Annotated in this window: 51 protein-coding genes and 1 other annotated feature (1 of these 52 only partly in view); of the genes, 20 read left to right on the top strand and 31 right to left on the bottom strand. The window is 66.8% G+C overall.

What is annotated here, in order from left to right; genetic code table 11:
* Positions 1-472 precede the first annotated feature (472 nt).
* The 3 genes from EYZ64_RS08085 (at position 473) to EYZ64_RS08075 (ending at position 3,239) form a co-directional block, all read left to right on the top strand.
* Positions 473-1,102: a hypothetical protein gene (locus EYZ64_RS08085; RefSeq protein ID WP_135452980.1), complete on the top strand. Its 630-nt coding sequence runs from the start codon at positions 473-475 to the stop codon at positions 1,100-1,102.
* A complete protein-coding gene (locus EYZ64_RS08080) occupies positions 1,099-1,686 on the top strand; it encodes a hypothetical protein (RefSeq protein WP_135452979.1) in 588 nt (195 codons plus the stop codon). Before EYZ64_RS08085 ends, EYZ64_RS08080 begins: the two co-directional genes overlap by 4 nt.
* A gap of 584 nt (positions 1,687-2,270) precedes the next feature.
* Entirely contained in the window at positions 2,271-3,239 is a 969-nt protein-coding gene (locus tag EYZ64_RS08075; RefSeq protein WP_135452978.1) for a hypothetical protein, read from the top strand.
* A gap of 234 nt (positions 3,240-3,473) precedes the next feature.
* Here EYZ64_RS08075 and EYZ64_RS32625 read toward each other — a convergent pair whose 3' ends face one another.
* On the bottom strand, positions 3,474-3,584 hold the full coding sequence (locus tag EYZ64_RS32625; protein WP_135459889.1) for a helicase associated domain-containing protein: 111 nt from the start codon (positions 3,582-3,584) through the stop codon (positions 3,474-3,476).
* A gap of 51 nt (positions 3,585-3,635) precedes the next feature.
* Between EYZ64_RS32625 and EYZ64_RS08065 the strand changes: the two genes are divergently transcribed.
* The 6 genes from EYZ64_RS08065 to EYZ64_RS08040 all read left to right on the top strand — a co-directional run bounded on the left by EYZ64_RS08065 (position 3,636) and on the right by EYZ64_RS08040 (position 12,259).
* Positions 3,636-3,956 carry a transposase gene (locus EYZ64_RS08065; protein ID WP_135452977.1) on the top strand — a complete coding sequence of 107 codons (321 nt, stop codon included), beginning with the start codon at positions 3,636-3,638 and terminating at the stop codon, positions 3,954-3,956.
* Positions 3,917-4,045: a sequence feature (AL1L pseudoknot), on the top strand. It overlaps the preceding gene by 40 nt.
* Complete coding sequence (locus EYZ64_RS08060) at positions 3,953-4,666, top strand: IS3 family transposase (RefSeq protein WP_167857749.1); 714 nt, start codon at positions 3,953-3,955, stop codon at positions 4,664-4,666. Its footprint overlaps the feature before it by 93 nt. The genes EYZ64_RS08065 and EYZ64_RS08060 overlap by 4 nt, the downstream gene beginning before the upstream one ends.
* Before the next feature lie 322 nt (positions 4,667-4,988).
* Positions 4,989-6,863: an ATP-dependent nuclease gene (locus EYZ64_RS08055; RefSeq protein WP_135452975.1), complete on the top strand. Its 1,875-nt coding sequence runs from the start codon at positions 4,989-4,991 to the stop codon at positions 6,861-6,863.
* Entirely contained in the window at positions 6,856-8,346 is a 1,491-nt protein-coding gene (locus EYZ64_RS08050) for a UvrD-helicase domain-containing protein (protein WP_135452974.1), read from the top strand. The genes EYZ64_RS08055 and EYZ64_RS08050 overlap by 8 nt, the downstream gene beginning before the upstream one ends.
* Positions 8,347-8,533: 187 nt before the next feature.
* The gene (locus EYZ64_RS08045) at positions 8,534-9,574 is read left to right on the top strand and encodes an LLM class F420-dependent oxidoreductase (RefSeq protein ID WP_135452973.1); all 1,041 of its coding nucleotides are present in this window, start codon (positions 8,534-8,536) and stop codon (positions 9,572-9,574) included.
* A 108-nt stretch (positions 9,575-9,682) separates the two neighbouring features.
* Positions 9,683-12,259, top strand: a complete 2,577-nt coding sequence (locus tag EYZ64_RS08040) for a LuxR C-terminal-related transcriptional regulator (RefSeq protein WP_210115632.1) — start codon at positions 9,683-9,685, stop codon at positions 12,257-12,259.
* 13 nt (positions 12,260-12,272) lie between these two features.
* On the opposite strand, the gene EYZ64_RS08035 is transcribed toward EYZ64_RS08040, so the two are convergent.
* Entirely contained in the window at positions 12,273-15,443 is a 3,171-nt protein-coding gene (locus tag EYZ64_RS08035; protein ID WP_135452971.1) for an ATP-binding protein, read from the bottom strand.
* A gap of 207 nt (positions 15,444-15,650) precedes the next feature.
* On the opposite strand from EYZ64_RS08035, the gene EYZ64_RS08030 reads away from it, so the two are divergent.
* Positions 15,651-16,349, top strand: coding sequence for an ABC transporter ATP-binding protein (locus EYZ64_RS08030; RefSeq protein WP_135452970.1), 699 nt, complete (start codon positions 15,651-15,653; stop codon positions 16,347-16,349).
* Positions 16,346-18,922, top strand: a complete 2,577-nt coding sequence (locus EYZ64_RS08025) for an ABC transporter permease (protein ID WP_286174682.1) — start codon at positions 16,346-16,348, stop codon at positions 18,920-18,922. Before EYZ64_RS08030 ends, EYZ64_RS08025 begins: the two co-directional genes overlap by 4 nt.
* Positions 18,923-18,967: 45 nt before the next feature.
* Here EYZ64_RS08025 and EYZ64_RS08020 read toward each other — a convergent pair whose 3' ends face one another.
* Together EYZ64_RS08020 and EYZ64_RS08015 are read right to left on the bottom strand one after the other, a co-directional pair.
* Positions 18,968-19,624 (bottom strand): TetR/AcrR family transcriptional regulator, encoded by a 657-nt coding sequence (locus EYZ64_RS08020; RefSeq protein WP_135452969.1) that lies wholly within the window; start codon positions 19,622-19,624, stop codon positions 18,968-18,970.
* A gap of 79 nt (positions 19,625-19,703) precedes the next feature.
* Complete coding sequence (locus EYZ64_RS08015) at positions 19,704-20,120, bottom strand: hypothetical protein (protein WP_135452968.1); 417 nt, start codon at positions 20,118-20,120, stop codon at positions 19,704-19,706.
* A 29-nt stretch (positions 20,121-20,149) separates the two neighbouring features.
* On the opposite strand from EYZ64_RS08015, the gene pdxR reads away from it, so the two are divergent.
* On the top strand, positions 20,150-21,571 hold the full coding sequence (pdxR, locus tag EYZ64_RS08010) for a MocR-like pyridoxine biosynthesis transcription factor PdxR (RefSeq protein WP_135452967.1): 1,422 nt from the start codon (positions 20,150-20,152) through the stop codon (positions 21,569-21,571).
* Here the strand turns inward: pdxR and EYZ64_RS08005 are convergent.
* The 18 genes from EYZ64_RS08005 to EYZ64_RS07920 all read right to left on the bottom strand — a co-directional run bounded on the left by EYZ64_RS08005 (position 21,564) and on the right by EYZ64_RS07920 (position 38,933).
* Positions 21,564-21,866: a ferredoxin gene (locus EYZ64_RS08005; protein ID WP_135452966.1), complete on the bottom strand. Its 303-nt coding sequence runs from the start codon at positions 21,864-21,866 to the stop codon at positions 21,564-21,566. The two genes, pdxR and EYZ64_RS08005, sit on opposite strands and share 8 nt — an antisense overlap.
* Positions 21,863-23,002, bottom strand: coding sequence for a 3-ketosteroid-9-alpha-monooxygenase, oxygenase component (locus EYZ64_RS08000; protein ID WP_135452965.1), 1,140 nt, complete (start codon positions 23,000-23,002; stop codon positions 21,863-21,865). The genes EYZ64_RS08005 and EYZ64_RS08000 overlap by 4 nt, the downstream gene beginning before the upstream one ends.
* 125 nt (positions 23,003-23,127) lie before the next feature.
* A complete protein-coding gene (locus EYZ64_RS07995; RefSeq protein ID WP_135452964.1) occupies positions 23,128-24,591 on the bottom strand; it encodes a hypothetical protein in 1,464 nt (487 codons plus the stop codon).
* Between the two features lie 3 nt (positions 24,592-24,594).
* Positions 24,595-24,891, bottom strand: coding sequence for a type VII secretion target (locus tag EYZ64_RS07990; protein ID WP_135452963.1), 297 nt, complete (start codon positions 24,889-24,891; stop codon positions 24,595-24,597).
* 37 nt (positions 24,892-24,928) lie between these two features.
* Positions 24,929-26,269 (bottom strand): phosphoglucosamine mutase, encoded by a 1,341-nt coding sequence (gene glmM / locus EYZ64_RS07985; protein ID WP_135452962.1) that lies wholly within the window; start codon positions 26,267-26,269, stop codon positions 24,929-24,931.
* Positions 26,270-26,425: 156 nt separating this feature from the next.
* On the bottom strand, positions 26,426-26,854 hold the full coding sequence (locus EYZ64_RS07980) for a hypothetical protein (RefSeq protein WP_135452961.1): 429 nt from the start codon (positions 26,852-26,854) through the stop codon (positions 26,426-26,428).
* A gap of 397 nt (positions 26,855-27,251) precedes the next feature.
* Entirely contained in the window at positions 27,252-27,692 is a 441-nt protein-coding gene (gene rpsI / locus EYZ64_RS07975) for a 30S ribosomal protein S9 (RefSeq protein WP_135459887.1), read from the bottom strand.
* 35 nt (positions 27,693-27,727) lie between these two features.
* The gene (rplM, locus tag EYZ64_RS07970) at positions 27,728-28,171 is read right to left on the bottom strand and encodes a 50S ribosomal protein L13 (protein ID WP_135452960.1); all 444 of its coding nucleotides are present in this window, start codon (positions 28,169-28,171) and stop codon (positions 27,728-27,730) included.
* 310 nt (positions 28,172-28,481) lie between these two features.
* Positions 28,482-28,817: a hypothetical protein gene (locus EYZ64_RS07965; protein WP_135452959.1), complete on the bottom strand. Its 336-nt coding sequence runs from the start codon at positions 28,815-28,817 to the stop codon at positions 28,482-28,484.
* Between the two features lie 10 nt (positions 28,818-28,827).
* Complete coding sequence (locus EYZ64_RS07960) at positions 28,828-29,241, bottom strand: hypothetical protein (RefSeq protein WP_135452958.1); 414 nt, start codon at positions 29,239-29,241, stop codon at positions 28,828-28,830.
* A gap of 15 nt (positions 29,242-29,256) precedes the next feature.
* Complete coding sequence (locus tag EYZ64_RS07955) at positions 29,257-29,514, bottom strand: hypothetical protein (protein ID WP_135452957.1); 258 nt, start codon at positions 29,512-29,514, stop codon at positions 29,257-29,259.
* A gap of 98 nt (positions 29,515-29,612) precedes the next feature.
* Positions 29,613-30,908, bottom strand: a complete 1,296-nt coding sequence (locus tag EYZ64_RS07950) for an HAD family hydrolase (protein ID WP_135452956.1) — start codon at positions 30,906-30,908, stop codon at positions 29,613-29,615.
* Between the two features lie 28 nt (positions 30,909-30,936).
* Positions 30,937-31,710, bottom strand: a complete 774-nt coding sequence (gene eutC, locus EYZ64_RS07945) for an ethanolamine ammonia-lyase subunit EutC (RefSeq protein ID WP_135452955.1) — start codon at positions 31,708-31,710, stop codon at positions 30,937-30,939.
* Positions 31,707-33,122: an ethanolamine ammonia-lyase subunit EutB gene (locus EYZ64_RS07940; RefSeq protein WP_135452954.1), complete on the bottom strand. Its 1,416-nt coding sequence runs from the start codon at positions 33,120-33,122 to the stop codon at positions 31,707-31,709. The genes eutC and EYZ64_RS07940 overlap by 4 nt, the downstream gene beginning before the upstream one ends.
* Positions 33,119-34,534: an ethanolamine permease gene (gene eat, locus EYZ64_RS07935; protein ID WP_135452953.1), complete on the bottom strand. Its 1,416-nt coding sequence runs from the start codon at positions 34,532-34,534 to the stop codon at positions 33,119-33,121. The genes EYZ64_RS07940 and eat overlap by 4 nt, the downstream gene beginning before the upstream one ends.
* A gap of 244 nt (positions 34,535-34,778) precedes the next feature.
* Positions 34,779-35,840 (bottom strand): alcohol dehydrogenase AdhP, encoded by a 1,062-nt coding sequence (gene adhP, locus EYZ64_RS07930; RefSeq protein ID WP_286174681.1) that lies wholly within the window; start codon positions 35,838-35,840, stop codon positions 34,779-34,781.
* Between the two features lie 148 nt (positions 35,841-35,988).
* The gene (gene adh / locus EYZ64_RS07925; protein ID WP_135452952.1) at positions 35,989-37,512 is read right to left on the bottom strand and encodes an aldehyde dehydrogenase; all 1,524 of its coding nucleotides are present in this window, start codon (positions 37,510-37,512) and stop codon (positions 35,989-35,991) included.
* Between the two features lie 116 nt (positions 37,513-37,628).
* A complete protein-coding gene (locus EYZ64_RS07920; RefSeq protein WP_210115485.1) occupies positions 37,629-38,933 on the bottom strand; it encodes a helix-turn-helix domain-containing protein in 1,305 nt (434 codons plus the stop codon).
* 282 nt (positions 38,934-39,215) lie between these two features.
* On the opposite strand from EYZ64_RS07920, the gene EYZ64_RS07915 reads away from it, so the two are divergent.
* Positions 39,216-40,622 (top strand): DEAD/DEAH box helicase, encoded by a 1,407-nt coding sequence (locus tag EYZ64_RS07915; RefSeq protein ID WP_135459885.1) that lies wholly within the window; start codon positions 39,216-39,218, stop codon positions 40,620-40,622.
* Between the two features lie 79 nt (positions 40,623-40,701).
* On the opposite strand, the gene EYZ64_RS07910 is transcribed toward EYZ64_RS07915, so the two are convergent.
* The 4 genes from EYZ64_RS07910 to eccCa all read right to left on the bottom strand — a co-directional run bounded on the left by EYZ64_RS07910 (position 40,702) and on the right by eccCa (position 46,337).
* Positions 40,702-40,998, bottom strand: coding sequence for a WXG100 family type VII secretion target (locus EYZ64_RS07910; RefSeq protein ID WP_135452950.1), 297 nt, complete (start codon positions 40,996-40,998; stop codon positions 40,702-40,704).
* 12 nt (positions 40,999-41,010) lie between these two features.
* Positions 41,011-41,334 (bottom strand): WXG100 family type VII secretion target, encoded by a 324-nt coding sequence (locus tag EYZ64_RS07905; protein ID WP_135452949.1) that lies wholly within the window; start codon positions 41,332-41,334, stop codon positions 41,011-41,013.
* 78 nt (positions 41,335-41,412) lie between these two features.
* Entirely contained in the window at positions 41,413-42,567 is a 1,155-nt protein-coding gene (locus EYZ64_RS07900) for a type VII secretion-associated protein (RefSeq protein ID WP_135452948.1), read from the bottom strand.
* Positions 42,564-46,337 carry a type VII secretion protein EccCa gene (gene eccCa, locus EYZ64_RS07895; RefSeq protein WP_502702941.1) on the bottom strand — a complete coding sequence of 1,258 codons (3,774 nt, stop codon included), beginning with the start codon at positions 46,335-46,337 and terminating at the stop codon, positions 42,564-42,566. The genes EYZ64_RS07900 and eccCa overlap by 4 nt, the downstream gene beginning before the upstream one ends.
* A 116-nt stretch (positions 46,338-46,453) precedes the next feature.
* On the opposite strand from eccCa, the gene eccD reads away from it, so the two are divergent.
* Both eccD and mycP read left to right on the top strand, forming a co-directional pair.
* A complete protein-coding gene (eccD, locus tag EYZ64_RS07890; RefSeq protein ID WP_135452947.1) occupies positions 46,454-47,800 on the top strand; it encodes a type VII secretion integral membrane protein EccD in 1,347 nt (448 codons plus the stop codon).
* A gap of 14 nt (positions 47,801-47,814) precedes the next feature.
* Positions 47,815-49,125 carry a type VII secretion-associated serine protease mycosin gene (gene mycP, locus EYZ64_RS07885; protein ID WP_135459883.1) on the top strand — a complete coding sequence of 437 codons (1,311 nt, stop codon included), beginning with the start codon at positions 47,815-47,817 and terminating at the stop codon, positions 49,123-49,125.
* Here the strand turns inward: mycP and eccB are convergent.
* Both eccB and EYZ64_RS07875 read right to left on the bottom strand, forming a co-directional pair.
* Entirely contained in the window at positions 49,090-50,481 is a 1,392-nt protein-coding gene (eccB, locus tag EYZ64_RS07880) for a type VII secretion protein EccB (RefSeq protein ID WP_135452946.1), read from the bottom strand. The genes mycP and eccB overlap by 36 nt on opposite strands.
* Before the next feature lie 137 nt (positions 50,482-50,618).
* Complete coding sequence (locus EYZ64_RS07875) at positions 50,619-51,170, bottom strand: CGNR zinc finger domain-containing protein (protein WP_167858086.1); 552 nt, start codon at positions 51,168-51,170, stop codon at positions 50,619-50,621.
* Between the two features lie 92 nt (positions 51,171-51,262).
* On the opposite strand from EYZ64_RS07875, the gene EYZ64_RS07870 reads away from it, so the two are divergent.
* The 5 genes from EYZ64_RS07870 to EYZ64_RS07850 all read left to right on the top strand — a co-directional run bounded on the left by EYZ64_RS07870 (position 51,263) and on the right by EYZ64_RS07850 (position 55,165).
* Positions 51,263-52,300: an EamA family transporter gene (locus tag EYZ64_RS07870; RefSeq protein WP_135452944.1), complete on the top strand. Its 1,038-nt coding sequence runs from the start codon at positions 51,263-51,265 to the stop codon at positions 52,298-52,300.
* Between the two features lie 25 nt (positions 52,301-52,325).
* Positions 52,326-52,988, top strand: coding sequence for a cutinase family protein (locus EYZ64_RS07865; RefSeq protein ID WP_135459882.1), 663 nt, complete (start codon positions 52,326-52,328; stop codon positions 52,986-52,988).
* Positions 52,989-53,013: 25 nt separating this feature from the next.
* On the top strand, positions 53,014-53,679 hold the full coding sequence (locus EYZ64_RS07860; RefSeq protein WP_135452943.1) for a cutinase family protein: 666 nt from the start codon (positions 53,014-53,016) through the stop codon (positions 53,677-53,679).
* A 60-nt stretch (positions 53,680-53,739) separates the two neighbouring features.
* Positions 53,740-54,408, top strand: a complete 669-nt coding sequence (locus tag EYZ64_RS07855) for a cutinase family protein (protein ID WP_135459881.1) — start codon at positions 53,740-53,742, stop codon at positions 54,406-54,408.
* 109 nt (positions 54,409-54,517) lie between these two features.
* Positions 54,518-55,165 carry a cutinase family protein gene (locus EYZ64_RS07850; RefSeq protein WP_135459880.1) on the top strand — a complete coding sequence of 216 codons (648 nt, stop codon included), beginning with the start codon at positions 54,518-54,520 and terminating at the stop codon, positions 55,163-55,165.
* A gap of 30 nt (positions 55,166-55,195) precedes the next feature.
* Here EYZ64_RS07850 and truA read toward each other — a convergent pair whose 3' ends face one another.
* The 3 genes in view from truA to EYZ64_RS07835 are tightly spaced (at most 59 nt apart) and all read right to left on the bottom strand, a layout consistent with a single transcriptional unit that may run on beyond the window.
* Positions 55,196-56,065, bottom strand: coding sequence for a tRNA pseudouridine(38-40) synthase TruA (gene truA / locus EYZ64_RS07845; protein ID WP_167857746.1), 870 nt, complete (start codon positions 56,063-56,065; stop codon positions 55,196-55,198).
* A gap of 7 nt (positions 56,066-56,072) precedes the next feature.
* Positions 56,073-56,630, bottom strand: coding sequence for a 50S ribosomal protein L17 (rplQ, locus tag EYZ64_RS07840; RefSeq protein WP_135452942.1), 558 nt, complete (start codon positions 56,628-56,630; stop codon positions 56,073-56,075).
* A 59-nt stretch (positions 56,631-56,689) separates the two neighbouring features.
* Positions 56,690-57,671, bottom strand: partial view of a DNA-directed RNA polymerase subunit alpha gene (locus EYZ64_RS07835; protein WP_135452941.1) — the 3' portion only. 71 nt of this gene lie beyond the right edge of the window; only the last 982 of its 1,053 coding nucleotides appear in the window; its start codon lies off the right edge, out of view — the gene reads right to left on this strand; its stop codon occupies positions 56,690-56,692.

Here is a 57,671-nt window from a genome sequence, read left to right as displayed (position 1 = left end):
CGCCAACCTAGCCACCGCATTCGAACTGGACCCACCAGTTGCTCAGCCCCGGTGAGATGCCGGGGTAAAAAGTCCGATCAAACACTAGAGGCGTTATGGCAGCTATGAATACCACCATTCGCGTCGAGGGCCGGCCAACCCCACTACTCGATATGCCCCGAAAGCCACCCGTCTATGACAATTTCGGGGGATCATAGTGCCAACGAGACGCCATTTTCGGGGCGGCGTCCGAGGTCAATCGTGTCCAGGAGTACTCATGCCGAACTGTTATCCGTGCACGGTAGGCATCACCTATCACGACCCCGAAGCTATCGGCGTCTGCTCCATTTGCAACAACCTGGCTTGCGCCGGACACGGGGGTCGCCTGCTAGGCGTACCTCAGTTCAAATGCGGCACATGCATAACTGGGATCTGCACCATCAGTTCCGGGGGCCAGAACCCCCCTCGGCCTCCCCCACCTGGCGGGCTGCCGGTGAACAACCCTCAGCCACCGGATCAACCCGGCGGTCAGGGTGTCAGGTTCACCAGCTCACTCGACTTTGAAATCCAGCTACCGCTGCTGGCCCGGGTGTCCGCTCGATGGCGCCGCGAGATCTTCCGCGAGTCACTTTATGAGTCCTTGCGTCGACTGTTCGCGCTGCTCCTAGACGACAACGGAGCCCGAGACGAATTCCTCACGCGAGCGCGAGAGACATTGCATGAGCCCGTAGAAGTGCGCGCACAGGAACAAATGGCCCAGAGCGACCGTCTCGGCCTGGTATTCGAGGAACGTGGCGGGCTAGATGCCCTGACCAACACTGGGATTCAGAACATCATCGCCCGAGTGCAGCAGTGGTTTGTCGATGGTCTTCCCGACTGGATGGCACGGATCCATGAACCAGTGGACCAGACAGTCTGGATCGGTGAGCGGTTCGGGTCCGGCGGTGCGATCGATATCTTGCTGCTCGCTGATGCACTCGGACTCAACGCCTACATGTGGAACCTTGCTCCTGGGCAATCGCCGTTCGAAAAGTTGGAGGTCGTCGTCGGAGTCGATACGGGAACGCTTGTCCTGTCTGATCTTTACGCACAGTCCATGCCAGTGGTCCAGGGCATGGCATGACCACGAAATCGGCGAAGGCGCCCAAAGCCCCGCGGTGGATGAATGGAGCGATCGAAGGCAAAGTCACCTTGTCAACCGGCGTCGCGGGCGTGGCATTTCCGAGTACATGGGTGCAAGCAAGTGGTGGTAAGCCGCCGAACCCGCTGGTAATGGGCCGCAGTGACGGCGGCGGTAAACGCCTTGTTTCAGCATCATCCATATATCAAGCGACGCAGGGTGAAGTTGAATACGCAGAAAAACTCCCGGAGGCTCACGGCCCAATTGAGATAGGCATCCCGGTGGCGGCCGATGTTTACAACAAGCTGTCGGCTGCCGGTGACAGCCAGGGCTTTGTCAAGGTGAAGTTCAAACATGCTTGTTTCTGGACACGGGTCAGGTACGTTCCGGGAGCCCTCGGGGCCTTCATCGGAGCGCTGGCCACCTTGATGGCTGCTGTCGTCAGCGGAACTGTGGCTGTTGTCAGCGGCCTGAGTAAGCCCTCAGCCCCAATGTGGATGTACGTCGCAGCCTTTGCAGTGCTCATGCTAGTGGCGATGGTCGGTTTCATTGTGAATGTCCGCGATAGAACGAAGGCGCCGAAATGACCGAATCGACAGGCCACCAGCCTGATCCGCCGAACAGATGTGGTGGTCGTGAGGTAACGCCGTACCGACCGCCGCCTGCCCCCAACCCATTCGCTGCAGGGCAGCCTAGTTTCGTGCAGCTAGACCTTGGCGGGCCGGTAAGTGGTGGACAAGTCGGGATTCCATCGAAATCGCTTACTACCGGTTCTTGTTGACCGATGACGAGTTCCACGCCTTGACACAACGCCAACTCGGCAACCTTTGCTTGTCGAGATGCAACGAAGTTTGACAAGACACGCCTGACTAGATTGACAGAACTTCGGGGTGTCGTTGATGCCTGTCAATCTTCACTGCATAAGCCCAGTTCAGTGGGTTCCGGCACGCATCAGAGTTGCAGGCGCAACGACACATCTACGGCCGCTGCAGTGAGACCGTTGGCCAAGCCGTTCCACGCCGGCGTAAACCGCCAGCAAATCGGGCGGCTGCGGCCGGGTCAGACGCTACGGAACACCGGGGCGACTGTTGGGCCACAGCACAGTGACATCGCTGCAGTAGCGCGCCGGATATTAAGGGCCGCGCATCGAGAATCCTGAGAAGATTGCAGGGTGGTCAACGATTCCAGGGTCAACGCAGTGGCGCCCGACTGGTCGAAACTCATGCATATCGGAGTGCACCAAGGAGACCTTCCGTTGCGGCCCGACTTGCACGAACTTGGTCTCGACGAAGTCCATCGGATTTGCAACCGCGCCTGGGGCTATAGCAGAGCCGACTTCGAGCCGAACCCTTTCGTCTCAGTAGCGACTAGCCAGTGGAGAGAGACATGTGCACTCGCAGGCTCCATCGCTGAGTCACTGATGCTCAGCGCTGCCGGCTATCTCGAGGCAGAGTGGCACAGCCGCGCGATTGCCGCCCATACCGAGCCGGCCGGAATGTCGCTCGCACAACGCTATCTCGCCGACGCGTCCGTCGACACAGCCGTCAGCGTCGGACACCGTCTCATCAACTTCGTTGCTCGGGTCGCGCGAACCAACCCAACTGCACGAGAACGGTTTGCCCTGGCCGACAAATTGATACCGCTCGCAGAAGATTACGAGCCATTTATCACCGAAGCCCACTCAGCGTGGCTGTCGCTTAACGCCGACACGCTACGGGCATTGCGCAAGGCAACACCAGCGATCCACCAAGGTTCTGTAGCTGCGCTCCACACACTCATCTCAACTCCAATTTGGAAATCGTTATCCGCTATCAGGGCCGAAAACTTCCACCGCTGGCGCAAAGAGCATGAATCAGTGCGGGGAGTCGACCAGAATTCGGGACGGGCAACTGACTATCACGACCATGCCGGAAACGTCATAGGCCGCCGCGTTTCCGCGAAACGTCGCGGTCATCAGATCAGCGACGGGTTGACTGATCGCACAACACAACTCGCCGGCGAGGGTGTCCGGACAATCGCCACCGCCGTCGACTCTGTAATCACGGATACACTCGCCAATCTGCGTCAGCTCACCAACGGCTTCGTGCTGAACCTAGACCCCAACGGAAATATTCTCAGCATGGGCGGCATCGGCACCTGACGGCCGGGCCAATCCCGGGGTGTGGTGTGTACTCAGTAGTCACCAATTGCGCCAACGCGATGCGGCTCCTTCGGAGTGTCAGGGCGGTGATGGCGCCAGTCGCATCACTTACGCACGATCAATACAGATCAGTGGGACGCGTCTGGTCTAATGGAACAAACCGATTCTCAGAGCGTTTCCGGGAAGCGGCTGGCGGCTCCCTATGCGACAGTATGTGGCGCTCGACGAGCCAACCTAGCGGACATTCCAGACCCAGCCTTTAACCTCATTCAACTGGCGCTCCCGTTCCGGACTTAACGTCCCCTTCGCACGATTCCTCCGCTGCGCGGCCACCCACGCCCCCAGTGAATCGCCCCGGTGAGTCCGGAGACTTCATCTCTTGTGAAGGATGGAGTCATGGCAGGTTCGAGGAAGTATCCGGCTGAGCTGCGTGAACGGGCCGTGCGGATGGTCGCTGAGGTGCGCGATCAGCATTCGTCGGAGTGGGCAGCGATCGAGTCGGTGGCGACCAAGCGGGGCATCGGCACCCCGCAGACCTTGTTGACGTGGGTGCGCCGGGACCGGATCGACTCCGGCACTCGACCCGGGGTGACAAGCGACATGGCCGAAGAGCTGCGCAAGCTGCGAGCGGAGAACCGAGAACTCAAGCGGGCCAACGATATTCTGAAATCTGCATCGACTTTCTTCGCGGCGGAGCTCGACCGCCGCAATCGGTGATCCTCGACTACATCGATACCCATAAACAGGAGTACGGCGTCGAGCCGATCTGCTGTGTGCTGTCCGCGCATGGTTGCAAGATCGCGCCGTCCACCTACTACGACGGCTGCGCCCGCCGCAGCCAGCCGTCCAAGCGGCAGGTGCGCGACGAGGAGCTCAAGGTCGAGATCGCCCGGGTGCACCGGCAGAACTATGCGGTCTACGGGGCACGCAAGGTGTGGCTGCAATGCCGCGGTGAAGGAATCGAGGTGGCTCGCTGCACCGTCGAACGATTGATGGGCGAACTCGGCCTGCACGGCGCTCGCCGTGGGAAGGTCAAGCGCACCACGATTGCCGATCCGCAAGCGGTCCGGCCCGATGACCTGGTGGGCCGCCACTTCTGTCCGAATGCACCGCGGAAGCTCGGAATTGATGTTCATGCCCTCGGTGACATGGGCATCGGGGTATGCTCTCGCTTGCAGTCCGAAATATTCTCGGCCCGGCATCGACACAAGGCTTTGCGAGGAAACGTCACCGAAGTTCTCGCCTTATCGTGCCCCCGTCGAGCGCCGAACAGCCTGGCGCGCCGCGGCCGTCGGCGACACTGCCATCACCCAGTGGCGAATCCGACGTCCGCAAAGCGCTTCGGTGCTAGGGTTGCCGTCGCTCGTACCGTGAGACCAACTAGACAGTCTGCAGTCACGGTTAGTGGCGACGCGTGTACTGCCTAGGGACAGGAGCTCTGCGATCATGTTTTTCGGTTTGCTGTTCATAGCGGCGACCCGGTGACTCAAGCGCCGAAGTTCATTCGCGCAGTGCCGAAGTGCCCGACAAGGCAATGACAACCTGAGAGCTGTCCCCTGTCGCTACGGCATCATCGGGTACATGCCGCACCCAGTCCGCCGCTGTGCAGCAATGTTCGAACCCAGACCGGGTGAATTGCCGGCACGGACGCAGATCGGGTTTATCTGCAGATCGATCAACGGCGAACCCGACTGTTGATGACGGACAAGTAGATGCTCTTGACTCGCTATTCCATTCAGTGAGGTTTGTATGAGAATTCGCCGTATCGATATTCAGAACTTCCGCGGCATCAAGTCCGCGTCGTGGCGACTCCCGAAGGGCCGCAGGCTTTTCGCCCTCATCGGCCCTGGTGACTCGACGAAGACGACGCTCCTGACGGCCATCGAGCGGACGCTGCACGACCGGGCGGGTATGACGTTCGTCGACACGGATTTCTACGGGGCCGCGGTTGATGAACCCATTCGGATTCGGGTGGCGATTGGCGACCTACCGGATGAGCTCATTGCGATGGACACGTTCGGCACCTTCCTAGCCGGCATCGATGACTCTGGTGAATGGATGCACGACCCGGTCGATGAGTCGGAACGGTGCGTGATCGTGGAGCTTCTCGTCGAGGCCGACCTTGAGCCTGTGTGGCAGTCCTACCGGCCACCACTGGGCGGGTCGCAGGACGAGGACGAAGAACCGCATCCGGTGCGCGCACGACACCGAGCTCGAATGACCGCGTACCGCATCGACGATCGCGTCGATGCTCACCTGCGCTGGTCGACGACATCGTCGCTCGGCAAGCTCACCGCAAAGCGCGGCGACACGAAAGCGACTCTGACTGCCGCAAGCCGCGCTGCGCGGGACGCAGCCGCGGCTGCGGTCACCGAGGATCTCAAGGTCCTTGCGCAGGAAGTACAAGAAGCCGTCCAGGCCATCGGGACCGCCAAGTTCGACGAGCTGAAGCCCGGCCTTGACGTGTCGCTATCTAGCACGCGGGGAAACCTCGCACTGTTTGAGGGGGACGTGCCGCTCACCAATTTCGGACTCGGCACCCGTCGGTTGACGGGTGCTGCGACCCAGCAGCTCGCCAACGGTGGCACAGCCACGCTCCTAGTCGACGAAGTGGAGTACGGCCTGGAACCCCACCGCCTCATACATCTACTGACTTACTTGAGGGACAGAGACGCTTTCTCGCAGGTGTTCATTACGACTCACTCGCCGACCGCGTTGCGACACCTCGAACCCGACGACCTGACCATGGTTCGTTCCACCGCGGCTGGAACCACCCAGATTCGATCACTCGGCGACCCACTTAGTCTGCGAGGGTTGCTCAAACGCAGTCCTGAGGCGTTCCTGTCGCGCCGGATCGTGATCAATGAGGGCAAGACCGAGTATGGCGTAGTGCTGCGACTGCTACAGGAGTGGGACAACCGCCCGGAGCAGACCATCCCATCGGCCGCCCTTGGGGTGGTGGCGTTGGAGGGGGACGGTGGCACCGGGTCCTGCAAGTGGGCGAAGGAGTTCCTCAGCGTAGGTTACGAAGTCGTCCTGTTCATCGACAGCGACGACCCGAATGCGAACGCATTGGTGCCCGGTGTGCAACAACTCGGCGGCGTGGTAGTTCAGTGGCCCGGGGACGAGTGCATCGAATCGGCGGTCTGCTCCCAACTCGACGAAACTGGCCTCAATGCCTACATCGCGGCCGCCCTCGACGTCGCCGAGGACCCTGATGCATCCCGGCCGTCGTTCACCGACAACCTACGCAAGCACGCCGTCCTCGATGGCGTCACGCCGGAGGGCGTTGAGATCCTAGACATGACCACGTGGACGGCTGCGGGGATCAGCGTGGAAGCTTGCCGAGCCGCGGTCGCTCTGGTGTCGAAGTCGAAAAGCTGGTTCAAACGCGTCGACAAGGGACAACGTCTAGGAACTTTCGTCTTGGAAACCCCAGCGCTGCAGACGGGCCTGTTCAAGAAGACGGTCGACGAACTCAGAGCTGCGATCTACGCACAGTCGGTGCCCGAACAGCCGACCACGAATCCCGACTCCGACGGCAACGAGACGCAGTCGGAAGCACCGACGAGCCATCCGGGTGCCACTGAACCACCGGTCGCGCCCGGATCTGCAGATGCCTGAGGAGATCTCACCTGAACTGGCGGCGGACGCGGCTGCGTTCGCCGCTGCGCTGCCAGCCTCAATCGAAATGCCGGCCGGTGCTGGGAAGACCCACCTGCTGTCCGCGACCACCAAGCACATCATCGAAGCGGGCGGTCGTGTGCTGGTTCTGACGCACACCAATGCGGGCGTATACGCCATCAACTCACGCCTGAGGCGGTTCGGCATCGCTAAGAGCGTCCAGGTTTCGACCATCACCTCGTTTGCGTTCCGCCTCGCACGTGCCTACCCACAGCTGGGTCGGCTGCGTGTCCCCCGGGTGATGGTTCCGTCGCAGTCGCAGTCCTATGTCGAAGCGGCCACCAGAGTCGCAGAGAGCGAAAACATCCGAGCCGTGCTGGCCGCCTCGTTCACTCACTTACTCGTTGACGAGTACCAGGACTGTAGCGAGACGCATCACGCATTCGTCGCTGCTGTCCGTGCAGCTGTCCCGGCAACAGGGGTGTTCGGCGATCCATTGCAGGCCATTTTCGGGTTTAACGAGCGACTCGCCGACTGGGCCGCCGTACAGGTTGAGCTGCCACCCCACCCGACGACGATCAAGCCGAACCGATGGTACGGCCACAACGAGGAGCTCGGACACTGGCTCTTGGAGATCCGCCCCCACATGGTCCCCGGCCACGTGGTGAGGTGGAACAACATCGCCCTCCCGACCGGTGTGACATTCCAAAACATCTCCGGAAACCCCCAAGGCGTGCTGAAAGCCGCCCTCACGGCCCGGGCCTCGGACGAGACTGTCCTCATCATCGCTTCCCGCGCCGACACTGCCCGCACGATCGCTGGCAATCTCAACGGAGCCTTCACCGTGATGGAAGAGATCGCCGGAAAATTCATGGCCACGCATTTGCACGGCTTGGCCAACGTCAGCCCAACCGAATACCCACTGTGGCTGTTCGACCTGACCAAATCGTGCCATTGCGGCCACGGCGTCCTCGACACCCAGACTCTGAGAAAACGCTACGCGAAAGGTAAAACCGCGAGCGATCTGCTGGCCGGCGGCTCAAGTAGTAGGGCTGGCGCTGAGCCTGCGATCCGTGCGCTCGATTCGGTCGTGCTGGATCCGACGCTGCCGACCTTGGCCGCTGCAATGGCCGCCGTGCCCACATCGCCAGCGCTGCAACTACATTCACACGAGGCCTGGTACGACGTGCAGGCGTCGATCCGCGGAGCGACAACTCGCGGAGACGACACCGGAGTATTGCTGGACGAGCTCGCCAAGGTACGTGAGGTGCTCAGATACGCCGGTCGGCGCGAACGTAGGCGCATCATCTCCCGCACCCTCTTGGTTAAAGGGCTGGAATACGACCACGTCATCATCGCGAACGTCAACGAGCATGCGAGCATTAACGATCTTTATGTAGCACTCTCGCGAGCGCGTAAGACAATCACTATTCTGGGAGCTAGCGACACCCTCAAGCTGCAACGGTCACCCAACGGCCGCTGAGAAGCACCACTTCGGTTCGCAACGCCCCGGCACTCTCTGTCTGAGCCCTTGTGCGCACTACCGCCAGTCCGGCGACACTCTACGTCGAACCGGATCTGAACCTTGCCGATCACCGCAACCGATGAGGCTGACCGCGTAACACCCGCCACAATCCCAACCAACCGGTTGATTGTGATATAACCCCTTCATGCGGACAGGCATCTTCCTGAGTTATGCCGGCGGCTTCAAAGAGGCTGCCGACCAAGTCGTCGAACTGGAGAAGGTGGGCATCGACATCGCCCTGGTCGCCGAGGCGTACTCCTACGATGCGATCAGCCAGCTCGGCTACCTGGCCGCCAAGACCTCCACCATGGAGCTCGGCACCGGGGTGGTCCCGATCTACACCCGCACGCCGGCCCTGATGGCCATGACCGCGGCCGGTGTCGACTACGTGTCCGACGGCCGGTTCCGCCTCGGCATCGGCACCTCCGGCCCGCAGGTCATGGAAGGCTTCCACGGCGTACCGTTCGACGCGCCGCTGGGCCGCACCCGCGAGGTGGTCGAGATCTGCCGCAAGGTGTGGCGCCGCGAGAACCTGGATTATGACGGCAAGTACTACCAGCTGCCACTGCCCGCCGACCGCGGCACCGGCTTGGGCAAGTCGCTGCATTTGATCAATCACCCTGTCCGTGACCGCATTCCGATCACCATCGCGGCCCTGGGACCCAAGAACGTCGAGTTGACCGCAGAGATCGCCGAGGGCTGGCAACCGGTGTTCTACCTCCCGGAGAAGGCCGACGAGGTCTGGGGCGACGCGCTGCGGGCCGGGTCCGCCAAGCGCGATCCGGCACTCGGGCCGCTGGACGTCATGGTCAGCGCCAGCCTGGCCATCGGCGACGACGTCGATGACCGGCTCGCCTGGGCGAAACCCCAACTGGCGCTGTATATCGGCGGCATGGGCGCACGCGGGCAGAACTTCTACCACAAGCTGGCCACCCGGTACGGCTACGGCGAGGTGGCCGACCACATCCAGGACCTGTTCCTGGCCGGCAAGAAGGCCGAGGCCATCGCAGCCGTCCCCGACGACCTGGTGCGCAACGTGTCGCTGGTCGGACCGAAGGGATTCGTCAAGGAGCGGCTCGCCGCCTACGCCGAAGCCGGGGTGACCACGATGCTGGTGCACCCGCTGGCCACCGATACGGCCGAGACCGTGAAGTTCTGCGAGGAGCTCGTCTCGCTCACCCGCTAGAGCCGGGGCCGTATCAGGGCGGTTCCCAGAATCGGCCCCTGAGTTCCCTGACGCTCATAAGCTGCAACAGTGCGTTTGACGTGGCCGTTAACCGGACGCGCCGAGGAGATGGGCACCATCGAGGCTGCTCTTTCGGCTCCGGGCGTCTCCGGCATCCTCATGTGCGGGGCCGCAGGGGTGGGAAAGAGCCGGGTCGCGCGGGAAGCATTGGCGGCCGCCACCGCACGGGGCCACGAGTGCCGCTGGGTGGTGGGCACATCCTCGGCGCAGTCCGTCCCGCTCGGCGCCTTCAGCACGTGGGCCACATCGGGCACCACCGACACGATCCGGTTGTTGCGCGAAGTGATCGAATCGCTGACCGCGACGCCTTCCGGGGCGCCGGTGGTGGTCGGTGTCGACGACGTCCACCTGCTCGACGAACTGTCGACATTCGTCGTGCACCAGGTAGTGCAACGAGGCGCAGCGAAGCTCATTCTCACGATTCGCGACGAGCCGAATTCGGCTGCGCTACTGGAGATATTGAAACTCGGCCAGTTCGACCGGCTCGACCTCCAGCCGCTCACCATCGAGGAAACCTCGACCCTTCTGTCGACCGTCCTCAGCGGACCGATGGACCCTCATGCCGCCCGACGCCTGTGGACCCTGACCCAGGGCAACGCGCTGTACCTGCAGAACATCGTCGAGCAAGAGATCGCCGACGGTCGATTGGTTCGGCAGCACGGCGTTTGGCAATGGACCGGTGACCCGGTCATGCCGCCCGGGCTCGTGGAGCTGATCGAATCCCGAATCGGCGACCTGCCCACTCCGGTCGGCGACGTGGTCGACGCGCTCGCGGTCGGAGAGCCCATCGGACTTGCTGCGCTGCAACGCATCACCGCACCATCGGCCGTCGAAGATGCGGACACCCGCGGACTCATCACACTCGATCCGGTCGCCGGCGGCGTGGAGATCCGCGTCGCGCATCCGCTCTACGGGGAGGTGCGGCGCAGGCGCGCGCCCGAAACCCGCCTCCGGCGTCTACGCGGCCTGGTCGCCACAGAACTCGCCTCAACCGCTGACCGCGACGATCTTCGGGTCGTGGTGCGCCGCGCCACCCTCAGCCTCGATTCCGACCTCACCCCTGACCACGAGTTGCTCGTCCGGGCCGCCCATGGGGCCGTCTGGCTGGCCGATCTCCCCCTCGCCGACCGCCTCGCCGAGGCTGCGATCCATGCCGGCGCCGGACCGGAACCGAATTTCGTTCGCGCCCATGCCCTGTCATGGCTGGGCCGCGGCGAGGAGGCGGAAGCGGTACTCGCCCGGATCGACCCCGACCCGCTCACCGAAACCGAGCGCGCGCGACTCGCTTTTCTGCGGGCCAGCAACATGCTGTGGGCACTCGGCTCCCCCGCCGAAGCCAAGCGCCTGATCACCGAGGCATCCCGGGCCCTCTCACCTCAGGCCCGCATCATCTACACCGATGCCTTCCTCTCGGTATATGCGTTTGCGACGGATGACCCGCACGGAGCGATGGAGTACGCGGAAACCCTCGATCTCGAACGACTTCCCGCGATCGTCGGCGCGGAGATCGCCTGGGTGGTAGCCGCCGTCTCCGCGGATGCGGGCCGCACCACCGCGGCCGTCGCCGCCGCAGAAACCGGCTATTCGGTTGCGGAACGATCTCTCGACGCTCCGCAGATGAGGTTCAACATCGCCGACGCCCACGTCAGCGCGCTGCTGTTGTCCGGCCAAGTCCACGCCGCGATCGACCTGGCCGACCGCCTACGAGCGCAGGCCGCCGATCTTCCGGGCACCGCGCAGTTACTCGGTGCCGCGGTGGCGGGCCGGGCCGCCCTCGGCGCTGGTGACCTGCCCACCGCATGCGCGCTGCTCGAACAGGCGACATCGGGCCTGTCCAGCGCGGGGTACCTCACCGGCTGGGCTTACCGCTACCAGGTCACTCAGGCCACCGCGCTCGCCTTGCGCGGCGCGACAGACGAGGCGGCTGCCCACCTGGCCGCGCTCGACGAACGGCCACGCAGATTCCGGTTGTTGGATTACGAACGTGCCATCGCCCGGGCTTGGGTGGCGGGGAGCCAGGGTGCGGTCAGCGAGGCGATCTCACTGACCATGGCGGCGGCCCAACAGGCCCGCACCACAGGGCAATTCGCAGCAGAGGTGTTCTGCCTGCAGACCGCCGCGCAGTTCGGCGATCGGTCCGGCGTCGCGCGGTTGCGGGAACTCGAATCAACCGTGGAGGGACCCCGCGTCGTCCTCGCAGCTCGATTCGCCGAAGCCCTGCACAAGTCGAACGCCGCCGAGTTGTCGAACGTATCAGTGGATTTCGAGAAGATCGGTGACCTCGTCACCGCAATCGACTGCGCCGCTCATGCCTCTCTGGTGTATCGCGTCCAAGGTCTGCGAGGATCGGCGCTGAAGTGCTCGACGCGCGCCACCGACCTTGCCGAACGCTGCGGTGTCAGCACTCCGGCCCTCCGCGCAGCCGCCGAGACCCTGCCGCTGACCAACCGAGAACGAGAAATCGTGTCGCTGATCGCCGAGGGTTTGTCCAACCAGGCAATCGCCGCGCGGCTGACGCTTTCGGTGCGCACCGTGGAAAGCCACATCTACCGGGCGATGCTCAAGACGGAGACCACCAGTCGTGAAGACATCGCAAGCCTCCTCCGGCACAAGAAGCACTCGTGACACCATTGACGCATCACGACGCAGCATTGCTCATGCCGTCTGCCCAATCGATATGCCCTTCGAAGCCAAAGGTTTCCGCCATCGCACGGTAACGGGGCACCAGGCCCCGAAAGGCGATGTCGTCACCGCGGGCCCTAGCCAGCAGCGCATTCAGCCGCAGTAGCGTGATGTCACGGATCGCCGAGTCCTGCTCGGCCCGAAGGTCGCTCAATCGGTCGATCGTTGTTTGAGCCTCGGCCAGGTCGCAGTCGGCGCCACGATCCAGCAGCACCTCCACCAGCGCCGCGGTTCCGAATACTCCATACCCGGGCCGGCCTGCCTGATGTAGATCGTCCGCGGCCTGGCGCATCACCGGTATGGCAGCATCGCGATCGCCGCGTCTGGCCATCTCACGGCCGATCAACAACTCGGTGACCGGCACCAGGGAGGGCATACGTTCACGCTGTCGGTCGCGGGCCTCCACAGCCAGTTCCAGCCCGCGGTCACGTTCGGCCCGGGAGTTTCGACACAACAGCGCGCTGCCCAACGCGTACTCGGCGAAGACCAATGCGATGTCACTGCTGGCCATTTTCGCGGTCTGCAGCGCCTCCTCGATCGTGCGCAGTGCGGCGTCATCGGCCTGAAGCACCCCGTAGGCCAAATCCAGTCCGTAGGTCCAGCTGACGATCACGGCGAAGGTTGCCGGATCGCTGTCTCGGGCCATCGTGACAGCGTCGTCGACGTCCTGCCGCCATCCTGGTCGACCCAACCACCACCGCGCGACGCCGCGAAATGCGACCGCAATCGACAACGGTGCTCCGAACCCGAAACCGGCACCCTTGGTCGGATCGCCCTCGGCCAGGTCGATGAGGATCTGCGACCACCGCAGGATCTCGCCGAACTCACCGACACTGAACCAGTTGGCGAACGCGACAAACGCCAACCCGATGCTCAGGGCGGGATCGCCGACCGATTCGAGTAGCGCCATCTGCTCGGATGCCAACCGCGCGCCCTCCGAACGCCCAGCGTAGAGAAGCTCGGTGGCCAGACCGGTCATGCCGATGGCCAGCGAAACCTTGTCCCCGGCCTCGTCACACAACTCGCGCAGCTCCTCGAAGCGGCCGCGGGTTTCGTGGGCGGCACGGGCCTGCCAGTCGGTGGCACAGAGCATGGCGCGCGGCGCGATCCGCATCGGCAGTAGGTCGGGGTCGTCGGCCGGCAGATCGTCGGCGATCCGACAGGCCCGCTCCCAACTGAGCCGCGCGGCAGCGACATCCCGGTGGGTGGACCACCCGGCGGCACGCATGTGCCAGCGGTACGCGGCGCGCAGCTCACCTGCGCACTCAAGATGTTCGCCGATCAGCGCGGCGTTCTGGTCGGCGGCTTCCGGGCTGCGCGCTTCGATGGCAGCGGCCAAGCGCCGATGCAAGTCGGCGCGATCCGATTTGAGCTGCGATTCGTAGGCCACCGCGCGGATCAACGGATGACGGAACGCATACCCGGCTTGCCGCATGGCATCTACCTGGTCAACCAACTCCGCGTGCAGCAGCTCATCCACATCCACCTCGATCCCCAATGCCCCCAACAACTCAGCCTGAAAGCGGACACCGATCACCGATGCCGCACACACCGTCCGCTTGGCCGCGGCGCTCAGCCGGTCGATACGCGCCTCGATGGCTGCCTGCACCGTGGCGGGCACACTCACCTCGGCGACGTCCACCCGGCACACGTAATCGCCGTGATCGCCGGTCAGCACTCCGCGCTGGACCAACTCACGCACCATCTCCTCGGCGAAGAACGGGTTTCCCGCTGCCCTGTCGGCGATGATCGCCGTCAGCGCACCGACCGAATGATGCGAACCCAGCAGCTCGCCCAACAGCGCTGTAATCTCCGAATCATTCAGCGGGACAAGGGCTATCGTCTGCTCGCCAGGCATCTTCGACAGTGTGCCCTGATAGTCGGGGCGGAAGGTGATCACTACCAGCGACGGGGTGTCAGGTAGGACGGTGAGGAGTTCTGCCAGCATCGACTCACTGGCTGTGTCGATCCAGTGGGCGTCCTCAATGATGACCAGCACCGGTCCGGTGCGTGCACGTGTGGCCGCATTGAGCAATGCCGTCAGACGCCGCCGCCGCGCGTCCGAGTCGATCTGCGGTGGCGACACCGAGGGATCGGCAATCCCGAGAAGATCATCGAGCAACAGCAGATCCTGCGGGTCGGCGTCCGGAATTCGTTCACGAACCCGGGCCCGCGCCGCTTCACCGTGAAGGTCAGCCACGCCGGTGCCCTCGCGCAGCAGCCGTGCCACGGCGTGGAAGGGAACGTCGCGTGCATGGGATTCACAGAAGGTCCAGAACACCGGTACCCCACGGCCTGATGCGAGTGTGGCGGCCTCCCGCGCGAACCGGCTTTTGCCGATACCCGGTGGCCCCGCCACTGTCACCACACTGCCGCCGCCATCGATCGCACGGTCCAGCGCGGCGTCAAGCGAAGCGATCTCCCGACGGCGGCCGACCAGGCTCGCTTCTCCGCGCGATACCGTCCCGCGGCCCGGATTCGTCCCGAGCAACCGGCGTGCCGGCACGGGTCGGTCACTACCTTTGATGTGGACCAGTTCCGGCGGACCCAAGACTGCGGCATGTTCGACCAGTCGCGCCGTGGACCCCGACAACATCACTCCACCCGGCGGCGCCACCGATTCCATCCGCTGCGCAAACCCGACCGGCTCACCGGTGGTGGTGTAACCCAACGAGCCCGACCCGATTTCTCCTGCGATCACCCGACCCGAGTTCAGGCCCACCCGAATTCGCAGGGTCACTCCGTCGCGCCGCGAAATCTCCTCGGCCAACCGGCTCGCCTCATCCTGGATGCCCAATGCCGCCAGACACGCCCGAAAGGCGTGGTCCTCCAACGCCGCCGGGGCCCCGAACACCGCCATCAACCCGTCGCCGGTGAACTCCACGGTCCCGCCGCCGTAGCGGCGCACCATCGACGTCGACCGCTCCACGAGCTCGGTCATGATCTGACGCCAACGCTCCGGATCCAAGGTGGCGGCGAGGTCCATCGACCGCACGACATCGGCGAACAACACCGTGACCTGCTTGTACTCCGCGGTACCAAGGACCGGGGTACCGCACTCGTCGCAGAACCTGGCGTTCGCTCGCAGACCGGTACCGCAGGACCCGCATGCCGCGTCCGCCGTCATCCCAGAACCGCCGATCTTGGGTTCGTGCACCCTCGATTGGCCAAGGATAAGGCGCGCCTCAACGAGGAATGGCGATATTGACACCGCCGTCGGACGCACTGGGTGATACCGCTACGCAGCCTCCCCAGAATGCAGTACCGCACTACTCACTCCGTCCGGCCGTGGGCGGGCGAGCATCGATTGGTCACCGTGACCAAGGGAGATGCCATGGCGCCGGTATTGCAGCTCGTGAGCGTCGTCAAGACCTATCGCACCGGCGAGGAGCAGGTGCGCGTCCTCGACGGCATCGACTTCGCATTGCACGCGGGTGAGTTCGTCGTGGTCAGCGGGCCATCGGGGTCCGGCAAGTCGACCCTCCTGCACACCGCCGGCGGACTCGACCAGCCTGACGAGGGCACGGCGACGGTGGCCGGTCAGGACATGTGGACGATGAGCACCGGAGCCCGTGCCGCATTCCGGCGCCGCAACCTCGGATTCGTCTTCCAATTCTTCAACCTTGTGCCGACGCTGAGTGCGGTCGAAAACGTCTCGCTACCGCTCGTGCTCGACGGTATGCCGGCCCGATCCGCCGACGCACGGGCACGGCAGCTACTGGACCGGGTCGGCCTGGGTGATCGGGCCCGGCACCGGCCCGCCGAGATGTCGGGCGGACAGATGCAGCGGGTGGCAGTGGCGCGCGCACTGGTCGCCGGGCCGTCCATCGTCCTGGCCGACGAGCCGACAGGGAACCTCGACAGCCATTCCTCGGTCGGGGTGCTCGATCTACTGCGCTCACTGTCAGAAGAAGACGGCACCGCAGTGGTCCTGGTGACGCACGATCAGACCGCAGCCGGCTACGGAACCCGCGAGGTGCACCTCGTCGACGGGCGGGTGTGTTCAGGCGATCCCCGAGCCGTCGAGGCATGATGATGCGCCGGCTGCGGGCCGCGTGGTTGTCCTTCCGGCGCATTCACCTCAGTGCACTGATCACCGACTGGCGGCGAACCCTGCTCAGCATGACCGGGGTCGCGGTCGGGGTGACGCTGGTACTGGGAACGCTGATCCTCAAGGCCGAACTGAACCGTCCTTTCGACGCATTCGGTCCGGCACTCACCCACGCTGCGGACCGCGGAGTGGTCGAAGTCGTCCCGAACATCGGTGGCCGGCTACCGCTCGGGACAGTCGACGAACTGCGCGCCAAGGTCACCGGGGCCAAAGCCGTCATCCCGGTCGTGGCGGGCCTGACACCCGTCTCGGTTTCCGGGGCCCGAGCCGGTTCCACGCACGGGTTCTTCCTGCTGGGCGGGTCATGCCAGATCGAGTTGCTCGTCGGATCGTTCAACTGCGAGCAGCGGGCCCGAGAGGGAAAGGGCGCCGACGGCCCGGGCGTTCCGATGCAGATCCCGGCCGTCATCGCGCAGCGGCACGGTCTCGGGCTCGGTGACGAGTTGCGCATTCCCGGCCTGCCTCCCGGTTCGGCGCAGGTGGGCTCTACGTTCCCCGAGTTCGACCGGGTCGCGGGGATCAACGACGGCTATGTGATGTTCGCGCCGTCAGCGGATGTCGCCGCCGGGTTGCTCGGGGCGCCGGGGTACGCAACGGCGGCGTTCGTGATACCGAAGGACAATGCCGACATCACCGCGGACGTCAATCGCATCGTCGGCGATGTCGCGACGGCGGGACCGCCTCGACCGCAACTACCGGCCATGCTCGAAAACGGCACGCAGAGCTTCAATCTCACCGTCCTGGCCGGCATATTGATCGGTTGCCTCATCGCGGTGAACACCATCCTGTTGTCCATCGAGGACCGTCGGGCGGTGATGGGGACCATCGGCGCCATCGGCGCCAAGCCGGCCGGGCTTTTCGGCGGGATGCTCGGAGAAGGCATTGTGGTGGGCTTTTTGGGCGGGTTGTTGGGTGTGCCGGGCGGTTTCCTGCTCGGCACGTATCTGGTGAACACGTTCGGTCGGCCGATGTTGGCCGGTTCCGGCGGCACCATCACCACACATTTCACGCCGAGCCTGATCGTGATCGGTGCCCTCGCGGGGGTCGTGGCCGGTGTCCTCGCGATGATCGGCCCGGCGCTGAGGCTTGTCCGCGAGGGACCGCTGGCATCGATGGCGAGCGCAGGCGGTGTGCAACGCGTGAGGACGATTCCGGTGTGGCCGCTGCCGGCCGGAATCATCATCGCCGCAGGCGCTCTCGTGCTGTTGAAGGTCTTCGAGCGTGGGTCGTTGCCGCTCAACGTCGGTATCAATGGGATGACTGCCGGCCTGTACGGGGTCATCCTGGTGACGATCTGGTTCGCCCCGCGTGGCGCCTCGAGAATGATCGACGTGCTGACGGTCGCGCGCCCCGATGTCGGGCGCCTGCTGCATGCCGACGTCCGGCGCTACGCGGTGCTGTTCGCCCTGTCGGCCGCGATACTCGTCGACGGCACCGGTCTGGCCATCAGCTCGCAGAGTATGCAATTGCTCGGCACTGCCCAGGTTGCCGCGGAGAAGGCAGACCGGCTGCCGTCGTCCTCGCTGATCACCGCCAAATCGGTGCTCGATCAACGGGACGGCCAGATCACCGGGCCGACGTTCGATCTGATCACCCAGGCCGCGGACGGGCACGAGGTGTCGTCGCGATGGCGATCGACGATCTCGTCGGGAACGTTGTCGCGCCTCGTCATCGGAGTCGAAGCGGGTGACTGGTACAGCCAGGCGCTGTATCAACCGATCGGTGACGGCGACAGGTTGTGGAAGGGGCTGCGGGAGGGACAGGTCGGCCTGAGCCAGATTGCCGCGAGCCGACTCGGGGCGACCACCGGAGGTACGGTCGAGCTGCCGACCGTCCGTGGCCCCGAACAGTTCCAGGTGGCCGGTGTCTTCCATCCCCGGATGATCGACGACACCGCTGTGGGCGACATCGTCCTGACATCGGACAGCGCGGCGCGTTCAGATTGGGCCGCCGTGCGGGATCAGGTTGCGGTGCAATACCTCTCACCGGCCGACGCCACCGCCCACCGCGACGATTTCATCAACCTCGACGCCGGCCTCTCGGTGTACGACAACGAACGGTGGCGCTCGGCAGCAAGTTCCGGCCTCACCCGCTTCTTGAAACCGTTCACGATCGCGGGGTACGTGGTGATGGCGGCCGCTGGATTGAGCGTGCTGAATGTGTTCGTGCTCGGGTTGCTCCAACGCAAACGTGAACGAGCCGTGTTGCGGGCCATCGGCGTGACCCGTCGCCAGGAACAGGCCGTCATCATCGCCCAGGCCGGGCTTCTCGGGCTGCTGGTCGCCGTATGCGGCACGGTCGGGGGCATCGGCATGACCTACCTGTGGACATTGGGATCGCCTGTGTACTACGGCATCAAGGTCGACTGGGCGGTGCTGGGTCTGCCGCTGCTCACAGCCTTGGCAGCGCTTATGGTGTCGGTCCTGGCCGCCGCGGTGTATCCGGTGATCTATACCCGAAGGCTGGAAACCGCAGACGTCCTGAGAACGGGTTGACGAAGACAACCTCAAGACGATGGGCGGGCAGCAGCCGGACTGATATCAGCCAGGTGTCTTGGCAGCTGACCGCTTGCCGAGTGCCGCATTCAGCAGCAACGATTCGAACAGCCGGTTCACGCCGTCCATCTCTTCTGGTTCGGTGACAGCCGCCGCGTGCGCGAAACCGTCGACAATCGCGCCGATCACGCGCGCCACCTGAACCGGGTCGTACTCCGCGGAGATCCGTCCGGCTCGCTGGCCCGCCACGACAGAGCGGGCCAGCGCATCGGTCATCCGGGCGCCCTGCTTCGAGTAACCCGCGATCAGCTCCTGGTGCCGACGGGCGTCGATCGGTGCCGTCGCGACGAAACCGGCAAGTTCGGGATACTCGCGGTTGATCCGCATCGATTCGGTCAATGCCGCACGCAGCAGCTCGTCCATCGAGTGCGGCCCGGCCATCGCCGGTGCGGCGCTGGCCAGGATCTTGCCGTAGACGTCGTCGCAGACCGCTTCGAACAACTTGTTTTTCGTGCCGAAGTGGTAGTAGACCGAGCCCGCCGTCACGCCGGCCACCTCGGCGATCTGGTTGTTGGTGGCCGGTCCGTAGCCGAACTCGGCGAAGCAGTGGCAGGCGGCGTCGATGACCCGTTGGCGGGTGTCGCCGCTGTCGATGCCCGCGGGCCGTCCCGGTCCGGTTCTGGCAGTCTTGGGCGCGCTCATCGGACCATCTTGACGCAGAGACACGGGGTCCGGGGTGACCACGTCAGTTGTCAACCGCGCTCCCGACTAACCGCCGCGCCTACTGCCCGATCCACTCCCGGGCCCGCGCGAGGGTGCCCGCCCGATCAAACGTGTCGGCCTCCCAAGTGGTGGACCGGACGTCGCCGCGGTCTCCGTAGCGGCGCATGATGTCGACGTGGTGCGGCAGACCGATAAACCGTTGCAGTGCTTCTCGGCTCGTCCAGACCGAGATCGACCCGCTGAGACCCGAAGCGGGCAGGCTCCACAACCACAGCCCGACCGCGCCCGGCATGGCATACCATCCTTCCCGCATCCGCATCCCGTTGTAGGCGACGCCCGGCAGATGCCTCAGAGAATGCGCGGCATATTCGGTCACGCTTACGACGACCGGCCCGTCGTCGGCGGCGGGCCCGGGCATCCAGGAGACGATCAGCGGTCGGACGACGGCTGAGGCGAGGTTGTTGATCGAAGACATGCCATCACGATCGCTCCTAGTATTGGTATATGTCAGGGTCCAATCGTGGAGGCATTCAGCAGACCAATTTTGCTGATGCCGGATTTCCCCCGGATCTTCTGGTCGCCCTGGATCGGACGTCGCGCGACGGGCTCGCGGTGCAGTTGCAACATCAACTCCGCGTGGGAATACAGCAGGGCCGGCTCGCGGCAGGGTCACTCCTACCGCCGTCCCGCGCGCTGGCAGCACAGCTCGGCGTGGCCCGCAGCGTCGTCGTCACCGCCTACGAACATCTGGTCGCCGATGGCTACCTGACCGGACGCCAAGGTTCCGGAACCAGGGTCAAACAGGTTGCCCCACAACCATCTCCGCACGTACGTCGCGCGCGGGATCCGGTCGCGCCGTTGGGCGGCGGCCTGCCGGACGCCGCATTGTTTCCGCGTACCGAATGGCTGCGGCACTACCGCAACGCTCTCACCGAGGTACCCAACGCCCAGCTCGGCTACCCCGGCCCGCTCGGAACTCGCCCGCTGCGCGAAGCCCTCTCCGATTACCTGGCCCGGGTACGCGGAGTTTCGACCACGCCCGACCGGCTGATCGTCACATCGGGTCTCACACAGGGGATCGTGCTGCTGGCCCGGGCACTGCGGGCGCGGGGATGCCACACCCTCGCCGTCGAGGACCCATGTTTCGGATTTCACCGCGACGCCATCGCACGCGCCGGGCTGCGCGCGGTGCCGGTACCGGTCGACGAGAACGGGCTCGAGGTCGCGAGATTGGCCGAACTCGACGTCGACGGCGTGCTGGTGACTCCCGCCCACTCATATCCGACCGGTGTCGTCCTCGCCGCGGACCGCAGGGCAGCGCTGATCGAATGGTCCCGCGACCGGAACACGCTGATCATCGAAGACGACTACGACGCCGAATTCCGTTACGACAGAAGTCCTGTCGGCGCCCTGCAGGGACTCGACCCGGATCACGTAGCCTATGCGGGCTGCGTGAGCAAAACGCTGACTCCCGCCCTGCGACTCGGTTGGATGGCACTGCCGCCCTGGCTGGTGGAGTCCGTGGCGGCCGAAAAACTGTACGACGACATGGGCAACTCCGCGCTCGAACAACTTGCCCTGTCCCGGTTCATCGGCACCGGCGGGTTGACTCGCCACCTGCGGCGGGTGCGCCCGATGTATCGCCGGCGACGCGACGCCATGCTCGCGGCGATCAGCGCGTCGATGCCTCAGACGCAGCCGACGGGAATCGACGCCGGCCTGCACGTCTACCTTCGGCTGCCGGGCAACTCGGACGAGGACACCGTCGTCGCCACCGCCCGGGACCAGGGACTGCGCCTGGACGGCGCCCGCTGGAATTGGGCCGACCCCGATTCAGCGCCGCCGGCCCTGGTGATCGGATACGGCGCACTGGGCGAGGCCGCCATCCGCGACAGCATCAGCCGGCTCGCGTCGATCCTCACCTGATCGACGGGGCGTCAGACCTGCTATCCGCGTCTGCCAAGGGCAGCACGCCGTCGATGGTGGCCACCACGACCGAAGCAGCCATCGCATCGCAGCCAAGGAACAGACCACGATCGCTGTGGCCGGCGAGCGCCTCGGCGTCGCGACGCTGCCGGCACAGTCCGGTCGCCGTGGCATTCCATTGCACGCTGGTCTGCTGCCAACTGCTCTTCCGCGCCAGGACGACCGCGCCGCAGTTGCGACACGACACCGGCATCATCGGGAATTCTTCGAGCCGAGGGTCGAGACGGACGGTCATCGTGCCGGCTGGGTGGTGGCGCCGGCAGCGATGTTCTCTTCGATCTCCTGAGTCCAGGCATGCTGCGCGCTCGTGGTGTCGATCTCGTATTCGAACCGGTCGACCATGTCGGCGGCCACATCGGCAGCGTCGACGTAGAACTGTTCGTACCATCGACGCAGCTGGTACACCGGCCCGTCTTCCTCGCACAGCAACGGGTTGTCGATGCGGGCCTTGGTTTTCCAGATCGCCACGTCTTGTTCGAAACCGATCTTGACCCAGTCTCCCAGCGCGACGGCGCTCTGCATGGCCAGCTCGTCGGACACCCCTTCGGCCTTCTTGACGATGATGCCGTATTGCAGGACAAACGAATTCGCGTCGATCGGATAGTGGCAATTGATCAGCACGCTGTGATGATCGGCCTCGACGTAGTGGTACGTCAGATCATCGATCATGAAGGCCGGTCCGTAGTACGACGCCACCGAGGTGGTGCCGAGCATCGTCGCGCCCCCGACATCGTGGCGGTCGGCACGGGTATTGGCATTCATGTACTGCGTTGCGATGTGGCCTTCGAAGATGTTCTTGAAGTGCGTGGGCAGTGATCCGTGCACGTAGAAGAAGTGCGCCATGTCCACCACGTTGTCCACGAGCTCACGGCAGTTGGCGTTGACGACCGTTGTGTACCAATGCCAATCGGTCCACTGGTCGCTGGTGGCACCTTCGATGCGCGGAATCGTCACGTCGGCCGGCGGCGGATTGCCCTCCGGGTCGTTCCAGACGAACAGCATCCCGTCCTGCTCAAGGGTCGTCCAGGTGGCGGTGCGAGCCAGTCGCGGAGCGCGCCTGCCGTACGGCACGTTCTTGCAGCGACCGTCACCGCCCCACCGCCAGTCATGGAAGGGACAGGCGATCTCATCGCCCTTGACCTGGCCTTGGGACAGGTCACCACCCATGTGCCGGCAGTATCCGTCGAGCACGTTGATCTTGCCGTCGCCGCCGCGGAAGATGACGAGCTTCTTGCCGAACACGTTGATTCCGTGGGGTTTCCCGTCGCCGAGGTCGCGGGTCAAACCCAGGCAGTGCCAGCCCCGCGCGAAGCGTCCCGGCGGCGCTTCGGCTTCTATCTGGCGCACCTCGCACTCGGATTCCATCGTCATCGGGGACCCCCTCCGAAATTTCGCGGCGACCGTTACTCACGTCTCAATACGGTCTAACACCGAGATGGCCCACTGGTGCCAAAAGTCCCACTGGCAGGGATCAAAATCCGACTTGACGCAGACACCTAGCCGCCGACCTGCGGTAGCTCTTCGGCGGCGATCTCACACGGACTCTCGCCTGCCGGTGCCGCCGTCTGCGCGGCCGGCGGGGTCGGGACCCCGGGCGCAGCAACCGCGGCGGCGGGCCGCGGTTCGGACTGCGGTTCGACGGCGGTGTCGGCAGGCGCCGGTACGGCGGTCGAATCCGCCTCGACCGCCTGATCATCGGCGGCCGCGTCCGAGTCGGTGTCCTCCTCGGCAGCATCTTCGGCGGTCTCGTCATCGCGGTCTTCGTCCTCGTCGCTCGATTCGTCGAGGCTGTCCGCATCATCGGCACCATCGGCCGGGTCAGCGATCTCCGGTGTGTCGAGCTGCCCGGGCAGCGAGGTGTCGGCGCTCGACCCCAGCGATCCGTCCGCGGTTGATCCGATCAGCCCGCCGAACAAGTCGGCGAGTTGTTGACCGAGGCCGGACACCCCGGATCCCATGCCTGACAACCCGGCCCCGGGCAGTCCGCCACCCGGCGGCGAGCCCCATCCGGCGGCCGGATCGGCTGCGGCGGGATTGGTCGCCGGCGGTATCACAGGGGTCACCGGATCGATCGCCGGCGGTGCGAGAGTTGGTGCCGTAGAGGCAATCTGAGGGTCCGGCGGCGGCAGGCTCACCGCGCCGGCCGGGGACGTCCACGACGCCGGGCCGGAACCGGCCGACGGTACGAATCCCGCGGGAACCGACCCGGCACTGCCCACCCGCGGATCCGCCAGAGCCACCGCGCCGATCCGCGGTGTCAACGCCGGGCCGAGGTCGCCGGGTATCTCGAACACCAGAGCCGGGCCATCGGCGAGAGCCGCGATCGCCGCGGCGTAGGCGTCGGCCACCGCGGCGGTCGCCGAGCGCATCGCCGGCACCCAGTCGGCGCCGATGTCGTTGGCGACAAACGGTTTCACCTGCGCGTCGATCAGTTCACTGGCTGCGTCGCGATCTCCGAGCCCCGCCCGCAGGATGCGCGCCGCGGCCAACCAGTCCTGGCGTTGTGCCGCGCATCGTGCCTCGATCCGCTCGGTCACGGCAACCTTGGTGTCGACTGCCCGCCACAACTGCTCATGCAGCGCGGCCAGGGTGTCGGCGGCCCTGCGCACGGCGGCGACAGCCCGCTGGGCCGCGCCGCCCTGGCGGTGCAGAAACTCCCGCGCGGCCTGTGCGCCGCGCCCCTGCCATGCCCGCTCGAGTGCGGTCAGCTGATCGTCCTGCAGCCGCAGTGCCTGTTCGGCCGACTCCGCGACCGCCGCCAGCGCCGTGCAGTCGGCGTCCAGCGTCCGCAGGTCCAGGCCGTCCTCCGTGCCGTACCAGTCCTGCACCTGGCCGACGTGCGCGGTGAGGTCCGGATGCTGGTAGCCCACAAGGCCGCAGGCCGACACGAACTCGGCAAAAGTCTCGACCGCAGGCTGCCCCTGATCCAAACGTCGTGCGACATCACCGATTTGGGCCACGTCTCAGCCCACCCGGGCGGCCGCGCCGGCATCTGCGGCGAGGTAACGGTCAGTGGTGTTCCGCAGTACCGCGGCAACCTCGCCTGCCGCCCGGGCCCACTGGCGAAGGGGCGCGATCCGCTCTTCGAGCGCGGCCCGCAGCGACTCACCCGACACGGTGTGCGCCCGGCCGGCCGTCGCGCCGTCGAACCGCATCCGCACCTGGGCGCCGGACTCGATGATCTCGGCGGTAGCACCGAATTGTCGTGCCACCTGCAGCAGCGCCTCGGCGTCGACGCGCGCGGCAGTTACATCTCCCATGCCCGGTTTAGACGCAGCCGGACGCTCTTCGGTTCCCTCAGGCTGAGTGGCCGCTGACCGACTCGGCCACCCGCACGGCGACCAGTCGGGCGGTGTTCTCGTCGGCGGCCTCGACCATCACCCGGACCACCTGCTCGGTGCCCGAGGGCCGCAACAGGATTCGGCCGGTGTCGCCGAGTTCGGCCTCGGCCTGGGCGACCGCGGACTGCACGGACGGTGCCTTTGCCACCGCGGCCTTGTCGTCGACCGCAACGTTGATCAGAACCTGCGGCAGCGTGCGCATCGGCTCGGCAAGGCCGGCCAAGGTGGTGCGGGTCTGCGCCATCCGCGACATCAGCCGCAGACCGGTGACGATGCCGTCACCGGTCGTGCCCAGGCCGGGCAACACGATGTGGCCGGACTGTTCACCACCGAGCGAGAACTCGCCGGCCCGCAGTTCCTCCAGCACGTAGCGGTCCCCCACACCTGTGGTGCGGACCTCGATACCGGCCGCCCGCATGGCCAGGTGCAATCCCAGATTGCTCATCACCGTGGCCACCAACGTGTCGGAGGCCAACTCGCCGGCTTCCCGCATGGCCAGCGCGAGCACGACCATGATCGCGTCGCCGTCGATGACCCGGCCTCCGGCGTCCACCGCCAGGCACCGGTCGGCATCGCCGTCGTGGGCCAGCCCCAGATCGGCGCCGTGCTCGACGACGGCGGCCTGCAGGACCTCCATGTGGGTCGATCCGCAGCCGTCGTTGATGTTGAGCCCGTTGGGTTCGGCGTTGATCGCGATGACGTTGGCTCCAGCGGCCCGGTAGGCGCGCGGACCGGCCGTCGAGGCGGCACCGTGGGCGCAGTCGACGACCACGGTGAGGCCTTCCAACCGGGTGGTGACGGCCTTGGCGGCGTGGCGCAGGTAGCGGTCCATCGCGTCCTCGGCGTCGAGTACCCGGCCGATGCCTGCCCCCGTCGGACGCAGGCCCGGGCCACCGTTGACGAGTTCCTCGATGCGGTCCTCTGCGGCGTCGTCGAGCTTGTGCCCGCCGGGACCGAAGATCTTGATGCCGTTATCGGGCATCGGGTTGTGCGACGCAGAGATCATCACACCGAAATCAGCGTCATACGCACTGGTCAGGTAGGCCACGGCAGGTGTCGGCAGCACGCCGGCCCGAAGCACATCGACACCCTCGCTGGTGATACCGGCGATCACCGCGGCTTCCAGCATCTCGCCGCTGGCCCGCGGATCACGACCCACCACGGCGACCCGCCGGCTGCGTCCCGCCGAATTGCCGAGACGCCGTGCCGCCGCCGAACCGAGTGCAACTGCCAGTTCAGCAGTCAGATCGCGATTGGCGACTCCGCGCACCCCATCGGTGCCGAACAGTCGACCCATGCCCTCAAACTTCTCATAATTGGCTGTCTGAAACACAACCGACGAGGTCAGCGACCATCCCGGGGCTCAATTGATACGCCATCGTGATACTCGACTGTGTCATCACCGCGTCCCCACCCGCGGGCTGATTCGCGGGCGGGGATCGGCGACAAATCGTCAGCTGCCGTCAGTGCCTGACGACGAGTGGGTGCCTCCCGGCGTCATCGGGGGTGCCGTCGTCGGCGCGAGGCTGTGCGGCGCGGTCCCCTGCGGGGCGTTACCCGGCAGCTCAGCGGTGCCGTTCTGGCTGAACGAGATGGTCCCGAGGTTGTTGGTGCAGACGACATGGTCGGTACCGTTCGCGTCGACCCCCTGAACGGCGGTGGTCAGCGATGCGGTGTCGGTGTTCTCACACACCCCCGCCGCGATCTGGGCGGCTGCGGCGTCGTCGATATTCTCCAGAACCGAGACGGTGCCGAGCGTGAGATTCACCTTGCCGTCGCCGGCCGTGTTCGGCGCCGCGTGCGCGATACCCAGCCCGACGGTAAACAGCAGCGACCCGCCGAGCATCGCGCCCGCAGTCGCCGTCTTCACGAAGTTCCCCACAATTACTCCTTCCGGTGGGAAAGCGGCATCCGGTCCCCCGACGTCGGTACGACGTCTACCGGTGGCAGGAAGGTCCTGCGGGCACAACCCTGCTGACACAAAGCAGCCCCCTGCTCTCCACCCAGTGGTCTTCCACTCCGCGGCGGTCCTCAAACGAGAATCTGCGAGAAAGTTGCCTCAGGTGAGCATCTGCCGAGGTCATCGGCCCGAAATTCGTCGCCAGGAACACGGGCGATGACGCCGGTTTCTACCTCAGGGTCGTGCAGAGCGAGGAGAACAGCCCTGGCGTAGAAAGCGGCGGCGCCCGAACCGGCGACGGCCCGGGGGCACACAAAACAAACCCGCCGGGTGTGTACAGGACACACCCGGCGGGTTCGTTCGGCCGTAAGGCGACAGATCAGCGCTTGCTGTACTGAGGCGCCTTGCGGGCCTTCTTGAGGCCGTACTTCTTGCGCTCGATGGCACGCGGGTCACGCGTCAGGAAGCCGGCGCGCTTGAGGGCGGGCCGGTCCTCCGGCTGCACCAGGATCAGCGCACGGGCGATCGCCAGACGCAGGGCGCCTGCCTGGCCCGAGGGGCCGCCACCATCGAGGTGGGCGAAGATGTCGAACTGCTCGAGGCGGTCGACGGTCACCAGCGGGGCCTTGATCAGCTGCTGGTGCACCTTGTTCGGGAAGTAGTTCTCCAGGGTGCGGCCGTCCAGGTTGAACTGGCCGGTGCCGGGCACCAGGCGAACCCGCACCACGGCCTCCTTGCGGCGGCCGACGGTCTGGATCGGGCGGTCGATGATGACCGGCTCGCGGTGCTCCTGCTCCACCACCTCGACGCTTTCGGTCACGGCTTCGACGACGTCGCCGTTCTCAATCGTTTCGGTCACTGGGCCACCTGCTTGATCTCGTACGGAACCGGCTGCTGCGCGGCGTGCGGATGATCCGGACCGGCGTAGACCTTGAGCTTCTTCTGAATCTGCCGACCGAGCTTGGTGTGGGGCAACATGCCGATGATCGCGTTCTCGACGACGCGGGTCGGGTGCTTCTCCAGCAGCTGGCCGATGGTGCGCTTGCGCAGACCGCCCGGGTAACCCGAGTGGCTGTAAGCGAACTTCTTGGTGAGCTTGTCGCCGCTGACGGCGATCTTCTCGGCGTTGATGACGATGACGAAATCGCCACCATCGACATTCGGCGTGAATGTCGGCTTGTGCTTGCCGCGGAGCAACTTGGCTGCTTCGACGGCGAGCCGGCCGAGCACCACGTCCTGGGCGTCGATGACGTACCACTGATGCGTGGTGTCACCCGCCTTCGGCGTGTACGTAGGCACAGCGCATACCTCTTCTATCTCGGGTTGATTCCCAGGCTGACCCGGGGTGCCGGTCGCGGCGCATGCATTCAGCCCTCCCGGCGACCGACGTTGACCCGGGAGAACCGCCCAATGGGCAGCACACACCAACGGAGCAGCTTACCGGTCGGCGTCGGGGCAGGTCAAAACGCCCTTGCGGGCCTCGCGCGGAGGCTGGGCCGCAAAGCCCCGCCTCAGGTCACCCGGCGTTCAACGCCGCTCCTAGAGAACTCACACCACAGCCGCATCGCAACTCCCAGATTCCAGGCGTGCACTGGGGTGGCCGATGGCATTAGACAACACTCAACTGGAGGAACGAAGGACTCAGCACCGTGACTGCCGAAATGAACTTCAGCATCCGAAGGATTGCAGCAATCGCCGGCGGAGGCGCCGTGGCGACGCTGGCGTGGTTGAGCGCGACGCCGGCCGACCACAGCGCCCCGGTGGCCTTCCACTCGCCCCCGCCTCCCCCCACCGTGGCCTCGGCGTCCATGACATTGGGCGCCACAACGACAACGGGTGTACGGGCGCCGCTGGCCATGGCGACGGCGAAGGCGCATCCGAACATCACCGGCCCGGCGGCATTGCCGTCAGAGGAGGCCGCCCTGCCCTGAGGGGCGGCCGTCACCGAGGCCGGTCTAGTGCTTCTTCTCGGCCTGCGCCTGGTCCTGCGCGGCCTGCTGTTGGGCAGCCTGGATCGCCGCGCGGCCCTCCGGGCTGGCCGCGGAGCTACCAGGTCCGGTGGCCGATGCCACTGTCTTGTCGCAGTTGAGGGACACCAGCGTCTGCTTGGTCGCCGAGCCCGAGGTGTTGGGCGGCGGCTGCACCGTGCGGTCCTGTTGACGGGTGACGACGCAGTCCGACCAGGATTCGCGGTCGCCGACCGTCGTTTCCACCACCGGTGAGTACCCGGCTCCGCTGAGAGCGCCCGATGCGTCGCTGTACTTCTGGCCGACGACGTCGGGCGACGATGCGTGTGCGACGCCGCTCATGGCGAGAGCCGCCAGCGGAGCCGCGAAGGCTACCGCCACTCCGCGAGTGCGCGCTGACATACGTTCCACCACAACCTATTTCGCAACCGGAGGGATGGTCGCCGTGACCGTGCTGCCGAGTTTCATCGGGCCGACCACGGGCTGGGTGAACACGGTATTCGTCGGCGCATCACCAGATCCGGCGAGCGGGGTGCTCTGCCCCGCAGGCAATCCCTCGGGATGCCCGAACGCGAACGCCGCCATCGCCGAGATGGCGGCGACGCCAAGTAACAGACTTGTTACCTGTATCCGGCTGTGCCCCTTGAGTTTCAGCTGCCCCTCATCTGCGCTCATGGCACATATGTGACGCCCGAATTCTGTAGGGCACCCCGTCACCGGGCTGTGTAATTGCTGAGGGAAATTCCGAGCTTTACGCCGGCATTCTCACGGCGTCAGGACACCCGGTCCTGCTGGTCGGGCACCACGCTTCCGTCCGGACGGTGCAGCGGGGCTTCCTTACCGCTGGGCTCGATGTAGCCCTCGGTCGCGCACTCGTACGCGTCGCCCTGTTTCTTCTTCGGATCGATGAACATCGGATTCACCAACCAGCGACCGTCGGCGTTGTCATAGGCCGAGCACATCAACTCGGTCTTGTTGCGGTTGAGCACCAGGCGCAGGGCGGTGGCATCGGTGAGGAACGTGACGTCGGTGTCGGAGTCCCCGGCACCGAACGCCGCGCGCTTGGGCTCGGCCAGCTGCTCGAACGCGGCGGGCCCCTTGACTCCGAAGACGTCCTCATTGACCCGGCACCGCTTGCCCTCGATGTACGGGATGGCTGTCTCGCCGCCGCAGGGCACCATCTTCGAGGTGAGCACCCCGCCGTCGAGTTCGGTCCGCACCCCCATCACCTTGTCGGGGGTGAAACCGAGGTCGGCCGCCCACACCCGGACCACCTGTTCCGGCGATGCCGAGATCACTCGCACGTCGAAGCCGTTGGCGCGCAACGTTTCCACCAGATCCCGCATCTGCGGGTAGTAGCGCACCCAGCCGGTCTCCTCGCCGCTGCCCACCTTCTGCTCGGTGCCCTCGGGCGCATCCAGGTTCTCCTTGCGCGCGGCTTCGGCGAAACCGGTCAGCTCGGACTCCGACCAGCCGGCCAGCATCTGCGCGTTCCATGCATACGCCGGTTCGAACCGGCGGGCGTTGAACCCGGCGAACGCCGGCTCATCCGCCCGTGTCTTCGCCTCGGTGTAGACCGACAGCAGTTCATCGGCGCACCCGAGATCGGTGTTGGTCGGCATCGGCTGGCCCGGTGTGGCCGCGGCGCACGCCTTGGACAGCGCGGCGGTGGCCTGCGGGGTCAGAAATTCACTGGTGGTCGACCAGTCACCGCCTGCCGGTGCCCGCACCTTGCCGTTGCGCACCATCCAGAAGAACGTCGCGTCGCCGATGTCGTTCTTGACCAGCGTGTTGTCCCAGTCGAACAGCGCGAGCGGTGCACCGTCGGCCACCGAGCCGTTGGCCCCGCAGGTCCCCAGATCCGCGAGCATCGCGTCGATGCGGTCCCGGTTGTCGCCGTACCAACCGGGGTTCTCGGCCAGCGTGCGACAGGAGGCGGCGGGAGTCGCCGGGTCCTTCTCGGACGTGCCCGACGACTGCGCCGACTCGGTGCCGGAGCCGCACCCGGCGACGGTCAGCGCCGCCGTCACGGCAGCGACAAGGAGGGACAGTGGTGCGCGTGAGGTCATCAAGGGGGTTCCTGTCAGGTGAGTTCGACTAGGTCAATTCGGCGAGGCCCGGGGTGCCGAGCGCCGAGGTCCGTGAGGTGTCCTTCAGGTCGACGCCGGAGCGGCCCAGCGCCAGCGCACCGTCGACCAATCCGGCTGCCACCCGTGCGGCTTCGGCATATCCCAGGCCGTCGGGCGGGTGGATGTTGGAGATGCAGTTGCGGTCGGCGTCGGTACGGCCAGGCATCGGCAGGTGAGTGAGGTAGATGCCGAGGCTGTCGGCCACACTCAGACCGGGCCGCTCCCCGATGATGACGAGCACCGTCCGCATGTGGGCCCGGGCCGCGACGTGGTCACCGAGGGCGACGCGGGCCTGCGTCGCGATCACCGGCGGGGCCAGCGTGTAGCGATCCTGTAGCTCGGCCACCAACGCCGCCAGCAGCGTCGCACCGTGACGATCCAGTGCGGTCGGCGACAACCCGTCGGCCACGACGAAGCCGATGTCGGCCGGGGTGTCCGGCACCTGCATGCTCTCGGCGGGTTCCCGCCCCAGATCGGGCCGGCGCAGATACTCGTCGCGTGAGGTGGCTTTGCTGGTCACCACGGTCGGCTCACCGATCCCCACCGCCCGGACCTCGCCGGAGAGTTTGTCGACATCCAACGGCACGTGCACAGCATCACGGGCCGCGGCATGCGCCGCGGCCAGTTCGAGCACCCGGCGCGTCGGCAGTGCGTTGCCGGCCCGGCCCAGCCCGATCCTGGCTTGGGTGGTCTTGCGCAGCTCGTCCCAGAACTCTTGAACCGCAATCTCATTGGGACTCATGACGTCTCCGCGGAAGTCAGGGACCGCAGCACCGAACGCTCCAGGTCGAACGGGGTCAGCTTGCCGGAGTCGTCGACCATCCCGACGCTGCGCAGCCATGCCTCGAACTCGGCGGCCGGCCGCAGCCCCAGGGTGCGCCGGGTGGTCAGCACGTCGTGGAACGACAAGCTCTGGTAGCCGAGCATCACGTCGTCGGCGCCCGGCACGGTAATGACGAAGGCCACTCCGGCCGCGGCCAACAACGTCAGCAGGTTGTCCATGTCGTTCTGGTCGGCCTCAGCGTGGTTGGTGTAGCAGACGTCGACACCCATCGGCAGGCCGAGCAACTTGCCGCAGAAGTGATCTTCCAGGCCCGCCCGGATGATCTGCTTGCCGTCGTAGAGGTACTCCGGCCCGATGAACCCCACAACCGTGTTGACCAGGAGCGGCTGCAGATCCCGGGCCACCGCGTAGGCACGGGCCTCCAGCGTCTGCTGATCCACCGGCTTGCCGCCGACACCCAGATGTGCGCCGGAACTGAGCACCGAGCCCTGCCCGGTCTCGAGGTACATGACGTTGTCGCCGACGGTTCCGCGGCGCAGGCTACGCGCCGCCTCATTGCCCTCCCGGAGCAACTGCAGGTTCACCCCGAATGCGGAGTTGGCGCCCTCGGTGCCCGCCACGGACTGGAACATCAGGTCCACCGGCGCCCCGGCCTCGACCAACCCGATCGTGGTGGTGACATGGGACAACACGCAGGACTGTGCGGGAATGTCGTAGCGCGTGCGGATCGAATCGAGCAGATACAGCAGATCCGCGGTGGCCTGCGGCGAGTCGGTGGCCGGGTTGATCCCGATCACCGCATCACCGCAGCCCAGCAGCAGCCCGTCGAGCACCGCCGCGGCGATCCCGCGGGGGTCATCGGTCGGGTGGTTGGGCTGCAGCCGGGTGGCCAGGGTGCCGCGCGCACCGACGGTGGTCCGGAACGCCGCGGTCACCTCCGCGGCGGCCGACACCGCGATCAGATCCTGGTTGCGCATGATCTTGCTGACCGCCGCAACCATTTCCGGCGTCAGTCCCGGTGCGACGGCGGCCAGCCGCTCGGCGCTGTGATCATGCGCCGCGGTGTCCATCAGCCAGTCCCGGAGCCCGCCGACGGTCAGATGCGAGATCTCCGAAAAGGCTTGCCGGTCATGGCTGTCCATGATCAGTCGGGTGACCTCGTCGGTGTCGTAGGGCACCAGTTCCTCGTTGAGGAAAACCTCCAGCGGCAGGTCCGCGAGCACCCAGGCGGCCGCGGCGCGTTCACCGTCGTGCTCGGCCGCGCAGCCGGCGAGCTGATCGCCGGAGCGCAGCGGGGTGGCCTTGGCCATCACCTCGACCAGACCGTCGAAGCTGTAGGTCACCCCCGAAACCTGCTGGTGGTACTTCATTTCAGGGCACTCTCCGCTTCTGCGAGCATCGCGAACTCCTCGTCGGGCGAGTTGGCCACCAGACGATGGCGGCTGTAGAGCGCGAAGTAGAGCATGAACGCGCAGAACACAGCCAGGCACAGACCCGCGGCCACCGGGCTGACCACGAAGGTCGCGATCAGTGCCACGACCGCGATGACCAGGGCGAAGCCCGTGGTGACGATCCCGCCCGGGGTGCGGTACGGCCGCGGCATGTTGGGCTCGCGCACCCGCAGCACGATGTGGCTGATCATCATCAGCACGTAGCTCAGGGCCGCACCGAAGACCGCCATGTTCAGGATCAGATCACCGTGACCGGTCAGCGACAGCAGGAAGGCGACGACACCCGGGACGATCAACGCCAGCGTCGGGGCCTTGCGCTTGTTGGTCACCGACAACCTCGTGGGCAGGTAACCGGCCCGCGACAGCGCGAAGGTCTGCCGCGAGTAGGCGTAGATGATCGAGAAGAAGCTCGCGATCAGCCCGAACAGGCCGATGTAGTTGACCGCCTTGGCGGCCATACCGGTCCCGCCGAGGGCCTGCACCAGCGGATCGTCCACAGTCGACATCGCTTCCGCGCCACCGGCTCCCGTGGTCAGGAACAGCACCGTGACGCAGGTGAGGATCAGGACCGTCATCGCGGCGATGATTCCGCGCGGCACGTTGCGCTCCGGGTTGGCGGTCTCCTCAGCGGCCAGCGGGACGCCCTCGACGGCCAGGAAGAACCAGATGGCGAACGGGATCGCCGCCCAGATGCCCAGGTAGCCGTGCGGCAGGAAGCTCGAAGCACCGGCCGCGGCGGCGTCGGGGGCGATGTTGGTCAGGTTGGCGACGTCGAAGCTCCCGATGGCGCTCACGGCGAAGATGACCAGGCCCAGCAGCGCGATCGCGGTGATGACGAACATCAGCCGCAACGCCTCACCGACGCCGGCGAGGTGGATGCCGATGAAGATGACGAACGCCGCCAGGTAGACCCACCAGCCCTTGTGAATGCCGAACAGACCAAGGGATTCGACGTAGCCGCCGATGAAGGTGGCGATCGCGGCCGGCGCGATCGAGTACTCGATCAGGATCGCGGTGCCGGTGGCAAAACCGCCCCAGGGGCCCAACGCGCGACGGGCGAACGTGTACCCGCCGCCGGCCGCGGGCAGTGCCGAGGACAGCTCGGCCAAACCCAGCACCATGCAGAAGTACATCGCGGCGATGACCACCACGGCGATCAGCAGACCGCCGAAGCCGCCCTGCTCGAGGCCGAAGTTCCAGCCCGAAAAGTCGCCCGACACCACGTAACTGACGCCCAGACCGGCCAGCAGCAGCCAGCCCGCGCTTCCGGATTTGAGCTGACGTTTCTGTAGGTAGTCAGCGCTCTCCAGGTGTTCTTCCACACCCGCCATTTCAAACTCCTTCATTTGCAACGCTTTTATCTTCGGCGACGCCGGCCTTCCGTGCCGGGCCAATCGCGTTAAAGGTCTGTAAACCAACCTTTGAGTAAGAAGTATCACCCTGCGGACGAAATTTGTCCAGCGTCACAGCTGGACCGAATCACGTTGTCCGCCAATGCTATTGGCAAACAGGTCGACACGACGACGCCGCGAGGAGACCGTCCGGCCACTCGCGCCATCGTCCGTCTGTCATCGGCTACCGATAGTCGATGACGATCCGACCGTCGATCTGCCCACGTTCCATCCGGTCGAATACGTCGTTGATCTGATCGAGTGACGTCGTCTCCACGATCGGATGGATCAGGCCGCGGTGGTAGAAGTCGAGGGCTTCCACCATGTCTTGCCGCGAACCCACGATCGAGCCGCGGATCGTCAGCCCCTTGAGCACGATGTCGAAGATCGGTGCCGGGAAGTCTCCCGGCGGCAGCCCGACGAACACGATCGTGCCACCGCGGCGGGCCAGCCCGATGGCTTGGCCGAACGCCTGCGGATGCACCGCCGTCACCAGCACGCCGTGCACGCCGCCGGTGGCCTTCTGCACCTCGGCCACGGCGTCGGACGTCCGGGCGTTCACCGTCACCTCCGCGCCGAGGCGACCGGCCAGTTCCAGCTTGGCGTCGTCGATGTCGATCGCGACTACCCGCAGACCCATCGCGCGGGCATACTGCACCGCGACGTGCCCCAGTCCCCCGACCCCTGAGATCGCCACCCATTGGCCGGGCCGGGTGTCGGTCACCTTCAGGCCCTTGTAGACCGTCACCCCGGCACACAGGACGGGCGCCACCTCGACCGGGTCGGCGCCGTCCGGGATCCGGGCGGCGTACGCGGCGTTGACCAACATGTAGGAGCCGAAGCTGCCGTCGACGCTGTAGCCGCCGTTGCGCTGCTGCTCACACAGGGTCTCCCAGCCGGTGCGGCAGTACTCACAGGTGCCGCAGGCCGACCACAGCCAGGCGTTGCCGACCTTGTCGCCGACCTTCAGGTCGGCCACGCCGGGCCCCAGCGCCACCACGGTGCCGTAGCCTTCGTGGCCCGGTACGAACGGCGGGCTCGGCTTCACCGGCCAATCGCCGTGTGCGGCATGGAGGTCGGTGTGACACACGCCGGAGGTCTCCAGCTTGACCAATGCCTCACCCGGTCCGGGCGTCGGCAGGTCGAGCTCGGAAACCTGCAGCGGTGCACCGAATTCGGTGACCACCGCCGCGCGCATCCGGCCGGCACTGTTGGCGCCGACGCTGTCGTCGAGAGTCTGGGTCATGAGTCGGTCCCATCGTTGAAAGGTGTTGCTGGCAGCCGTTTTTTGTTGTTATTCGGTTATCCGATCCGCTGGCAGCACCGGCACGTACCGGCGCTGCCAGCGCGGCAGCATGACGACCTTTCCGGGCCTGACCCGTCGACCTGACGGCCTAGAAGAAGCCCTGGGCCTTGTTGGCGTAGCTCACCAGCAGGTTCTTGGTCTGCTGGTAGTGGTCGAGCATCATCTTGTGGTTCTCCCGGCCGATACCGGACTGCTTGTAGCCGCCGAACGCCGCATGCGCGGGGTAGGCGTGGTAGCAGTTGGTCCACACCCGGCCGGCCTTGATGTCCCGGCCGGCCCGGTAGGCGGTGTTGCCGTTGCGGCTCCACACGCCGGCACCCAGGCCGTAGAGGGTGTCGTTGGCGATCGAGATGGCGTCGTCGTAGTCCTTGAACGAGGTCACCGCAACGACCGGGCCGAAGATCTCCTCCTGGAACAGGCGCATCTTGTTGTGCCCGGTGAAGATCGTCGGCGCCACATAGAAACCGCCGTTGAGGTCGCCACCCAGATCGGCCCGCTCACCACCGGTGATCAGCTGGGCACCTTCGGTTTTCCCGATCTCGATGTAGGACAGGATCTTCTCCAGCTGATCGTTGGAGGCCTGCGCGCCGATCATCGTCTCGGTGTCCAGCGGGTCACCCTGACGCACCGCCTTGGTGCGGATGGCGGCCAATTCGAGGAACTCGTCGTAGATGTCGGCCTGGATCAGCGACCGCGACGGGCAGGTGCACACTTCACCCTGGTTCAGGGCGAACATGGTGAACCCTTCCAGGGCCTTGTCCTGGAAATCGTCGGCAGCGGCCAGCACATCGGAGAAGAAGATGTTCGGGCTCTTGCCACCCAGCTCGAGCGTCACCGGGATCAGGTTCTGGCTGGCGTACTGCATGATCAGCCGGCCCGTGGTGGTCTCACCGGTGAAGGCGATCTTGGCGATCCGGTTGCTCGAAGCCAGCGGCTTGCCACACTCGACACCGAAGCCGTTGACGACGTTGACCACACCGGCGGGCAACAGGTCACCGATCACCGACATCAGGTAGAGCACCGAAACCGGGGTCTGCTCAGCAGGTTTGAGCACCACCGCGTTGCCGGCGGCCAGCGCCGGGGCCAACTTCCACACCGCCATGAGGATCGGGAAGTTCCAGGGGATGATCTGGCCGACCACGCCGAGCGGCTCGTGGAAGTGGTAGGCGACGGTGTCCTCGTCGATCTGCGAGAGCGAGCCCTCCTGGGCGCGCAGCACACCCGCGAAGTACCGGAAGTGGTCGACCGCCAGCGGGATGTCGGCGTTCAGCGTCTCGCGGATCGGCTTGCCGTTGTCCCACGACTCGGCCAGGGCGATGGATTCGAGGTTCTCCTCGATCCGGTCGGCGATCTTGTTGAGGACGACGGCACGCTCGGCCGGCGAGGTCTTGCCCCATGCCGGCGCGGCGGCGTGGGCGGCGTCCAGCGCCTTCTCGACGTCGGCCGCAGAAGAGCGGGCCACCTCGCAGAACACCTGACCGGTGACCGGCGTCGGGTTCTCGAAGTAGCGGCCCTCGGCGGGTGCGACCCACTCGCCACCGATGTAGTTGTCGTAGCGGGCCTCGAACGACATCAGGGCGCCTTCGGCGCCCGGACGTGCATAAACAGTCATGGCAATCTCCTGCATCGGACACCAGATGTGTCGGTCATCACTAAAGGTAGTCAGCAGTAGGTTGCAGCACAGTTGCACTGATCAAAAGCAACGTTGCACACGGCCCGTGGACCGGATCAGGCCAGTTCGGAGTCGATTCCCGCCAGGTGACCGCGGGCCTGCGCCCGCGCCAGCGGGTCGGCCTCGGGATGGTCGTGCAGCACCCGCCAACCCTGCCGGTCGTCACGGCCGTCGGGCAGCCCCAACCAGCGCCGCAGCAGGCTCAGGCTGCCCCCGGCCAGCACCGCTTCGCGCAGGCTGGCACTCAGCTCGGTGCGCAGCCGCGCGATGGCAGGTGAGACCGATTGCGGCAACAGCGCCCCGGTGTACGCGTCCAGGGCGGCCGAGACGTTCCCGGCCTCCAGCGCGTCGGAAACGTCGCCCATGTCGCTGGCCACCGGGGCCATCAGCCGGTACGGCCGCGACTCGATGTAGGTGCTGCCGATGACCCGCCGCAGCCGCGACACCTCGGCCCGCACGGTGACCACATCGAGGTCCTTGTCGTCGAGCAGCATGGCCAGGTGATCGGCGCTGAGCCCCTCGGGGTGCCGGATCAGCAGGACCAGGATGTCGGCGTGCCGCCCGGTCAGCCCGCTGGATTCGGGCCGGCCCGCGGCGTCGGTCACCTGCCAGCGCGGGCGGTCGGCGCCCAGCACCGTCAACCGTGCCCCCTCGGGGGCGGACGGTGCGACGGGCCCGGTCAGCCGCAGCAGGGCCAGCTGGTTCTCGACCGCGACGGCGGTGGCCCTGACCAGCGCCAATGTCTGCGGCGTCGCCACGGCGGACCCGCCGGTCAGGTCGATGGCGCCCAGCAGCACCCCGGTCGCTGGGTCGTGGACGGGCACCGCGGTGCAACTCCACGAGTGCACGGTGCGGGAAAAGTGTTCGGACCCGAGGATCTGCAGTTCACGGTCCAGCGCCAGCGCGGTGCCCGGCGCGTTGGTCCCGGCCGCCCGCTCGCTCCAGTCCGAGCCGGGCACGAAGTTCATCGCCTCGGCCTTGCGGCGTACGCCCGGATCTCCCTCGACCCACAGCAGGGTGCCGTCGGCCGCAGTGATCGCCACCACCACCCCGGCACCGACGGCGTCGTCGACCAGCAGGCGACGGATCAGCGGCAGGGTGGGCGCGAGCGGATGCGTGTTGCGCAATTCGGTCAATGCGGCCGCCGCGGCGGCCGCCCGGGTGCCCAGATCGGGGTCGACGCCAGTGGCCAGGCTGCGTTGCCAGCTCTCCATGATGACGCGGCGCACCGGGGTGGAATCCAGGGAATCCGCGTCCACCTGGCCGTCGATGAACAGGTCATGGATAGCGCGCACCTTCGCGGGCAGTGCCCGGGCAGACATCCGGCCTCCCGCGTTCCTCGATGCGGCCACGGCGATCATCTCTCCCGGCGTCGGGCCATTGACATGGCATTCACGCGTAACCGCCAGGATAGTTGACCAGCCCGACCTGTGATGGATACCACCGGTAGGTCAACCAGCAGAAATCGGGGAATCCACCCCGCTACCCGTATAGTTGGGGCACGGCGGCTTGTCTGTTCTGCCTTTGCCGCCTTCTCGATCGTCACACCGAGCGCCGCGAGATATCACTCGCGCCGGGCAGGACGACCGCCCTCTATTTTCGGAGCTTTCATTTTGTCTGTCCAAGAAACCCCTGGCACCGCTGTGCCCACATTCGCCGAACTCGGCCTGCCCGCCGAGATCGTCGCGACCCTGGCCTCGAGCGGGGTCCAGACCCCGTTCCCGATCCAGGCCGCGACCCTGCCTGACTCACTCAAAGGCCGTGACGTCCTCGGCCGCGGCCGGACCGGCTCCGGCAAGACCTACGCGTTCCTGTTGCCCCTGGTGGCGCGGTTGGCGACCAGCGGCACCCGCCGGGCACCGAACCGGCCTCGCGCGCTGATCCTGGCTCCCACCCGCGAACTGGTCACCCAGATCGAAGCCTCGCTGGCCCCGCTGGCCAAGGCCACCGGTCTGCGGTCGGTCAACATCTTCGGTGGCGTGGGCGCCAACCCGCAGATCTCCGCGCTGCGGGGCGGCGTGGACATCGTGATCGCCTGCCCGGGCCGGCTCGAAGACCACATGCGGTCCGGCCACGCCGACCTGTCCGCGGTCGAGATCACCGTGCTCGACGAGGCCGACCACATGGCCGACCTCGGCTTCCTGCCCGGCGTGAAGCGACTGCTGGACCGCACCCCGAAAAACTGCCAGCGCCTGCTGTTCTCGGCCACCCTCGATGCCGGGGTCGACGTGCTGGTCAAGCGCTACCTGCACGACCCCGTGGTGCACAGTGTCGATTCGGCACAGTCCCCGGTGACCGCGATGGTGCACCACGTGCTGCACGTGGACAACGCCGCACGGGTCAACGTGGTTGCCGATCTGGCTGCCGCCCCGGGCCGCACCATCGTCTTCGCCCGCACCAAGCACGGCGCGAAAAACCTGACCCGTCAGCTCAATTCGCGTGGCGTGTCGGCAGTTGAGCTGCACGGCAACCTGTCTCAGAATGCCCGCACCCGCAACCTGACGGCGTTCTCCGACGGATCGGCGGCAGTGCTGGTGGCCACCGACATCGCCGCCCGCGGCATCCACGTCGACGACGTCAGCCTCGTGGTGCACGCCGACCCGCCGGTCGAGCACAAGGCTTACCTGCACCGGTCCGGTCGCACGGCCCGCGCCGGGAACGAGGGCACCGTGGTGACCCTCATGCACGACGCGCAGGTTTCCGATGTACGCACCCTGACCAAAAAGGCCGGGGTCAAGCCCACGATCACCCGCGTGAACAGCACCGATCATCCGGTGCTCCGCGAGATCGCCCCCGGCGACCGCGTTTTCGGTGACCCGATCCGTCCCGAGCCGGTCGCCCAGGCCGCTCCGGCGCCGCGGCGCCAGGGCAACAGGTCCGGACAGCCGGGCAAGTCGGGTCAGCAGCAGCGCCGCAGCCGCCCCAACGGTTCCGCTTCCCGCAATGGCGGTGCCCCGTCGGCGCGGTCCGGGTCCGGTGCCGGTGCCGGCGGACAGCAGCGCGGTGGCGGACCCCGGCGTCCCCGTCGCGACTCGGGCTCGAGTCGCTAGCCCGAACCAGACGAAAGTGTGCGGCCCCGCCCGGTCCTCTCCACCGGGCGGGGCCGCACATGTCTTCTGGGGTGGCGGGTCAGACACCCCACGCGTTGGCAGCACTGCGGTCGGTGGCGGCCACCTCGTCGGCACCGTCACGCACCGCATTGCCCAGGGAGAACAGGATCTCGTTGAGTGCCGCAGCCGCCCGGTTCCACCGGGCCTGCTCGATGGTATAGGCCTGCGCCGCCTCACGGGTCCAGACCTGCTGCAGAGGCTCGATCTGCGAACGCAACTCGTCGAGAGCGGCGTTGAACCGGCTCGAGGTGGTGTGGATCTCCTGGCGCACCGAGTACTCGATCTCGCCGAAGTCGTAGGACAGCACGTGATCCATCGTCGACGCCGATCAGATTCCGTCGCCGATGGTGCCGAGCCGCTGGGCGTGTGCGTCGGCGGCGCCGCGCAACGTGCGCTCATTGGTCCGGATGGTCTCGGCGATGCGGCCCAGTGTTGAGTACAGGGTCAGCGATTCGCCGTTCCAGCGGTCGACGACGTCGCGAAAGCGCACAGCAGCCACCCCGCCCCATACCGACGGTGGCACACTGCCCATCTTCCCGATGAACGTCTGCAGCATGGCCCGGACGTCGTCGTTGAGGACGTCGATCCGGCCGGCAACTCTCGTCATTACCTCGAAGTCGGTGCCCAACGGCCCCGTCAGTCCTGGTGACATGTTCCCTGCCCCTCCGGTCTTGTCTTGCGGGATATAACAATTCGACGCAGCACGGGCCGGTTCGGTTCCACCCGATTTCTAGAACGCCGCGTGCGCCGAACGGACGGCTGCCTCGCACGCCGGCCGCACGGCCTCGGCCTGCCCCGGTGCACTCTGGCACCCGATCGCGATCCGTACCCCACCGTCGACAAACACCGCCCACCGGATCTCCCGGCCGTCACGGATCTCTCGGTAGCTGACCGCCGGACGCGCCGCGACGACCGCTGACGGATCGAAGTCGACGAAGATCCCGGCAGGCTGCTCCTGCAGAGCCCGCTGCAGAGTGTCCGCCACCGCGCCGTCCCCGATGCCGGACTGGGTCAGGTGAATCATCAGCTGCGGGTCGGTCGGCGAAACCACCTGAACCCGAGCCGATCCCGGCCCATCGGTGACCCGCTGTACATCCCATCCGGTGGGGATCTGCACGCCAACCCGGCCTTCGGCGAGGACCGTCAACGCCACGTCGTCCGCCGGCCCGCCGCGAGCGACGAACGAGATTGCGCCTAGCACCGCCGCCAGAACCGCTGCCGCGCCGATCGCGACCCGGCCCGGCCGCACCCGCGTGCCGACCGAAACGGCGGCGGCCGGGGGATCCGGGACGACGAGGGCGTCACGCCACGTCCGGCTGTCGGCCAGGGTGACCAACGCACCGCGACGGCGTAGTCCGGACATCACCGCGTTACCCAATGTCACCGCTCCGGCGACATCCACCGGTGCATCGACGGCAACCTCAACCGATGCCCCGGCGATCGCAATCACTGCGCGTACCACCGCCTCCGGATCCACGTCACCCTCGGCGTGGCGGGCGAGTGTCACGCCTCCGGCAGGGGCGCCCGACACCACGATGACCTCGTCGGCGATCTCCACGACGACCCAGGATGCACCTGTCAGCGTCGCGCCCACGGCCTGAACCCGCTGCATCACAACAACTTCTGCACCGGAAGCGGCGGCAGCGCCCCGCACCCGGTCACAACGATCGGCGGTCCACCAGGTCGGGCACACCAGGGTGAGGTTCCGCGCCCCCGCCGCTGCGGCGGCGAGCACATCGGCCCACAGGTCCGACACCGCAAACGGTTCGTCGTCGACCAGGGTGATCTCGTCGTCGACGGCGGCCACTGCGACCCCGGCCAGGTCCGAGCGCGGCCCGGGTCCGCGCACGGTCACCGGACCCACCTCGACGATGGTCAATGTCACCACGCATCCGCCGCGCCGGACAGCACGACCTGCACCAGCTGGTCGGGTGCCCCACGGGTGATCAGAGTGCCCCGCCCGGGCGGAAGCCGAACCGGGCGTACCGATCCCAGCAGCACGCCGTCGTCCGGGTTCGCACTCATCATCAGGCCCATGCAGCCGAGGTCCTTCACGGCGGCCAAAACCGGATCGAACATCGCCCGCGCCGCGCCGCCGGAACGCCGGGCCAGCAGCAGGTGCAGTCCGAGGTCACGGGCATGGGGCAGGTAAGGCAACAGCGGCGAAAGCGGATTCGTCGCGCCACCGGCCACCAGGTCGTAGTCGTCGACCACGACGTAGAGTTCCGGGCCGCTCCACCACGAACGGTCGCGGAGCTGCCGCTGCGTGACCTCGGGACCGGGCAACCGAGCGCGCAGTGCATCAAGGACTCTCGGCAGCGCGGCGTCCAGCGCCCCTGTCGAGGGCGCGTACCCGGCCAGATGCTCCGATTCGACGACTCCCAGCAGGGCGCGCCGGAAGTCCACGATGAGCACTTGCACGCATGACGGATCGTTACCGGCGACCAGATCACAGCACAGGGTGCGCAGCGCCGTGGACTTGCCGCAGCCGGTGTCTCCGAGGATCAGTAGATCCGGCTGGGCGGCGAAATCGACCAACACCGGTGCCAGTTCGTGTTCACCGAGGCCCAGCAGTACGTCGGTCGCGGGCCGGGCCCGCGGGGCCCGGGCCAGCTCGTGCTCGCGCACGCATGCGGGCAACAGCCGGACCGCCGGCGCTCGGGCATCCCCGTACTGGATGCGCAGGGTGTCCCCGATCCTTGCCAGCGCCGTGCCGATCCCGCTATCGCTCGGGGTGCCATCCAACCGGGGCAGTGCGATCAACAGCTCGCGCCCCTCACGGGTCAGACCCCGCCCCGGTGCCTGCTGGGCAAGTTGCCTGGCGCGTTTGCGGTCCATCTCGGATTCGGCCGGATCACCGAGCCGCAACTCGATGCGGGTTCCGAGCTGGTCCTTGAGCGCCGGCCGGAACTCCGCCCACCGCGACGCCGTCGCGACCACATGGACACCGAGCGAAAGCCCCTGCACCGCAAGGGCGGTGATCGAAGGCTCCAGAGATTCGAATTCTCCGCGGAATGTCGACCAGCCGTCGATGATCAGGAACACATCGCCGAACGGATCGTCGATGTCCCCCGCACGACGACGTTCCCGGTATTCGGCCACGGAACCGATGCCGAGGGCGGTGAAACGTGCGTCGCGGGCGTTGACCAGGGCGTGCAACTCGGCCACGGTGCGCCGGACCAGGTCGGTGTCAGCGCGGCCGGCGACCGCGCCGACATGCGGCAGCACCTGTAGTGCGCTCAACGCTCCGCCGCCGAAGTCCAGACAGTAGATCGTCACGTCGCGGGGACGATGCGTGGCAGCCAGTGCCACCGCCAAAGTCTTGGCAGCCGTGGTCTTTCCAGACTGGGGACCGCCCACGATCGCCACGTTGCCCTGAGCGGCGCCCAGGGCGAGCATCAGTCGATCCCGACGCTGCTCGAACGGACAGTCGACAAGCCCGATCGCTACCGCCAGCGGCGCGGAATCGGACAACAACACGTCGCTGAGCGGGACGGCAGGCGGCAGCGGCGGCAGCCATACCCGATGTGCCGGGGTGCCGTACCCGGCCAGCCGGCCGACAACCTCGTGCAGCACAGTGGTGGTGGCCGGTGCGGCCGGGCGGCGATCGGTCTCCACACCGACCCCGGTGAATCGTCGCGGCCGCAGCTCCTCCTGCGTTATGCGCGGCAGCCGCTCCGGCACTGGGCACGCAGCTGAGACGAATGCGGTCTGAAACCTGATGATCTCGCCGGACGGAGTCTTGAGATAGGCCGCGCCCGGGGTGCTGGGCAGCTCGTATGCATCGGCTATACCGAGCACTGATCGGGATTCGCTGGGCGAGAACGTCTTGAGGCACACCCGATACGACAGGTGGCTTTCCAGTCCGCGCAGTCTGCCCTCGTCGAGGCGCTGGCTGGCCAACAGTAGGTGCATGCCCAGTGATCGCCCGAGCCGGCCGATCGCCACGAACAATTCGGCGAAATCCGGGTGCTGCTGCAGCAGTTCGGAGAACTCGTCCACCACGATCAGCAGGGCCGGCAACGCAGGCAGATCGCCCCGGCACCGGTACTCGGCGATGCCGGCCAGATTCCCGGCCGCCCGGAGCAACTCCTGACGACGGGTCATCTCCCCGGCCAGCGCATCGGCCATCCTGGCCACCAGCGGCGCCTCCTCAGCGAGGTTGGTGATCAGCGCGCTGATGTGATGCGCCTTGTGCAGGCCGAGAAATGTTGCCCCGCCTTTGAAGTCGACGAGGACCAGGTTGAGCGCGTCGGGCGGATGCGTGGCGATCAGGCCCAGCACCAACGTACGCAGGAACTCCGATTTCCCTGACCCGGTCGCCCCGACGCACAACCCATGCGGTCCCATGCCGTCATGCGCGGCTTCCTTGAGGTCGAGGTGCAGCGGGGTGCCGTCGGCACACCGGCCGACCGGAACCCGAAGGAACCGCTGCGGATCCGCTGCCGGCCAGGTGTCGAGCGGATCCAACGCGGCCGGATCGTCGATACCGATCAGCGCCGGCCAGCCGCAGTCATCGGGTTCTCGCGCCGGACGGTAGCGCGCCAGCCTGCGGGCACAGGTGATGGCCTGCTCCTGGCTCATCTGGTCGGGTTGCATCGGGGCACCACCGCAGCGCACCACCTCAGGGCCCAGGTCCAGATGCAGATCGGCTCCGGTTGTGTCGATGTCACCCGGACCGGCAACGACCAGCAGCGTGACAGCGGCGCCGGGCACAGGTAGTGCGGCAGAAGCAGAGTCGACGATGACCACGGTGTGCATTGGAGGCGTCGCGGTCGGCAACTCTGCCAGAGTGCGCAACCGCAACGCGGTGACCCCGCCACGGCCATCGGGAGTCCCATGGTGGGCAAGCCATTTCAGCCACTCCCAGTGACGCCCGGTCGACCCGTCGACGACCGCGGCGATGCGGACATGTCGCGGGCTGTGTGCCGTGGCCAGCTGGCAGATCATGGCACGCAGCAACGCTCGGGCCGCATCGGCCGGCCCACCCACAGTCACATGGCCGAGCCCGCCCAGGTTCAGCGTCAGCGGCACGTCGGCCACCGTCGACCGACGCCGGATCAGTTGCGCCAGCGCCGATGCCGTCACCGGATCAACATCGCGTCCCTGGCCGGTGTCGCCGGCGACCAGCCGCGTGGACAGTGGTCGCTCCCCCACTCCGATCCGCACCTCACAGAAGCCGGGGTCACCGGGGCGGCGCTTCCACATCTGCGCGCTACCGGCAAGTGTCCACAATCGTGCGGGTGCAGGATGTTCCGCGTGCAGCCCCAACCACTGCGAGCGGCCCGTTTCACCGGTCGCGGCGTCGATCCCGTCGAGATAGCGCAGGTACTCGCAGCGGTCCCGGTGGAGCTGCTGAGCCCGGCCGTTGCTCTTCAAACTGTAAGCGGCCGTGCCGATCGCCGACATCGCCATCATGATCGGGAACATCGTCGACGCCGGGCCGCGGGTGGCAGCCGCGCCCGAGGTGACGTACACCGCGATCATGCCGATCATCGCCACCACAAGCACCAGCGGCAACAACCTGGTCAGCGAGCCGCCCGGGCTATGGCGAGGCAGTGCGGGCGGCGCATCGATCACCATCTCCCCGGGCGGCGGCTCGGCAGTCGGGAGCCCACGGGTGACGTGTGGTGTACGGAGGGTTTCCATCGACATTTGGACGCACGCCGAGCCCTTCGGGTTCCCGTTCCGCAGCGGAATTTTGGTGCGCGGGGGTGCATGACGGGTCGGCTAGCGTGACATGTGTCGGCGTCTACCGGGGGGGTGATGCGATGCCGGATTCCTTACGCCATGTATCGGTTCACTGCGGACCGCCGACCGAGGTGGGACACGGTGCCACGGTCGATCTGTCCTTGCCCGCTGCGATGACCGTGGGCGAGTTGTTGCCGTGGATCATCGATGCGCTCGGCGCCGGGGACGGCACACCACGCCGGTGGCAGCTCGCCCACCTCGGTGGTCGCGGCCTGGATGAGTCGGCAACCCTGGTGCAGAACGATATTCGTGACGGCGATCTCCTGATCCTGACCCGGTCCTGTGATCGGCCGACACCCGAGCGGGCGCTGATGGACGCGCTGACGGTCGACTCGCCCGATGACGGCATCCCCACCGGACTGCGGGTCGCCGCCTGCTTGTGGGCCTGTGCGCTGGGCCTGGTGGCATTGGTGTGGGCCGGGCTGGGCAGTGCCGGATGGGACCGCATCGCCGCCGCCGGAGCGGTGGCTGTCACCGTCACCGCTGTCGCAGTGTCCGCGCCGCGTCTGGGTCTGGGTCCGACCGTGATCGCCACGCTCAACGTCGCCGCCGTGGCATTCGCGGGGGTTCTCGGATTCCTGGTGGTTCCGGCCGGACCCGCACCGGCGAACTTCTTCCTGGCCGTGACCGCGACGGGCTCGTTGGGCGCGGTGCTGATCCGGGCATCCGGGTGCGGCAGACAGGTCCTGCTCGCGATCGTGACCGTTGCCGGGGTGCTGGCCGTGGCGACCGGGTTCTCAGTGCTGTGGCCTTTGGCCACACCGGCATTGGGTGCGGTGGTGAGCGCGGTCGGGATGGCATTGCTACCGCTGACCCCCCGGTTGTCCATCGCTCTGGCAGGCCTGACACCTGCGGTACCGGGGTATCCCGATAGCGACGAAGAGATTCTGGACGACAACGCATTCGACGCCGACGCACGTGCGCTTCTCGGGCATCAGAACCTGGTTGGCCTGGTGGCCGGTGGTGCGGTCGCGGCCGCACTGGGAACCGCAATACTCGCTCTCGCCGGTCTTCGACAGGTCACGGTCATCGAGGTCGCATTTGCCGCCGCCGTCGGGGTAGCGCTGCTGTTCCGCTCACGTACCTACGCACCCGGACGCTGCCGGACCGTTCCCGCCGTCTGCGGATTTCTCTCGCTCACAGCGACTTTCATCCTCGTGGTGGCATGGAATCCCGCCCACGGCAGCTGGACCGGCATCCTCGCCGTGGGGACCGGGATCGCCGTGATCTGGCCGGTCACCGTCCAGAGTCCGGTGGCGGCGCGGCTCGCCGACGCCATCGAGTACCTCGCGCTGGCCGCCGTGGTGCCGCTGGCATGTTGGCTCGCCGGTGCCTTCGATCTGTTTCGGGACCTGGGACTGCGGTGAACCGGTCAGGCCGGATGGCCGCGACGCTGATCGCCGGGCTTCCGCTGCTGGCCATCGCGCCGGCCCCGGCCGTCGTGCCACCGGTCGTCGTACCGCCCGCAGTGGATTCCACCTTGCTGCCCCGCCCGGCGCCGCCTGCGCCCGTCGCGCGCACAGAGCAACGTCAGCCCTGCTACCAGTCCGCAAGCGGTGCGGCCGGCGCGACGGGTACGCCACTGAATCTGGATGCCGTGTGGCCGCTCACCCGTGGCGACGGCCAGAAGATCGCGGTGATCGACACCGGGGTAGCCAGGCACCGGCTACTGCCACGCCTGATCGGCGGCGGCGACTATGTGTCACACGGTGACGGCACCGCAGATTGCGACGGGCACGGCACCATCGTCGCCGGAATCGCCACTGCCGCACCGAACGCCGGCTTCAGCGGGGTCGCCCCCGATGCCGCGGTCCTGGCCATCCGGCAGTCGAGCAACAAGTTCGCCGTCGACGGTGGCGCGATCGGTGTCGGCGACGTCGACACCCTCGCCACGGCGGTGCGCACCGCGGCCGACCTCGGTGCGACCGTCATCAACATCTCGTCGGTAGCCTGCGTGCCGGTCGCCGCCGCACCCGACGACCGTGCCCTCGGCGCAGCGTTGAGCTACGCCGTCGACGTGCGCAACGTCGTGGTGGTCGTCGCGGCCGGCAACGTGGGAGCGGGCTGCACCCAGCAGGACGGCCCTGTCGGACGATCCGGCGAACCCGACTGGAACAGCGTGCGCACGGTGTCCAGCCCCGCCTGGTACGACGACCTGGTGCTTTCTGTGGGGTCGGTCGGATCAGACGGCACCCCATCGGTTTTCAGCTTGGCAGGCCCCTGGGTGGATGTAGCCGCACCCGGGGAGAACCTCGTGTCGCTGCATCCCGACGGCGAGCAGTTGATCGACACGATCGGACGGGATGCCCCGATATCGGGAACCAGCTATGCCGCACCAGTGGTGGCCGGAGTCGCTGCACTCGTACGCTCCCGATTCCCGCAGATGAGCGCGCGAGAGGTGATGCGCCGCATCGAAGACACCGCACACAACCCGGCCGGCGGCTGGAATCCGTACGTCGGACACGGTGTGGTCGACGCCCTGGCCGCGGTCAGCGGCAGCACCCCGTCGCCCGCAGCCGCGACCGCGGCCCCGGTTTCGGTGGCATCTACGGTCCCCACGCCGACCGACCCCATGCCCCGGCGCATCGCCTTCGGCGGAGCAGCCGTGTGTGTCGCCATGACGGTGGTGACCGCGTTGGCACTGGCGGCCAACCGGTTACGCCGGCGCGGCCACCACGTCTCGCACGACTGACGCCGCATCGCGGTCGAGTTCGGGCCCGCGCGGCAACATGGCCAGCATGGGCCATGGTGCGGGGACAGTGCTCGTCCCCAGTCCCAGGTGTTCGGCAGTCGCCCCGTCGCGGATCCCGAACAGCACACCGAGATCGTTCAACAGATACAGCGGTCCACCGACCGTCGCCCCGCGGACGACACTGCCGGCCTGTAGCAGAACGCTGCGGCCTGCCGGGATGTGCACACGGTCGATACTCGACCCGGCACCGTCGGCCTGAGCCAACGACACGGAGTCGCCGGGGAGTGAATCAGCAATCGCCACAGTCGTATTCGTATCAGGGCCGGACTGTCTCGGGTCCCAGCGAGCGCACACCACCGCCCGCCCACGAGGCAGTACCCGCTCCGGGAACCGGGCCACTGCGAGTCCGGCGGCGACCGGTACGTCGGCCACCACATCGGCGGGAACGACAGGAGGTTCGTCATCGGACTGCTTCACGCTGAAGCGGATGACGTCGGCCGCCACCCTGCCGATGCGTTGCAGCCCATCGGCAAGCACCACGTAGAACTCGGCGGGACCGGCACGCATCACGCGTACCACGGTTCCTACGGCGAGCCCTCCCAGCGCGGCCGGTCCAGGACGGCCCGCGCCGGCGATCAAAGGCGCCTGCAGCGCGGGAGCCTCGGGCACCGAGTCCAACAGGGCCTGCGAAACCGGTTGGACCGATATGCCTTCCAGGTGTAGCGCGCGAACGACGGCGATGTCACGAAGGTCCACCCGGGCGCGCCAGCCGTCGGCGAGCAGGTAGGTCGGAGCTCCCACTGCGCGCGCCGACACCAACAGGGCTTGACCGCCGCGCAACGGTGAGATCTCACGGTCGGCCCGGCCCGCCAGCAGTACCGTCTCGGCGGGTTCGGCGACATCGCAGGTCGCCCAGCCCGACTCGTCGAGACTCAGTGGCCGGCCGATCTGAGCTGGGGCGCCCGGTATGCCGACCAGTGGCCCGCGCCGGAACTTCGCAATCACCGCATCGTTGACCACAACCGGATTCGCCGGGGCGCCGATGATGAGTCGGGCCGAGGCGAGATTGGGCACCGGATGCACTGTGTCGTCGATGCGTACGTACAGCGCACCGGCGTCGCGCGCCAACAGGATCGGCGCGTCGCCGGGCACCGAGCCGGGACGCACGAGAGCAAGCACCGCGCACACCGCGATCGCGATGGCCGCCAGCACACAGCCCGCTCCGTACGCCACGGCTTGCGCGCGCAATGGATCGTCGAGCATGCGGGCATCACCGCGAACCAGCGCGTGTGCCATGCGCCGCAACAGAAATCGATGCCCGTTGAGCTGTAATCGAGTGGCCGTTCGCCGTGCCATATATCCCCCGGGCAGAACCCTAACCCGGGACCGGGGACGGTGACCGCACCTGTTGGTCGTCGGCCGGGACTGTGGCGTCGTCAGTCACAGCCCTCTCCTTCGATGAGGCGCACGACGAGGGTGAGTCCCGAAACGCCCTAGTCCTCGCGCTGGCGCTGCCGGTAAGCCGCGACGTGCTGGCGGTTACCGCAATTGCCTGTGTCGCAGAAGATCCGCGAGCGGTTGCGCGACAGGTCGGTCAGGACGGCCTCACAGTCCGGGGCCGCACAGCTCTTGAGACGGCGGAGTTCGCCGCCGCGGATGAGGTCGGCCAACGCCATCGCCATCTCGGCGCCCATCCGCTGCGCCAGCGGGTCGTCGACCGAGGCCAGATGCAGGTGCCATTCGGGCATCTCCGGATGCCGGGTCAGCCACGGCGATGCCTTGGTGTCGCTCAGTAGGGCATTGACTCGGCGGACCGTCTCCTCCTCGTCATCGGCCACCGCCCAGATCCCCCCGAGCCGCCCGCGCAGCGCGCGCACAGCCTCCAGTTCGGCGTCGTCGCGGTCTCGTCGTCCGGTCCAGCCGAAGCCGTCCAGGTAGGCGTTCAAATCGGCCTGGTCAGACAGTTGTTCGCCTTCTACCCGATCGGTGTTCACCAGCACCATCGCGGCCCGGAGCGTGAGCTCCGTGTCATAGGTAAAAAGCATTTGACTCATGACCCCTTGTCACCGTAGCGTCGACCTCGTTGTCATTACCATAGTCAACTTTACTCATGACATACCCCAGGGGAGGTGTACCGATGACTGCCGAAGCCCAGCTCGACCGCACGACCGCCGATAACCACTTCCGGCTCGGCCTAATGTTCGCCGTCAGCTCCGCGCTCGCGTTCGGCTCATCGGGCCCCTTCGCCAAAGCCCTGATGGAATCCGGCTGGAGCCCGACCGCGGCCGTCACGGCCCGGCTCGCCGGCGGCGCGCTCATGATGGCCGTCTTCGCCAGCATCGTCCGGCCCGGCTGGGTCCGTGAGGTGCTCGGCCACGCCAAGACCGTCGTCGGCTACGGCCTGATCCCGATCGCCGGCGCGCAACTCTGCTACTACAACGCCGTCGCACACCTGTCCGTCGGCGTGGCACTACTCCTGGAGTACACCGCGCCGATCCTCGTCGTCGGCTGGGTATGGGCCACCACGCGACACCGCCCCAGCGCGACGACCTTCGCAGGCGTGGCAGTCGCCATCGCCGGCATCATCCTGGTGCTCGACGTGTTCAGCGGCGCCCAGATCAACCTCGCCGGGGTCAGCTGGGGCCTGGCCGCCGCCGTGTGTGCCGCCTGCTACTTCATGATGTCCAACCAGGCCAGCACCGACGGCGAGGGGCTGAGCCCGATCAGCCTTGCCGCCGGCGGCTTGGTCGTCGGCACCGCGGCCGTGACGCTCCTCGGCGTCACCGGCGTCATGCCGCTGACCTTCACCACCAACGCCGTCACCATCGCGGGGCACACCACCGCGTGGCTGGTGCCGGTGATCGCCTTGGGCCTGATCCCCACCGCCCTGGCCTACACCCTCGGCATCGTCGGGATCGCCAGGCTCAAGCCGCGCTTCGCCTCCCTGGTCGGGCTGTCAGAAGTACTCTTCGCGGTCCTGATCGCCTGGATCATGCTCGGCGAGGCCATGTCGGTGAGCCAGGCCATCGGGGGCGCAGTCGTACTGGTCGGTCTGGCCGTGGCCCGACAGGGCGATCGCAGCGAGCAGGCGGACCCCCACACAGCCACTCAGGTCGAGCTGGCGACCTGGCCCGATATGGCCATACAGGAGACGTCCGAACCCGGAATCGATTAGCCGCGGCTAAGCAATTTGTGTGACTATGTCCCCCGTGAGTCTCCTCCGGAAGTCGGCCCGGGTGGCCGCGATCGTCTCAACCCTGGCCAGCGCGGCTTTTCCGCTGGCGCTCGCCGCGCCCGCCGCGGCCGCACCGTGCTCCGACATCGAGGTCATCTTCGCCCGTGGCACCAACGATCTCCCAGATCTGGGACGTCCCGGGCAAGCCTTCGCCGACGCGCTGCGTTCCCAGGTCGGCGGCCGCACAGTGTCCACGTACGGGGTGAACTATCCCGCCAGCTATGACTTCCTGGCCGCAGCCGACGGCGCCAACGACGCCGCCAACCGCATCGCCACGCTCGCGTCCTCCTGCCCGTCGACCCGGGTCGTGCTCGGTGGCTACTCACAGGGCGCCGCGGTCGTGGACATGTTGGCCGGCATCCCGCCGCTCGGCAACAAGGTCGGGGAAGTCGGATCGGCACCCCCCCTGGCCGGCGAACTGGTCCCCCAGGTAGCCGCAGCGGTCGTCTTCGGAAACCCCTCGACCAAATTCGGAATCCCGCTCACCTCGTCGATCTTCGGCGGCAAAGCGATCGACCTCTGCAAGGACGGGGACCCGATCTGCTCTCGCGGCCGGAACCCGTTCGCGCACAGCGACTACGTTGGCATGGCAGATCAGGCCGCCAACTTCGTCGCCGGAATCGTTTAGTCGACCACAGACGTTAGGATTTGGTGTGGCCTTTGATCTTGTTCGTCGCGGCACCCTGTTCGTGGCGGCAGCGCTGACCGCTGCCGCCGCCGTCGTCGCACCGGTTGTGGTGCCCGCCGCCTCCTCGGGACTTCCGGTGGCGGCGGCCGACTGCCCCGACATCGAGGTGGTCTTCGCCCGCGGCACCAATGACACCGCCGGCCTCGGCCGGATCGGCAACGCATTCGTCAGTTCGCTGCGCAACAAGGTCGGCGGCCGTTCGGTCGGCGCCTATGCGGTGAACTACCCGGCCAGCTTCGACTTCCTGGCCGCGGCGGGCGGCGCCAACGACGCCTCCGGCCACATCCAGTGGATGGTGGACAACTGCCCCGGCACCCGCCTGGTCCTCGGCGGGTACTCCCAGGGCGCCGCGGTGATCGACGTGATCGCCGCCGTCCCGTTCCCGGCCGTCGGCTTCAACGCACCGCTGCCGCCGAACGTCCCCGAGCACGTCGCCGCGGTCGCGGTCTTCGGCAACCCGTCGGCCAAGCTCGGTTTGCCGCTGACCTCCAGCCCGGTGTACGGGGGCCGCGCCATCGACCTGTGCAACCCGGGCGATCCGATCTGCGGCGACGGCGACAGCGTGCCGGCACACCGGGCATACGAAGGCCCGGCCAACGATGCCGCGAACTTCGTCGCCAGTCTGTTGTAGCCGTTGTCCGCTACGATCGCTGGGGTGGTCGAACTTCCTAGCGGTAACCGTGTAACCCGGCTGCTCCGGCGCTGGATCGGTGCGGCTGCCGTCATCGCGGCAACCGTAGCTGTCCTGCCGGTCGCTTCGGCTGTCCTTCCCAGTTCGCCGGCGGTGGCCAACGCCGCTTCGTGTCCTCCCGTCGAGGTCGTCTTTGCCCGCGGCCGCACCGAACCCGCCGGCGTCGGCACCCTCGGGAACGCGTTCGTGAATTCCCTGCGCTCCAAGGTCAACAAGAACATCGGCGTGTACGCCGTCAAGTACCCCGCTGACACCGAAGTCGACATCGGCGCCAACGACATGAGCGGCCACATCCAGTACATGATGGACAACTGCCCGGATACCCGGTTGGTGATCGGCGGGTACTCGCTGGGCGCGGCAGTCGCCGACGTGGTGCTGGCCGTCCCCTTCACCGGCTTCGGCTTCAAGACTCCGCTTCCCGCGGGCGCCGACGGGCACATCGCCGCCGTAGCCCTGTTCGGCAACGGCGCCGCGTGGGTCGGTCCGATCACGCGCTTCAGCCCGGTCTATGCCGACCGCACCATCGAGCTGTGCCACGGCGCCGACCCGATCTGCAACCCGGCCGACCCGGACACCTGGAAGAACAACTGGCCAGATCACCTGGCGGGCGCCTACATCGACGGCGGGATGGTCAACCAGGCCGCAGATTTCGTCGCGGGTCGCCTCTGAGTTGGCCCTGACCAACCACCGAGATCAACTTCGTCGCCGGATCGTTGCCGGACCGGCACCTATTCTCGACGGCACCGTAAATACCATCTAACGCGTGATTGGCCGTCGGATGTCGGCCGCACTGATCACCGCTCTGACTGCCGTTGTGCTACCAATGACGGTGGCGCCCAGCATGATTGGCGCCGCAAAGGCCGCCACGTGCCCACCGGCGGAGGTGGTGTTCGCCCGCGGCCGTATGGAGCCCCCAGGTCCCGGACAAGTCGGTGCCGCCTTCGTCAACGCCCTGCGTACCCTGCGCGGACCGAACGTCGCCCTCTATTCGGTGAGGTACCCGGCCGACACCCAGGCCGACGTAGCCGCCAACGACATGAGCCGCCACGTGCAGTGGATGACCCGCAACTGTCCGAACACCCGACTTGTCCTGGGCGGATACTCGCTCGGCGCCGTCGCGACCGATCTGATTCTGGCGATGCCGATCTCGGCGTTCACCTTCAACAGTCCGCTTCCCAAGGGCACCGACCGGCACGTCGCCGCGGTGGCACTGTTCGGCAACGGCGCCAACTGGGCCGCACCGATCACCCTGTTGAACCCGGCCTATCAGAACCGCACCATCGACCTGTGCCACTCCGATGATCCGATCTGCAATCCGAGCAGCCCGTACAAATGGCAAGCCGGATGGCAGGATCACCTGGCGCCCGGCTATATCCGCTCGGGCATGGTAGCCCAGGCGGCCAGGTTCGTCTCCGCCCGACTCTGAGAGCCCCAACGCCGAAACGCGCTGCAGCGCTCAGTCGGCCGTCCGCACGTCACGGGTAATCAAGTTGCGGGCCTCAAGCTCGTCATCGGCCGGGTAATCGACCTGCACCAGCGTGAGCCCGCGGGCAGGAGCGGCGGCGAAATCACTGGACCGGCTCGTCTCACTCAACAGCCCGGCCGTCCACTCAGCCGACCGCCTGCCCTCCCCCACCGCCAGCATTGCGCCGACCAGCGAGCGAACCATGTTCCAGCAGAACGCATCCGAGGTGACGTGCGCCGTCACGTAGAAACCGTCGCGCACCCACTCCAACCGCTGCAGATCGCGAATTGTCGTGGCCCCGGGACGGTGGCGACAGAACGCCGCGAAATCGTTGAGCCCCACCAGCTCCCGTGATGCGGCCGCCATCGCGTCGAGGTCCAGGGGTTTCGACCACGGTGTGATGAACCGGGCTTCGGCCGGCTCGACCCCGTAGGGGGCAAGACTCAGCCGGTAGGTGTAGTGCCGGCGCAGTGCCGAGAATCTGGCATCGAAACCCGCGGGCGCCCGCACGATGTCGCGGACCCGGACATCGGTCGGCAGCAGCCGCGCCAATCGCCGAACCAGCGGCGTGAATTCGGCATCGCCCGCATGGGTGGTCCGCGGATAGACGTGGGGAAGTGCGTCGGTGGGGATGTCGACGTGGGCGACCTGGCCGGTTGCATGCACCCCGGTGTCGGTACGGCCCGCGGTGCGCGTCACCACCGGCGTCCGGAACACCGTCGACAGCGCGTCGTCGATCACGCCGGCAACCGTGTGCTGACCCGCCTGCACCGCCCAGCCCGCGAAATCCGTGCCGTCGTAGGCGATGTCCAGGCGCAAACGAACATGCCCGCCACCGGAATCGGTGGCGGGCATGTTCATGTTGTCACTACGACTTGGCAGAGTCATCCTCAGCCGCAGCCTCAGCGGTCTCGGCATCCGCGATGGCGGCGTCCTCGGCCTCGACCTCGGCAACCGGGGTCTCCTCGGCCGCTTCCTCGGCCTCTTCAGCCTTGGGAGCCTCGGCCTCGGCAGCCTTGGCCTGCGCGGCGGCGGCGCGACGAGCGCGGTCCGCCTCGGAGGTCACGGTCTTCTCCCGCACCAGCTCGATGACCGCCATGGGGGCGTTGTCGCCCTTACGGTTCTCGACCTTGATGATGCGGGTGTAGCCACCCTCGCGATCGGCGAAGAAGGGACCGATCTCGGCGAACAGGGCGTGCACGACGTCCTTGTCGCGGATCTTCTTCATGACCTCGCGCCGGTTGTGCAGTTCACCCTTCCTGGCGTGGGTGATCAGCTTCTCGGCGTACGGACGCAACGCCCGGGCCTTGGGCTCGGTCGTCTTGATCCGGCCGTGCTCGAACAGCGACGTGGCCAGGTTGGCCAGGAGCGCCTGCTGGTGCGAGGACGACCCGCCGAGGCGGGGCCCCTTAGTGGGTTTGGGCATTGCGACTATCTCCTAATTGGGGCCGGTCCCCGTATCAGGTAGGACCGGGACGGAATTCTTTAGAGCTGCTCGGTCTCGGCGTAGTCCTGGGTGTCGTCCAGGTCGTAGCCGGCGTCGCTGGTCCAGGTGCCGGTAGCGGCGTCGTAACCTGCGACCTCGGACGGATCGAACGTGGCCGGGCTGTCCTTGAGCGAGAGACCCAGCTGGTGCAGCTTGATCTTCACCTCGTCGATGGACTTCTGGCCGAAGTTACGGATGTCCAGCAGGTCGGACTCCGTGCGGGCGACGAGCTCGCCCACGGTGTGCACACCCTCGCGCTTGAGGCAGTTGTACGAACGGACGGTCAGGTCCAGATCGTCGATCGGCAGCGCGAAGCTGGCGATGTGGTCTGCCTCGGCCGGCGACGGCCCGATCTCGATGCCCTCGGCCTCGACGTTGAGTTCCCGTGCCAGACCGAACAGTTCGACCAGGGTCTTGCCGGCCGACGCCAGGGCGTCACGCGGGCTGATCGAGTTCTTGGTCTCGACGTCCAGGATCAGCTTGTCGAAGTCGGTGCGCTGCTCGACACGGGTGGCCTCCACCTTGTAGGTGACCTTGAGGACCGGCGAGTAGATGGAATCGACCGGGATACGGCCGATCTCGGCGCCCGACGCCTTGTTCTGCACGGCCGGGACGTAGCCGCGACCGCGCTCGACGACGAGCTCGACCTCCAGCTTGCCCTTGTCGTTGAGGGTGGCGATGTGCATGTCCGGGTTGTGCACCGTGACACCGGCCGGCGGGACGATGTCACCGGCGGTGACCGCACCCGGGCCCTGCTTGCGCAGGTACATGGTGACCGGCTCGTCCTCCTCGGAGGACACGACCAGGCCCTTGAGGTTCAGGATGATGTCGGTGACGTCTTCCTTCACCCCGGGGACGGTGGTGAACTCGTGCAGCACACCGTCGATGCGGATGCTCGTGACGGCCGCGCCCGGGATGGACGACAGCAGCGTGCGCCGCAGCGAGTTACCCAACGTGTAACCGAAACCGGGCTCCAGCGGC

The organism is Mycobacterium sp. DL99, assembly GCF_004762045.1.
Classification (GTDB): Bacteria; Actinomycetota; Actinomycetes; order Mycobacteriales; family Mycobacteriaceae; genus Mycobacterium.
Note: the sequence above shows the minus strand (reverse complement) of the source record. Positions and strands in the feature narration are given on the sequence as shown.

Excerpts from the sequence above, each read along its gene's own strand:
- EYZ64_RS07905 (WP_135452949.1), bottom strand. The coding sequence starts at position 41,334 with ATGTCACCAGGACTGACGGGGCCGTTGGGCACCGACTTCGAGGTAATG.
- eutC (WP_135452955.1), bottom strand. The coding sequence starts at position 31,710 with ATGAGTCCCAATGAGATTGCGGTTCAAGAGTTCTGGGACGAGCTGCGC.
- EYZ64_RS07950 (WP_135452956.1), bottom strand. The coding sequence starts at position 30,908 with ATGACCTCACGCGCACCACTGTCCCTCCTTGTCGCTGCCGTGACGGCG.
- EYZ64_RS07875 (WP_167858086.1), bottom strand. The coding sequence starts at position 51,170 with ATGCTTTTTACCTATGACACGGAGCTCACGCTCCGGGCCGCGATGGTG.
- truA (WP_167857746.1), bottom strand. The coding sequence starts at position 56,065 with ATGAACATGCCCGCCACCGATTCCGGTGGCGGGCATGTTCGTTTGCGC.
- EYZ64_RS08005 (WP_135452966.1), bottom strand. The coding sequence starts at position 21,866 with ATGACCGTCCGTCTCGACCCTCGGCTCGAAGAATTCCCGATGATGCCG.
- EYZ64_RS08020 (WP_135452969.1), bottom strand. The coding sequence starts at position 19,624 with ATGAGCGCGCCCAAGACTGCCAGAACCGGACCGGGACGGCCCGCGGGC.
- mycP (WP_135459883.1), top strand. The coding sequence starts at position 47,815 with ATGGCCGCGACGCTGATCGCCGGGCTTCCGCTGCTGGCCATCGCGCCG.
- EYZ64_RS07910 (WP_135452950.1), bottom strand. The coding sequence starts at position 40,998 with ATGGATCACGTGCTGTCCTACGACTTCGGCGAGATCGAGTACTCGGTG.
- EYZ64_RS08050 (WP_135452974.1), top strand. The coding sequence starts at position 6,856 with ATGCCTGAGGAGATCTCACCTGAACTGGCGGCGGACGCGGCTGCGTTC.
- EYZ64_RS07865 (WP_135459882.1), top strand. The coding sequence starts at position 52,326 with ATGTCCCCCGTGAGTCTCCTCCGGAAGTCGGCCCGGGTGGCCGCGATC.
- EYZ64_RS08030 (WP_135452970.1), top strand. The coding sequence starts at position 15,651 with ATGGCGCCGGTATTGCAGCTCGTGAGCGTCGTCAAGACCTATCGCACC.
- pdxR (WP_135452967.1), top strand. The coding sequence starts at position 20,150 with ATGTCAGGGTCCAATCGTGGAGGCATTCAGCAGACCAATTTTGCTGAT.
- eccCa (WP_502702941.1), bottom strand. The coding sequence starts at position 46,337 with ATGTCGATGGAAACCCTCCGTACACCACACGTCACCCGTGGGCTCCCG.
- EYZ64_RS08000 (WP_135452965.1), bottom strand. The coding sequence starts at position 23,002 with ATGACGATGGAATCCGAGTGCGAGGTGCGCCAGATAGAAGCCGAAGCG.
- EYZ64_RS07850 (WP_135459880.1), top strand. The coding sequence starts at position 54,518 with ATGTCGGCCGCACTGATCACCGCTCTGACTGCCGTTGTGCTACCAATG.
- EYZ64_RS08080 (WP_135452979.1), top strand. The coding sequence starts at position 1,099 with ATGACCACGAAATCGGCGAAGGCGCCCAAAGCCCCGCGGTGGATGAAT.
- EYZ64_RS07955 (WP_135452957.1), bottom strand. The coding sequence starts at position 29,514 with ATGAGCGCAGATGAGGGGCAGCTGAAACTCAAGGGGCACAGCCGGATA.
- EYZ64_RS08065 (WP_135452977.1), top strand. The coding sequence starts at position 3,636 with ATGGCAGGTTCGAGGAAGTATCCGGCTGAGCTGCGTGAACGGGCCGTG.
- glmM (WP_135452962.1), bottom strand. The coding sequence starts at position 26,269 with ATGGGTCGACTGTTCGGCACCGATGGGGTGCGCGGAGTCGCCAATCGC.
- rplQ (WP_135452942.1), bottom strand. The coding sequence starts at position 56,630 with ATGCCCAAACCCACTAAGGGGCCCCGCCTCGGCGGGTCGTCCTCGCAC.
- EYZ64_RS08045 (WP_135452973.1), top strand. The coding sequence starts at position 8,534 with ATGCGGACAGGCATCTTCCTGAGTTATGCCGGCGGCTTCAAAGAGGCT.
- eat (WP_135452953.1), bottom strand. The coding sequence starts at position 34,534 with ATGGCGGGTGTGGAAGAACACCTGGAGAGCGCTGACTACCTACAGAAA.
- eccB (WP_135452946.1), bottom strand. The coding sequence starts at position 50,481 with ATGGCACGGCGAACGGCCACTCGATTACAGCTCAACGGGCATCGATTT.
- eccD (WP_135452947.1), top strand. The coding sequence starts at position 46,454 with ATGCCGGATTCCTTACGCCATGTATCGGTTCACTGCGGACCGCCGACC.
- EYZ64_RS07960 (WP_135452958.1), bottom strand. The coding sequence starts at position 29,241 with ATGTCAGCGCGCACTCGCGGAGTGGCGGTAGCCTTCGCGGCTCCGCTG.
- EYZ64_RS07920 (WP_210115485.1), bottom strand. The coding sequence starts at position 38,933 with ATGATCGCCGTGGCCGCATCGAGGAACGCGGGAGGCCGGATGTCTGCC.
- EYZ64_RS08025 (WP_286174682.1), top strand. The coding sequence starts at position 16,346 with ATGATGATGCGCCGGCTGCGGGCCGCGTGGTTGTCCTTCCGGCGCATT.
- EYZ64_RS08055 (WP_135452975.1), top strand. The coding sequence starts at position 4,989 with ATGAGAATTCGCCGTATCGATATTCAGAACTTCCGCGGCATCAAGTCC.
- adhP (WP_286174681.1), bottom strand. The coding sequence starts at position 35,840 with ATGACCCAGACTCTCGACGACAGCGTCGGCGCCAACAGTGCCGGCCGG.
- EYZ64_RS08040 (WP_210115632.1), top strand. The coding sequence starts at position 9,683 with ATGGGCACCATCGAGGCTGCTCTTTCGGCTCCGGGCGTCTCCGGCATC.
- EYZ64_RS07940 (WP_135452954.1), bottom strand. The coding sequence starts at position 33,122 with ATGAAGTACCACCAGCAGGTTTCGGGGGTGACCTACAGCTTCGACGGT.
- adh (WP_135452952.1), bottom strand. The coding sequence starts at position 37,512 with ATGACTGTTTATGCACGTCCGGGCGCCGAAGGCGCCCTGATGTCGTTC.
- EYZ64_RS08035 (WP_135452971.1), bottom strand. The coding sequence starts at position 15,443 with ATGACGGCGGACGCGGCATGCGGGTCCTGCGGTACCGGTCTGCGAGCG.
- EYZ64_RS08015 (WP_135452968.1), bottom strand. The coding sequence starts at position 20,120 with ATGTCTTCGATCAACAACCTCGCCTCAGCCGTCGTCCGACCGCTGATC.
- EYZ64_RS07870 (WP_135452944.1), top strand. The coding sequence starts at position 51,263 with ATGACTGCCGAAGCCCAGCTCGACCGCACGACCGCCGATAACCACTTC.
- EYZ64_RS07990 (WP_135452963.1), bottom strand. The coding sequence starts at position 24,891 with ATGGGAGATGTAACTGCCGCGCGCGTCGACGCCGAGGCGCTGCTGCAG.